Source organism: Thiosocius teredinicola (assembly GCF_002009425.1).
Classification (GTDB): Bacteria; Pseudomonadota; Gammaproteobacteria; order Chromatiales; family Chromatiaceae; genus Thiosocius; species Thiosocius teredinicola.
In genome coordinates this window covers 3,241,272-3,298,942 of the sequence record NZ_CP019936.1, presented here as the reverse complement: position 1 = coordinate 3,298,942, position 57,671 = coordinate 3,241,272, and the positions used below count along the sequence as shown (strand labels likewise).

The 57,671-nt window shown below is 60.6% G+C and carries 50 protein-coding genes, 2 tRNA genes and 1 riboswitch (1 of these 53 only partly in view); of the genes, 38 read left to right on the top strand and 14 right to left on the bottom strand.

Annotation, left to right across the window (positions count from 1 at the left end; all coding sequences use genetic code 11):
- Nucleotides 1–14, top strand: the 3' portion of a protein-coding gene (locus B1781_RS15660; protein ID WP_078120553.1) for a cation:proton antiporter domain-containing protein. It extends 1,156 nt beyond the left edge of the window; only the last 14 of its 1,170 coding nucleotides appear in the window; its start codon lies off the left edge, out of view; its stop codon occupies nt 12–14.
- 61 nt (nt 15–75) lie between these two features.
- Nucleotides 76–282 (top strand): hypothetical protein, encoded by a 207-nt coding sequence (locus tag B1781_RS15655; protein WP_078120552.1) that lies wholly within the window; start codon nt 76–78, stop codon nt 280–282.
- Nucleotides 283–295: 13 nt separating this feature from the next.
- Here the strand turns inward: B1781_RS15655 and B1781_RS15650 are convergent, their stop codons facing one another.
- Nucleotides 296–832: a lipid-binding SYLF domain-containing protein gene (locus B1781_RS15650; protein WP_078120551.1), complete on the bottom strand. Its 537-nt coding sequence runs from the start codon at nt 830–832 to the stop codon at nt 296–298.
- Between the two features lie 37 nt (nt 833–869).
- Complete coding sequence (locus tag B1781_RS15645) at nt 870–2,942, bottom strand: putative bifunctional diguanylate cyclase/phosphodiesterase (RefSeq protein WP_078120550.1); 2,073 nt, start codon at nt 2,940–2,942, stop codon at nt 870–872.
- 195 nt (nt 2,943–3,137) lie between these two features.
- On the opposite strand from B1781_RS15645, the gene tsaA reads away from it, so the two are divergent.
- On the top strand, nt 3,138–3,860 hold the full coding sequence (tsaA, locus tag B1781_RS15640; RefSeq protein ID WP_078120549.1) for a tRNA (N6-threonylcarbamoyladenosine(37)-N6)-methyltransferase TrmO: 723 nt from the start codon (nt 3,138–3,140) through the stop codon (nt 3,858–3,860).
- Nucleotides 3,861–3,885: 25 nt separating this feature from the next.
- Here tsaA and B1781_RS15635 read toward each other — a convergent pair whose 3' ends face one another.
- Together B1781_RS15635 and trxA are read right to left on the bottom strand one after the other, a co-directional pair.
- Entirely contained in the window at nt 3,886–4,191 is a 306-nt protein-coding gene (locus B1781_RS15635) for a DUF1244 domain-containing protein (RefSeq protein ID WP_078120548.1), read from the bottom strand.
- A gap of 22 nt (nt 4,192–4,213) precedes the next feature.
- Nucleotides 4,214–5,074, bottom strand: coding sequence for a thioredoxin (gene trxA / locus B1781_RS15630; protein WP_078122094.1), 861 nt, complete (start codon nt 5,072–5,074; stop codon nt 4,214–4,216).
- Between the two features lie 151 nt (nt 5,075–5,225).
- Here trxA and trxC point away from each other — a divergent pair, with 151 nt between their 5' ends.
- The 4 genes from trxC (at nt 5,226) to greA (ending at nt 10,788) form a co-directional block, all read left to right on the top strand.
- The gene (trxC, locus tag B1781_RS15625) at nt 5,226–5,666 is read left to right on the top strand and encodes a thioredoxin TrxC (protein ID WP_078120547.1); all 441 of its coding nucleotides are present in this window, start codon (nt 5,226–5,228) and stop codon (nt 5,664–5,666) included.
- Between the two features lie 206 nt (nt 5,667–5,872).
- On the top strand, nt 5,873–7,000 hold the full coding sequence (carA, locus tag B1781_RS15620) for a glutamine-hydrolyzing carbamoyl-phosphate synthase small subunit (RefSeq protein ID WP_078120546.1): 1,128 nt from the start codon (nt 5,873–5,875) through the stop codon (nt 6,998–7,000).
- A 76-nt stretch (nt 7,001–7,076) separates the two neighbouring features.
- Nucleotides 7,077–10,286 (top strand): carbamoyl-phosphate synthase large subunit, encoded by a 3,210-nt coding sequence (carB, locus tag B1781_RS15615; protein WP_078120545.1) that lies wholly within the window; start codon nt 7,077–7,079, stop codon nt 10,284–10,286.
- A 25-nt stretch (nt 10,287–10,311) separates the two neighbouring features.
- Entirely contained in the window at nt 10,312–10,788 is a 477-nt protein-coding gene (gene greA / locus B1781_RS15610) for a transcription elongation factor GreA (RefSeq protein WP_078120544.1), read from the top strand.
- Nucleotides 10,789–10,795: 7 nt separating this feature from the next.
- Here greA and yhbY read toward each other — a convergent pair whose 3' ends face one another.
- The gene (gene yhbY / locus B1781_RS15605; RefSeq protein ID WP_078120543.1) at nt 10,796–11,092 is read right to left on the bottom strand and encodes a ribosome assembly RNA-binding protein YhbY; all 297 of its coding nucleotides are present in this window, start codon (nt 11,090–11,092) and stop codon (nt 10,796–10,798) included.
- Between the two features lie 141 nt (nt 11,093–11,233).
- Between yhbY and rlmE the strand changes: the two genes are divergently transcribed.
- From rlmE to B1781_RS15495, 22 genes are all read left to right on the top strand, one after another.
- Nucleotides 11,234–11,854 (top strand): 23S rRNA (uridine(2552)-2'-O)-methyltransferase RlmE, encoded by a 621-nt coding sequence (rlmE, locus tag B1781_RS15600; RefSeq protein ID WP_078120542.1) that lies wholly within the window; start codon nt 11,234–11,236, stop codon nt 11,852–11,854.
- Nucleotides 11,855–11,969: 115 nt separating this feature from the next.
- Nucleotides 11,970–13,883 (top strand): ATP-dependent zinc metalloprotease FtsH, encoded by a 1,914-nt coding sequence (gene ftsH / locus B1781_RS15595; RefSeq protein ID WP_174575411.1) that lies wholly within the window; start codon nt 11,970–11,972, stop codon nt 13,881–13,883.
- Between the two features lie 86 nt (nt 13,884–13,969).
- Nucleotides 13,970–14,809: a dihydropteroate synthase gene (folP, locus tag B1781_RS15590; protein ID WP_078120540.1), complete on the top strand. Its 840-nt coding sequence runs from the start codon at nt 13,970–13,972 to the stop codon at nt 14,807–14,809.
- Nucleotides 14,810–14,820: 11 nt separating this feature from the next.
- A complete protein-coding gene (gene glmM, locus B1781_RS15585) occupies nt 14,821–16,167 on the top strand; it encodes a phosphoglucosamine mutase (RefSeq protein ID WP_078120539.1) in 1,347 nt (448 codons plus the stop codon).
- A 79-nt stretch (nt 16,168–16,246) separates the two neighbouring features.
- Complete coding sequence (tpiA, locus tag B1781_RS15580; RefSeq protein WP_078120538.1) at nt 16,247–17,002, top strand: triose-phosphate isomerase; 756 nt, start codon at nt 16,247–16,249, stop codon at nt 17,000–17,002.
- A 19-nt stretch (nt 17,003–17,021) separates the two neighbouring features.
- On the top strand, nt 17,022–17,489 hold the full coding sequence (gene secG / locus B1781_RS15575) for a preprotein translocase subunit SecG (RefSeq protein WP_078120537.1): 468 nt from the start codon (nt 17,022–17,024) through the stop codon (nt 17,487–17,489).
- Between the two features lie 32 nt (nt 17,490–17,521).
- Nucleotides 17,522–17,606, top strand: a tRNA-Leu gene (locus B1781_RS15570).
- 201 nt (nt 17,607–17,807) lie between these two features.
- Nucleotides 17,808–18,164, top strand: coding sequence for an NADH-quinone oxidoreductase subunit A (locus B1781_RS15565; RefSeq protein ID WP_078120536.1), 357 nt, complete (start codon nt 17,808–17,810; stop codon nt 18,162–18,164).
- The gene (locus B1781_RS15560; protein ID WP_078120535.1) at nt 18,155–18,631 is read left to right on the top strand and encodes a NuoB/complex I 20 kDa subunit family protein; all 477 of its coding nucleotides are present in this window, start codon (nt 18,155–18,157) and stop codon (nt 18,629–18,631) included. The genes B1781_RS15565 and B1781_RS15560 overlap by 10 nt, the downstream gene beginning before the upstream one ends.
- A gap of 20 nt (nt 18,632–18,651) precedes the next feature.
- A complete protein-coding gene (locus B1781_RS15555; protein WP_078120534.1) occupies nt 18,652–19,359 on the top strand; it encodes an NADH-quinone oxidoreductase subunit C in 708 nt (235 codons plus the stop codon).
- A 3-nt stretch (nt 19,360–19,362) separates the two neighbouring features.
- Nucleotides 19,363–20,616, top strand: a complete 1,254-nt coding sequence (locus B1781_RS15550; RefSeq protein WP_078120533.1) for an NADH-quinone oxidoreductase subunit D — start codon at nt 19,363–19,365, stop codon at nt 20,614–20,616.
- A gap of 142 nt (nt 20,617–20,758) precedes the next feature.
- Complete coding sequence (locus tag B1781_RS15545) at nt 20,759–21,289, top strand: NADH-quinone oxidoreductase subunit NuoE family protein (RefSeq protein ID WP_078120532.1); 531 nt, start codon at nt 20,759–20,761, stop codon at nt 21,287–21,289.
- Nucleotides 21,290–21,293: 4 nt separating this feature from the next.
- On the top strand, nt 21,294–22,559 hold the full coding sequence (nuoF, locus tag B1781_RS15540; RefSeq protein WP_078120531.1) for an NADH-quinone oxidoreductase subunit NuoF: 1,266 nt from the start codon (nt 21,294–21,296) through the stop codon (nt 22,557–22,559).
- 5 nt (nt 22,560–22,564) lie between these two features.
- A complete protein-coding gene (gene nuoG / locus B1781_RS15535) occupies nt 22,565–24,901 on the top strand; it encodes an NADH-quinone oxidoreductase subunit NuoG (RefSeq protein ID WP_078120530.1) in 2,337 nt (778 codons plus the stop codon).
- 3 nt (nt 24,902–24,904) lie between these two features.
- Entirely contained in the window at nt 24,905–25,960 is a 1,056-nt protein-coding gene (gene nuoH, locus B1781_RS15530; protein ID WP_078120529.1) for an NADH-quinone oxidoreductase subunit NuoH, read from the top strand.
- A 10-nt stretch (nt 25,961–25,970) separates the two neighbouring features.
- A complete protein-coding gene (gene nuoI / locus B1781_RS15525) occupies nt 25,971–26,459 on the top strand; it encodes an NADH-quinone oxidoreductase subunit NuoI (protein WP_078120528.1) in 489 nt (162 codons plus the stop codon).
- A gap of 18 nt (nt 26,460–26,477) precedes the next feature.
- Nucleotides 26,478–27,083, top strand: a complete 606-nt coding sequence (locus B1781_RS15520) for an NADH-quinone oxidoreductase subunit J (protein WP_078120527.1) — start codon at nt 26,478–26,480, stop codon at nt 27,081–27,083.
- Between the two features lie 145 nt (nt 27,084–27,228).
- On the top strand, nt 27,229–27,534 hold the full coding sequence (gene nuoK / locus B1781_RS15515; protein WP_078120526.1) for an NADH-quinone oxidoreductase subunit NuoK: 306 nt from the start codon (nt 27,229–27,231) through the stop codon (nt 27,532–27,534).
- Between the two features lie 2 nt (nt 27,535–27,536).
- Nucleotides 27,537–29,486: an NADH-quinone oxidoreductase subunit L gene (gene nuoL, locus B1781_RS15510; protein ID WP_078120525.1), complete on the top strand. Its 1,950-nt coding sequence runs from the start codon at nt 27,537–27,539 to the stop codon at nt 29,484–29,486.
- A gap of 84 nt (nt 29,487–29,570) precedes the next feature.
- Entirely contained in the window at nt 29,571–31,085 is a 1,515-nt protein-coding gene (locus B1781_RS15505) for an NADH-quinone oxidoreductase subunit M (RefSeq protein ID WP_078120524.1), read from the top strand.
- Nucleotides 31,086–31,122: 37 nt separating this feature from the next.
- Nucleotides 31,123–32,562, top strand: a complete 1,440-nt coding sequence (nuoN, locus tag B1781_RS15500) for an NADH-quinone oxidoreductase subunit NuoN (RefSeq protein WP_078120523.1) — start codon at nt 31,123–31,125, stop codon at nt 32,560–32,562.
- Between the two features lie 80 nt (nt 32,563–32,642).
- A tRNA-Met gene (locus B1781_RS15495) sits at nt 32,643–32,719 on the top strand.
- 366 nt (nt 32,720–33,085) lie between these two features.
- Here B1781_RS15495 and atzF read toward each other — a convergent pair.
- The 8 genes from atzF to B1781_RS15450 form a co-directional block, all read right to left on the bottom strand.
- Nucleotides 33,086–34,885, bottom strand: coding sequence for an allophanate hydrolase (gene atzF, locus B1781_RS15490; protein ID WP_078120522.1), 1,800 nt, complete (start codon nt 34,883–34,885; stop codon nt 33,086–33,088).
- Nucleotides 34,882–38,511 carry an urea carboxylase gene (gene uca, locus B1781_RS15485; protein WP_078120521.1) on the bottom strand — a complete coding sequence of 1,210 codons (3,630 nt, stop codon included), beginning with the start codon at nt 38,509–38,511 and terminating at the stop codon, nt 34,882–34,884. The genes atzF and uca overlap by 4 nt, the downstream gene beginning before the upstream one ends.
- 81 nt (nt 38,512–38,592) lie before the next feature.
- Nucleotides 38,593–39,231 (bottom strand): urea amidolyase associated protein UAAP2, encoded by a 639-nt coding sequence (locus B1781_RS15480; protein WP_078120520.1) that lies wholly within the window; start codon nt 39,229–39,231, stop codon nt 38,593–38,595.
- 11 nt (nt 39,232–39,242) lie between these two features.
- Entirely contained in the window at nt 39,243–39,959 is a 717-nt protein-coding gene (locus B1781_RS15475; RefSeq protein WP_078120519.1) for an urea amidolyase associated protein UAAP1, read from the bottom strand.
- Nucleotides 39,960–40,005: 46 nt separating this feature from the next.
- Entirely contained in the window at nt 40,006–40,782 is a 777-nt protein-coding gene (locus B1781_RS15470; protein ID WP_078120518.1) for an ABC transporter ATP-binding protein, read from the bottom strand.
- Nucleotides 40,779–41,600 (bottom strand): ABC transporter permease, encoded by an 822-nt coding sequence (locus B1781_RS15465; RefSeq protein ID WP_078120517.1) that lies wholly within the window; start codon nt 41,598–41,600, stop codon nt 40,779–40,781. Before B1781_RS15465 ends, B1781_RS15470 begins: the two co-directional genes overlap by 4 nt.
- Before the next feature lie 27 nt (nt 41,601–41,627).
- Nucleotides 41,628–42,668, bottom strand: coding sequence for a putative urea ABC transporter substrate-binding protein (locus B1781_RS15460; RefSeq protein WP_078120516.1), 1,041 nt, complete (start codon nt 42,666–42,668; stop codon nt 41,628–41,630).
- A 57-nt stretch (nt 42,669–42,725) separates the two neighbouring features.
- Nucleotides 42,726–42,831: riboswitch (guanidine-I (ykkC/yxkD leader) on the bottom strand.
- Nucleotides 42,832–43,346: 515 nt separating this feature from the next.
- Nucleotides 43,347–45,365: a sigma-54-dependent Fis family transcriptional regulator gene (locus B1781_RS15450; protein ID WP_078120514.1), complete on the bottom strand. Its 2,019-nt coding sequence runs from the start codon at nt 45,363–45,365 to the stop codon at nt 43,347–43,349.
- Nucleotides 45,366–46,667: 1,302 nt separating this feature from the next.
- Here B1781_RS15450 and B1781_RS15440 point away from each other — a divergent pair.
- The 9 genes from B1781_RS15440 to B1781_RS15400 all read left to right on the top strand — a co-directional run bounded on the left by B1781_RS15440 (nt 46,668) and on the right by B1781_RS15400 (nt 55,554).
- Nucleotides 46,668–47,891: a porin gene (locus B1781_RS15440; protein ID WP_078120512.1), complete on the top strand. Its 1,224-nt coding sequence runs from the start codon at nt 46,668–46,670 to the stop codon at nt 47,889–47,891.
- Between the two features lie 139 nt (nt 47,892–48,030).
- Nucleotides 48,031–48,834 carry an SHOCT domain-containing protein gene (locus tag B1781_RS15435; protein ID WP_164513419.1) on the top strand — a complete coding sequence of 268 codons (804 nt, stop codon included), beginning with the start codon at nt 48,031–48,033 and terminating at the stop codon, nt 48,832–48,834.
- 251 nt (nt 48,835–49,085) lie between these two features.
- Entirely contained in the window at nt 49,086–50,852 is a 1,767-nt protein-coding gene (locus B1781_RS15430) for a methanol/ethanol family PQQ-dependent dehydrogenase (protein WP_078120510.1), read from the top strand.
- 93 nt (nt 50,853–50,945) lie between these two features.
- The gene (pedF, locus tag B1781_RS15425; RefSeq protein ID WP_078120509.1) at nt 50,946–51,374 is read left to right on the top strand and encodes a cytochrome c-550 PedF; all 429 of its coding nucleotides are present in this window, start codon (nt 50,946–50,948) and stop codon (nt 51,372–51,374) included.
- A gap of 27 nt (nt 51,375–51,401) precedes the next feature.
- Nucleotides 51,402–52,328, top strand: a complete 927-nt coding sequence (locus B1781_RS15420; RefSeq protein WP_164513418.1) for a substrate-binding periplasmic protein — start codon at nt 51,402–51,404, stop codon at nt 52,326–52,328.
- A 101-nt stretch (nt 52,329–52,429) separates the two neighbouring features.
- Nucleotides 52,430–53,215: a quinoprotein dehydrogenase-associated SoxYZ-like carrier gene (locus B1781_RS15415; RefSeq protein WP_078120507.1), complete on the top strand. Its 786-nt coding sequence runs from the start codon at nt 52,430–52,432 to the stop codon at nt 53,213–53,215.
- Nucleotides 53,215–54,180, top strand: coding sequence for a quinoprotein relay system zinc metallohydrolase 1 (locus tag B1781_RS15410; RefSeq protein ID WP_334223750.1), 966 nt, complete (start codon nt 53,215–53,217; stop codon nt 54,178–54,180). Before B1781_RS15415 ends, B1781_RS15410 begins: the two co-directional genes overlap by 1 nt.
- On the top strand, nt 54,177–54,746 hold the full coding sequence (locus B1781_RS15405; protein ID WP_078120505.1) for a rhodanese-like domain-containing protein: 570 nt from the start codon (nt 54,177–54,179) through the stop codon (nt 54,744–54,746). Before B1781_RS15410 ends, B1781_RS15405 begins: the two co-directional genes overlap by 4 nt.
- Before the next feature lie 205 nt (nt 54,747–54,951).
- Nucleotides 54,952–55,554 carry a YfbM family protein gene (locus tag B1781_RS15400; RefSeq protein WP_078120504.1) on the top strand — a complete coding sequence of 201 codons (603 nt, stop codon included), beginning with the start codon at nt 54,952–54,954 and terminating at the stop codon, nt 55,552–55,554.
- A gap of 73 nt (nt 55,555–55,627) precedes the next feature.
- Here the strand turns inward: B1781_RS15400 and B1781_RS15395 are convergent, their stop codons facing one another.
- A complete protein-coding gene (locus B1781_RS15395) occupies nt 55,628–56,947 on the bottom strand; it encodes an NAD(P)/FAD-dependent oxidoreductase (protein WP_078120503.1) in 1,320 nt (439 codons plus the stop codon).
- Nucleotides 56,948–57,671 lie beyond the last annotated feature (724 nt).

The window sequence follows — 57,671 nt, the reverse complement described above, 5'->3', positions numbered from 1 at the left end:
TGCGCCGGGACTGATAACGCTGTCACACAGCTTTCACGCAGCGCGGCTACGCTTCTTTCAGATAAGCAAGAGACCATGATTATGCAAACACGTCGGATGCGTGCGACCCAGCAGCCGCTGGTAGGGACTGCGGCAGAACGCCTCGAAGAAGAGATCGCGGCGCTCGAAAAACGGCTCGACCAGATCGGGCCGGATGGCGATTGTGCCTACGAGAAGGCGATGATCCGCTTCTTTGAACAACAGCTCGGCATGCGCCGGGAACTGCTCAGTACCGCCAAGTAAGTCGTTCGACAGGTCAGCGCGGCGAGAAACTGAAACTCTGCCCGCCGACCGATGCCTCGGCCATCAGGCCACTTTTCGGTTTGGTAAACACGGCGACGCCGGAGTGATAATCGGCGCTCGCCGCGGCGCCTTTGTCGGCTGCAATGGCGGACACCTGTGCATCGAACTCCAGTTTCTCGGTCTTGAAGCGTTCGAGTGCGGCCTGGTCGCGGAAGAAGATCAATTCGCTGTATGTCTGGCCGCCGACCTGCAAGCCGACGCTGACCTGCTTGAGCTCGGTGAAACCGACCGCTGTACCGCCACTGTAGACCACCCCTTTGCCATAGGCCCCGCCCAGCACGAAGCCGCCTTTGCCGACGGTGGGGAACACCGCCCAGCCGGCGGCGCTGTCGAAGAAGCGGCGCAGCGACGGGTCGGCAGCGCGAAACGTGGCGACTGTCTTCGGCGCCTCACGCAACAGTCTTGCGTTGTCTGCCGGATCCCAGCCGGCATTCACGGCCGCTGAGCACAGCAACAGGGCCAACATCGACAGCCAGGTTTTGGTCTTCATGATTGCCTCGTTCGCATGTGATCGTATCAGGGGCAGCTTAGGTGAGATCGGCTTGCTCGGACGGTGATGCGTTTCGCGTATAGAGTTCTGCACTGTAGCGCAGCTCTTCCATGAAAGTCTCGCGGTCCAATGGCGGCCTGCCGAGATATCCCTGGTAATACGCGCAGTCGGCATCACGCAGAAACTGTAACTGCTCGCGCGTTTCCACGCCTTCAGCGATCGCGTTGACGCCGATATGGTGGGCCATCGACAGGATGGCGCGCACAATGGCGGCATCGTTCGGGTCACTCGCCAGGTCGCGGATGAACGTGCGATCGATCTTGATCGTGTCGATCGGGAGCTGACGCAGATCGGCGAGCGATGAATAGCCGGTACCGAAATCGTCGATCGCGAAGTTGATACCGAGCTGGCGCAGGGCGTTCATGCGGTCGACGGATTCCTTGGTGTCCTTGATCAGCATGGTCTCGGTGATCTCGAACTGCAGTCGTTTGGGGTCGGCGCCGGTCAGTTCGGTGATCTCGCGGATGCGGTCAACGAACTCTGCCTGCACGAACTGCTGGTGGCTGATGTTGATGGCGAGCCGTTCGGGTGTTTGCATATCCGGGTCGTTTTGAATCCTGCCGAGCAGGCCGCACGATTCGAGCAGCACCCAATCGTCGAGCTTCAGCATCAATGCGCCGTTTTCGATGTACGGCAGAAACTCCGTGGGAGCGATCAGGCCAGCGGTAGGGTGGCGCCAACGCAGCAGAACCTCGGCGCCGAGCACGCGCCCGTCCTTGATCGTCAATACCGGTTGGAAGAACAATTCGAACTGCCCGTCGCGCAAGCCGGCACGCAATTCGTTTTCCAGGCGCAGCCGCGAAATGGCCGCTTCATCCATGCGGCGTTCGAACACCCGCGCACCGTCTCGACCGTCGCCCTTGGCGTGGTACATGGCAGTGTCGGCATGACGCAGCAGGGTGTCGACGGTGTCGCCATCGTGCGGAAACGTGACGATGCCGATGCTGGCGGTCACGAACAATTCGTGGCCCTCGAGTTCATATTCATCCGCGAACACCGTGCGGATCTTGGTCGCGATCTCGCGCGCCTTGTCGACGGCGGCCTCCAGGTCTTCGCCGAGTCGCTCGAGCAGCACGACGAATTCGTCGCCGCCCAGACGCGCCACAGTGTCTTCCTCGCGCAAGGTGGTACGCAGACGGCGCGCCAGTTCCTTGAGCAATTCGTCGCCGACCGAATGGCCGAGTGAATCGTTGATGCGTTTGAACTTGTCGAGATCGAGAAACAACAGGGCGCCGATCTCGCCGGTGCGTCGCGCCCGTGCCAGTGCCCGGTTCACGCGATCGGTCAGCAGCGTGCGGTTCGGCAGGCCGGTCAGGGTGTCGTGATAGGCGAGGTGTTCGATGCGTTGCGCCGCATGTTCGTGTTCGCTGACATCGCGCGCGATGCACAACAGCAGGTTGCCGGTATTGAGTTCGAGGCGTGATAGCGATACCTCGACCGGCAACACGCGTCCATCGGCGGCGCGATAGTCTGTTCTGATCGAGCGGCCGTGCCTGCCATCCATTACGTCATCGACCAGGCTGCGCAGGTATCCGGGCTCTTCGTCGTGCAGTTCATCGATCGATCGCCCGATCAGCTCATCAATCGGCAAGCTGAACAGTTCGGCGGCTCGTGGGTTGCAGTCTTTCAGCGCACCGCTGGCGGGGTCGAACACCAGAATGGCATCGTGCGAATTGCGGTAGATGCCGCGCAGGCGACGCCATTGGTCGCGCAAACGGCTTGCATAGGCGGCGAAGCGCCGGTGGCGTCGAGATAGTCGTTGCGCAATGTGTCGAATATGCGGATCGGCGATATCGGCCTCGGTCGAGGGTGGCCCGTCGCAGCGGTAAGACAAACGGCTGACGCGCTTGGCCAGCGCATCGAGGCTGCGGCGCATCGGTCGATGAAAGGTGAAATGCCAGACGAACGTGATCGCGATGGCGATCGCGACCGCGGCGCCAAGCGTGGTGAGCGATGCCAGCCGGGTTGCGTCGACCATCCAAATGGTGATCAGCAGACCGGTCAGCAACAGCAAAAACAGGGCGATGTTTTTGTAATTATTCGTCGGCATCAAACGGCTTTGCGGGCGGATGTGGCGCAGGGCGACATCGTGAATACGGCCTGACGCATGCTCGCTGCCCCGCGGTTCGGCTATCGTCCGCTTGCGCGATAGCTTAATCGAATCCTGCCACGACCAAATCGTTTTGGCAGGCCTTGGTATTATGCCTTGGATCGCGATTCGGCGTGACGGAGTTTGGGTGACACAATGGCGAAAGGTGAATGGCCGGCGACAACCATTGAGCCGGTTGCCGTGATCCGCTCTCCCTACCAGGAAAAATTCGGCATCCCGCGCCAACCGGGCCTGGTCGAGCAGGCGGTCGGCGAGATTCTACTTCTGCCGCCGTTCGACGACCCTGCGATGCTCACCGGGCTCGAGGGCTTTTCTCACATCTGGGTGACCTTCCGTTTCGATCGCTGCGTCGATCAGGGCTGGCGGCCGAAAGTCCGGCCACCACGATTGGGCGGTAACGAAGAGGTGGGGGTGTGGGCCAGCCGAGCGCCGTTCCGGCCGAATTTTCTGGGCCTATCGGTGCTGCGCCTGCTCGAGGTGATTGCCGGGCCCAGGCCTATGCTGCGCGTTTCGGGTGTCGACCTGCTGGACGACTCGCCGATCTACGACATCAAGCCTTACGTGCCCTATGTCGATGCCATTAGCGACGCGAAGGCCGGGTATGCGGTTGAGCCGCCCGCTGCGCGCTTGGCCGTGCGCTTCGCGGCGGAGGCGCTACAAGACCTCGCTACGACCGACGATCCTGCCGGTATGCGTGAACTGGTGACGGCGGTGCTGGCGCTCGATCCGCGCCCGGCCTATCGCCAGAACGAAACAGGCGACCGCGTCTACGGCATGCGGCTCGCCGACCGCGACGTGCGCTGGCGGGTGGATGCTGAGGGTGTGGAGGTCGTGGGTGTGAAAGCCCCGGCCGGTTGAACAGCCGGGTTTCGTGTAGAGCGGGTCAATCGGTCGTATCGTCGGGACCGATCTGCTTGTACTTTGCCAGTTGCTCCGGCGTGGCCTCGGCCTGGTACTTCGACTTCCACTCGTCGTACGGCATGCCGTAGACGATCTCACGCGCCTGGGGATCGCTCAGTTCCACGCCTTGCGCGGTCGCGGCATGCGCCATCCAGCGCGACATGCAGTTGCGGCAGAAGCCTGCCATGTTCATCAGGTCGATATTCTGTACGTCTTTGCGTTTTTGCAGATGGCCGACCAGCGTGCGCCAGGCAGCGGCTTCGATCGCAGTTTGTTCTTCGGGGGTCATCTCGGAATCTCTTTGGTGGCGTTCAGTGCAACAGCGCGAACATGCGGGCACGGTAGCGGTTGACCGCAGGGTCGTCGCCGAGCATATCAAACACCTTCAGCAGGGCAAGGCGCGCGGCATCGTCGCCGTACTTGCGGTCCTTCTGCATGACCAGCAGCAGGTTGTCCAACGCGCCGGCGATATCGTTGGTCACGATCTGCTGAGCCGCCAGGCGGTAGCGGGCGTCGCTGTCATCGGGCGACTGCTCGACGCGGGCCGCAGGGTCGGCGCCCGGGGTGCCCTGCTGGGCGATGCGTTCGAAAAACAGCTGGCCGCGCAGCATCTTGGTCTCGGGATTGTCCTGCTCATCGGCGGGCAGGGTGTCGAGCACCTGCTCGGCGCCATCCACATCACCCGCCGCGGCGCAGGTTTGCGCCAGCATCAACGCCAGTCTCGGGTTGGCCGGGTCTTGTTCGCGGGCCTGCTCGGGCAAGGCCCGTGCACCCTGCGCATCGCCGCCCATCAGCAGTTGCTGCGCCTGGGCGACCGTGCCGTCGGATTCGCGCGGCAGATGGCGATCGAGGAAGGCGCGGATCTCATTCTCCGGCAAGGCGCCGGCGAATTCGTCGACCGGCTGCCCGTCGCGGAACAGCTTGACGTTGGGAATGTTGCGGATGCCGAACTGCTGTGCGATCGCCTGTTGTTCTTCGGTGTTGACCTTGGCCAGGATGAACTTGCCCTGGTACTCATCTGCCAGCTTGGCCAGCACCGGCATCAGCATCTGGCACGGTTGGCACCAACTCGCCCAGAAATCCACCAGGATCGGCACCTGGAAAGAACCGCGCAGAACGATCTGTTCGTAGTTGCTTTCGTCGATCTCAAAGATGTACGGCGAGTCTGCCATCGTAACCGGCTCCAAACGTGCGTAGGTTTAGTCTCAATGCGCAAAAATGCGGTCGATGGCGAACAATTGCAAGGGGGGCGCAGGGTGCTTGAAGTTCGAGCGTGACGACCCTATTTACCCGGCATGCAACGAAGTTTTCTGGAGTAGGGTAGTGAGCGAATCGAAACACGTGGTCTGTCCTCACTGCAATGGCGTGAATCGGGTGCCGGTCGATCGGCTCGGCGCCGGCGGCAAGTGCGGGCGCTGCAAGCAGCCCTTGTTCGCCGCCCATCCGGCTGAAGTTAACGGCCAGGGTTTTCAACAGCAGTTCGCGCGCAGCGATATCCCATTACTGGTCGATTTCTGGGCGCCCTGGTGCGGGCCGTGCAAGATGATGGCGCCCGCTTTTGCACAGGCCGCGGCTCAGCTCGAGCCCCAGGTGCGGCTCTTGAAGGTGAACACCGAGAACGAACAGGCCGTGGCGGCGCAGTTCGGAATCCGCAGCATCCCGACCATGATCCTGTTTGCCGGCGGGCGCGAGATCGACCGGGTTGCCGGGGCGATGGATGCTGCGAATATTGTCGCCTGGACGCGTCAGCACCGCTTGGCGTGACGTCATTGGGCGACAGGTCGCAAACACCGGCACACAGTGGCGCGTGTGGCTGTTAGAATTAAGCGCGGGGCGTGGACAGCGGCACGCGGCTTACCGTAACATTGCGCACTGCAACACAGCGTTGCAGGTCCACCAGATTCAAAAAATTCTAGTGACCGGGAGAGATAGCGATAGCGTGTCTCTACCGGCTTTTTGTGCGCGTATAAATGACCAGTCCGGCGATACTTGTTCTTGAAGATGGCAGCATTTTTCACGGCCGTTCCATTGGTGCGGAAGGCCAGACCGTCGGCGAGGTCGTGTTCAACACGGCGATGACCGGCTACCAGGAGATCCTCACCGATCCCTCATACAGCCGTCAGATCGTCACACTGACCTATCCGCACATCGGCAACACCGGGGTGAACGGCGAGGACGAGGAATCCGGCGCGATTCACGCGGCCGGCCTGGTGATCCGCGATCTGCCGCTGATCGTCAGCAACTTCCGCAGTGAGCGTTCGCTGCAAGAGTATCTCGGCAGCAACGGCATCGTCGCGATCGCCGATATCGATACCCGCCGCCTGACACGTGTGCTGCGTGAGAAGGGTGCGCAGAACGGCTGCATCATGGCCGGCCAGATCAACGAGGCGGCGGCGCTCGAGGCTGCGCGCGCTTTTCCCGGCCTGAAGGGCATGGATCTGGCCAAAGAGGTCACCACCGATTCGTCCTACACCTGGGGCGAAGGCACCTGGAAGCTGGGTGAAGGCCACGTCGAGTGCGATCCCGAGCAGGCCAAGTTCCATGTCGTGGCCTACGACTACGGCATCAAGCGCAACATCCTGCGTATGTTGGTCGACCGCGGCTGTCGCGTGACCGTGGTGCCGGCCAAGACCCCGGCCGCCGACGTGTTGGCGATGTCGCCCGATGGCGTGTTCCTTTCCAATGGCCCGGGCGACCCGGAGCCGTGCGATTACGCGGTCGACGCCATCAAAGAGATCGTCGACACCGGCATGCCGACCTTCGGTATCTGCCTTGGCCACCAGTTGCTGGGCCTGGCATCGGGTGCCAAGACGGTAAAAATGAAATTCGGTCATCACGGCGCCAACCATCCGGTACAGGACCTGGAAAAAGGCACGGTGATGATCTCCAGTCAGAACCACGGTTTTGCCGTGGACGAAGCGAGCCTGCCGGACACGCTGCGGGCGACGCACAAATCACTGTTCGATGGATCGTTGCAGGGCATCCATCGCACCGACCGGCCGGCCTTCAGCTTTCAGGGGCATCCGGAAGCCAGTCCCGGGCCGCACGACGTGGCACCGGTGTTTGATCACTTTATCGAATTGATGGAAGCCCGCTGAGGGCAGGGGAAACCCGGCGCACAAGGACGAGCCGATTGGATTACTGGCGCAACGCGCCTCTCGTGGTTGGTAGCACATGCCTAAAAGAACAGACATCAAGAGCATCCTCATCATCGGCGCAGGCCCGATCGTTATCGGTCAGGCATGCGAGTTCGACTATTCCGGTGCGCAGGCCTGCAAGGCGCTGCAGGAGGAAGGCTTCCGCGTCATTCTGGTCAACTCCAACCCGGCGACGATCATGACCGATCCGGACATGGCCGACGCCGTCTACATCGAGCCCATCACCTGGCGCACGGTCGCCAAGATCATCGAAAAGGAAAAGCCCGACGCCCTGCTGCCGACCATGGGCGGCCAGACCGCGCTGAACTGCGCGCTCGACCTGGTGCGTGAAGGCGTGCTCGAAGAACATGGCGTCGAGATGGTCGGTGCCAGCCGTGAGGCGATCGACAAGGCCGAAGATCGCGATCTGTTCCGCAAGGCGATGCGCAAGATCGGACTCGACATGCCGCGTTCGGCAGTCGCGCACTCGCTCGAAGAGGCCAACCAGGTGCAGGCGCAGATCGGCTTCCCGACGATCATCCGCCCGTCGTTCACGATGGGTGGCTCGGGCGGCGGTATCGCCTACAACCGCGAAGAATTCGAAGAGATCTGCGCCCGCGGCCTCGATCTGTCGCCGACCTCCGAGCTGTTGATCGAAGAGTCCATTCTCGGCTGGAAAGAATACGAGATGGAGGTCGTGCGCGATCGCAACGACAACTGCATCATCGTCTGCTCGATCGAAAACCTCGATCCGATGGGCGTGCATACCGGTGACTCGATCACCGTCGCGCCGGCGCAGACGCTGACCGACAAGGAATACCAGATCATGCGTAACGCCTCGCTGGCGGTGTTGCGCGAGATTGGCGTCGATACCGGTGGGTCGAACGTACAGTTCGCGATCAACCCGGACGACGGGCGCATGATCATCATCGAGATGAACCCGCGCGTGTCGCGTTCCTCGGCGCTCGCCTCGAAGGCGACCGGCTTCCCGATCGCCAAGGTCGCCGCCAAGCTGGCGGTCGGCTACACGCTCGACGAACTGCGCAACGAGATCACCGGCGGTGTCACCCCGGCTTCGTTCGAACCGTCGATCGACTATGTCGTGACCAAGGTGCCGCGTTTCGCCTTTGAAAAGTTTCCGCAGGCCGATGCGCGCCTGACCACGCAGATGAAATCGGTGGGCGAGGTCATGGCGATCGGCCGCACCTTCCAGGAATCGCTGCAGAAGGCACTGCGTGGCCTGGAAACCGGCAAGGCCGGGCTCGATCCGGTCGTCGATCTGAGTGCGGACGATGTGCGCGATGTCGTGATCTCCGAGATCCGCCAGCCCAGCGCCGAACGCCTGTGGTACGTGGCCGATGCCTTCCGCATGGGCTTTTCGTTGGAAGACGTGTTCGATCACACCAAGATCGATCGCTGGTTCCTGGTACAGATTCAAGACCTGCTGCGCGACGAGGCTGCCGTGCGTGACGGTGGCGTCGAGGCGCTCAATGCGGCGCGCATGCGCGAGCTCAAGCGCAAGGGGTTCTCCGACAAGCGGCTTGCCGACCTGCTGGAAATTCCCGAGGCGGAGCTGCGCCAGCATCGCTATGAACTGGGCGTGCGCCCGGTTTACAAGCGCGTCGATACCTGTGCGGCCGAATTCGCATCGAGCACGGCTTACATGTACTCAACCTACGAGGAAGAGTGCGAAGCCGAGCCGACCGACAACAACAAGATCATGGTGCTCGGTGGCGGGCCGAACCGTATCGGTCAGGGTATCGAGTTCGACTATTGCTGTGTGCACGCTGCGTTCGCCATGCGCGAAGACGGCTACGAGACCATCATGGTCAACTGCAACCCGGAAACCGTATCGACCGATTACGACACGTCCGATCGCCTGTATTTCGAACCGCTGACGCTCGAAGACGTGCTCGAGATCGTTCACAAAGAGAATCCGAAAGGCATCATTGTGCAGTACGGCGGCCAGACGCCGCTCAAGCTGGCCGAAGATCTCGAAGCCGCGGGTGCGCCGATCATCGGCACCTCGCCGGATTCGATCGACCTGGCCGAAGACCGGGAGCGCTTCCAGAAGCTGGTTGAGCGCGAAGGCCTTAAGCAGCCGCCGAACCGCACAGCGACCGAGGCGGAGCAGGCGGTGCAGTTGGCAGCAGAGATCGGTTATCCGCTGGTTGTGCGTCCCTCTTACGTGTTGGGTGGCCGCGCGATGGAGATCGTGCACGATGAAGACGATCTGCGCCGCTACATGCGTGAGGCCGTTAAGGTCTCCAATGAATCGCCGGTGTTGCTCGACCGTTTCCTCGACGATGCGATCGAAGTCGATATCGATGCGATCTGCGACGGCGAAGACGTGCTGATCGGCGGCATCATGGAACACATCGAACAGGCCGGCGTGCACTCCGGCGACTCGGCGTGCTCGCTGCCGCCGTATACGCTGAGCAACTCGGTGCAAGATCGCATGCGCGAACAGATCCGCAAGCTGGCGCATGCGCTCAAGGTCGTCGGCCTGATGAATACGCAGTTCGCGATCAAGGGCGACGACATCTACCTGCTCGAAGTGAACCCGCGCGCCTCGCGTACCGTGCCGTTCGTGTCGAAAGCGACCAGCCGCCCGCTGGCCAAGATCGCAGCGCGCTGCATGGCGGGCAAGTCGCTCAAGGAGCAGGGCATCGATGGCGAGATTATTCCCAAGCACTACTACGTAAAAGAGGCAGTGTTTCCGTTCGTCAAATTCCCCGGTGTCGACACCCTGTTGGGCCCGGAAATGAAATCGACCGGCGAGGTCATGGGCGTCGGCCGCACCTTTGGCGAGGCCTATGCCAAGGCCAACGAAGGCGGCAGCGTGTTGTTGCCGCGCAGCGGCCGGGCGCTGCTATCGGTACGCGAGGCCGATCGGGCGCGTGCCGTCAGCGTGGCGCGCAAGCTGGCCGATCTTGGTTTCCAGATCTCGGCTACGCGCGGTACCTGCCGCTCGATCAGCGAGGCGGGCATTGAGTGCGCCGTGGTCAACAAGGTGAAGGAAGGCCGGCCGCATATCGTCGACATGATCAAGAACGACGAGTTCGATCTGATCATCAATACGACGGAAGGCAAGCAGGCGATCATCGACTCCGCATCGATCCGCCGCACGGCGTTGCAGCACAAGGTCAGCTATACGACCACGATTTCGGGCGCCGAGGCCGCGGTACTTGCATTGCAGCAGCCGGATCAATTGAATGTGAACAGCCTGCGCGAACTTCACGGTTGATCGCGACCGACGGAGGAGACGACGAATGGAAAAACATCCGATGACCCTGCATGGTGCCGAGCGCTTGCGCGCCGAGCTGAACGAACTGAAGAGCGTCAAGCGTCCGGCCGTGATTGCGGCGATATCCGAGGCGCGCGCGCATGGCGACCTGAAGGAAAACGCGGAGTATCACGCAGCGCGTGAGCAGCAGGGCTTTATCGAAGGTCGTATCAAGGACATCGAGGCCAAGTTGTCGCACGCTCAGATTATCGACGTGACCCAGGTTAATGCCGGCGGCAAGGTGATCTTCGGCGCTACCGTGGTGCTGCTCGATTTGAACACCGACAAAGAAAAGACCTACCAGATCGTGGGCGTCGACGAGGCCGATCTAAAGCACAACAAGATCTCGGTGACCTCACCCGTGGCGCGTGCCCTGATCGGCAAGAGCGAGGGCGACGAAGTCGCGCTCGAGGCGCCGGGCGGCACCCACGAATTCGAGATTCTCGAAGTCCGCTACGAGTAGTGCCGAATCAGGACGACGGCAACGCCACCTTCGGCTTTTCAGCGTTACGCCGAAACAGGATGAGCATCTGACCGATACTGTGAATCGGCTCGGCATGGGTCTTTTCACAGATGTCTTCGCCAATGGCGACGCGCGTTTCGCGGTCGGCGGCGATCTTCACTTTGATCAACTCATGCGAATCCAAGGCCTGCTCGATCTCGGCAATGACGCTGTCTTTAAGGCCGTGTTGGCCGACCCAGACGACGGGTTTCAGGTGGTGTCCAAGGCCGCGCAGGTGGCGTTTTTGAGATTCGGATAATTTCATCGCAAGGATTCGCAAAAAAGGCCGCCAACTATAAGCGAAATGCAGCAACTGGGGTACGTCGATTGCGGATTCTGAATCATGCCGAAGGCAGGGGATGGCATAATCCGGATTCGTTTTCCGGCCGATTGGCCTAAAACCTTCATGGCACGATCGAAAAGCAGTCACCGCTGGATGCAGCGGCATGTCAATGATGAGTACGTCAAACGCTCCAAGCGTGAAGGCTACCGCTCGCGTGCTGCTTACAAGCTATTGGAACTTCAGGAAAAAGACCGGATGATCAAGCCCGGTCAGGTGATCGTCGACCTGGGTGCCGCACCGGGTGGCTGGTCGCAGGTGGCGCACGATCTGGTTGGGCCAAAGGGAAAGGTAATCGCCTTCGACATCCTGCCGATGGATGAACTGCCCGGCGTGACGGTGATCCAGGGGGATTTCCGCGAGGATGAAGCCCTGGTCAAGCTCGACGCCGCCCTGGACGGACAGCCGGTCGATCTTGTGATTTCGGATATGGCCCCCAATGTAAGCGGGGTGGCTGCGGTGGATCAGCCGCGCGCCATGCATCTGTGCGAACTGGCACTGGATTTTTGCGAACAGCGGCTGCGTCCCGGCGGCGGCTTCGTCTGTAAAGTGTTCCACGGCGAGGGGTTCGACGACTGGATGCGCCAGGTGAAGGCGGATTTCGGTCGCGCCGTGACGCGCAAACCCAAGGCTTCGCGGCCCAAAAGCCGCGAGGTTTATCTGGTAGCCGGGAACTATCATTCGTAGTAGGTTACGAAAACGCTATGAGAAACTGGGGTCCCGTTGGGCGCCAACGATCAGCATGTTCGGTGTCATTGCCGAACGGCAACGCCTTTAGGCATGGGGAACTGCCGTGAACGACATGGCCAAAAATATCGTACTGTGGGTCATCATCGCCGTCGTGCTGATGACGGTTTTCAACAGCTTCACGGCGCAGAAACCCTCTTCGCCCGAACTCACCTATTCAAAGTTCATTGAGCAGGTCGAACGCAAGAACGTCGCCAGTGTCACCATCTATAAAGATGGTCGCATCGACGGCGTGATGACGTCCGGTAGCCGCTTCTCTACGGATGCGCCTGCCGACGACAAGCTGGTCGATCAATTGCTCAATGCGAACGTAGAGATCCGCGCCGAGCCGCCGGAAAAGCCGTCGATCCTGTGGAATATCTTGATCAACTGGTTCCCGCTGTTCATCCTGATTGGTCTGTGGATCTTCTTCATGCGCCAGATGCAGGGCGGGGGCGCAGGACGTGGCGCCATGTCGTTCGGCAAGAGCAAGGCGCGCATGCTCACCGAAGACCAGGTCAAAGTGACTTTCTCGGATGTCGCCGGCTGTGAAGAGGCGAAGGAAGAGGTCAAAGAGCTGGTCGACTTCCTCAAAGATCCGTCCAAGTTCCAGAAACTCGGCGGCAAGATCCCGAGCGGCGTGCTGATGGTCGGACCGCCCGGTACGGGTAAAACCCTGCTGGCGCGTGCGATTGCCGGTGAGGCCAAGGTGCCGTTCTTCACGATCTCCGGTTCGGACTTCGTCGAGATGTTTGTCGGTGTCGGTGCATCGCGTGTGCGCGACATGTTCGACCAGGCGAAGAAACACGCCCCGTGCATCATCTTTATCGATGAGATCGACGCAGTCGGTCGTCACCGTGGCGCCGGTCTCGGCGGCGGTCACGACGAGCGCGAGCAGACCCTGAACCAGTTGCTGGTCGAGATGGACGGTTTCGAAGGTAACGAAGGCGTCATCGTGATCGCTGCGACCAACCGTCCGGACGTGCTCGATCCCGCATTGCTGCGCCCCGGCCGTTTCGACCGCCAGGTCGTGGTCGGCCTGCCGGACATCCTCGGTCGCGAGCAGATCCTGAAAGTGCACATGCGCAAAGTGCCGCTCGCCGACGACGTCAAGCCGTCGTTGATCGCACGCGGTACGCCGGGCTTCTCCGGTGCCGACCTGGCCAACCTGGTCAACGAGGCGGCCCTGTTCGCCGCGCGCGCCAACAAGCGCCTGGTCGACATGGAAGACATGGAGAAGGCCAAAGACAAGATCATGATGGGCGCCGAGCGCAAGTCGATGGCGATGAAGGAAGACGAGAAGCGTCTGACCGCCTATCACGAGGCAGGGCATGCCATCGTCGGCCTGAACGTGCCGTCGCACGATCCGGTGTACAAGGTGTCGATCATCCCGCGCGGTCGTGCGCTGGGTGTGACCATGTTCCTGCCGGAAGAGGACCGTTACAGCCACAGCAAGGAGCACCTCGAGAGCCAGATCTCGAGCCTGTTCGGCGGGCGTATCGCCGAAGAGCTGATCTTCGGTGCGCAGTCGGTGACCACCGGTGCGTCGAACGACATCATGCGAGCGACCGACATAGCCCGCAACATGGTGACCAAGTGGGGTCTGTCCGACCGCATGGGACCGCTGGCCTACGGCGAAGACGAAGGCGAGGTATTCCTCGGTCGTTCGGTTACCCAGCACAAGGCGCTGTCGGATGACACCGCGCATGCCATCGACGAGGAGGTGCGTGCCTTCATCGATCGTAACTACGATCGTGCTGCCGGCATCTTGAACGACCATATCGACAAGCTGCACGCGATGGCTGATGCCCTGATGAAGTTCGAGACGATCGACAGCGATCAGATCCGCGACATCATGGAAGGCCGTGATCCGCGCCCGCCGGCCGGCTGGGACGATGACTCGGCTGCACCCGGCGGCGGTGCGCCAGCAGACGACGGTAAGGACGTCAGCGGCGAGTCGCCGATCGGTGGTCCGGCAGGACAACACTGATCATCAGCGGGTAGAATCCGCAGCACCCAACCCGGGGCCGGGCGAAGTGACTTCGCCCGGTCCTTTTTCGTTTTGCGCTGGCTGATATGTCGTCCGATTTCGGCAAACTGCTCGATCTTTCGCGTCCCCGCGTGATGGGGATACTCAACGTTACGCCCGACTCGTTCTCCGATGGCGGCCGTTTCCTGACGCTCGACGATGCACTGCACCAGGCGGAGCGCATGATCGACGAGGGCGCGGATCTACTGGATATCGGCGGCGAATCGACCCGTCCCGGTGCACAGGCCGTTTCCCTGGCCGAAGAGATGGATCGCGTGTTGCCCGTGGTCGAGCGCCTGGTCGCAAGCTTCGATACGCCGGTCTCGGTCGATACCAGCAAGCCGGACCTGATGCGTGCGGCGATTGCAGCCGGTGCAGGCATGATCAACGATGTATCGGCCCTCCAGGCGCCCGGCGCGATTGCCGCGGTTGCCAGCGGCCGCGTGCCCGTGTGCCTGATGCACATGCAGGGCGAGCCGCGTACCATGCAGGCCGCGCCTCAATATGACGACGTCGTAGCCGATATCATCGAATACTTAAGTAATCGCATCGCCGCGTGCGAAGCGGGCGGAATCTCGCGAGATCGCCTGTTGGTCGATCCGGGGTTCGGCTTCGGCAAGACGGTCGAGCACAACCTGCAGCTGCTGCGTGGGCTCGAGGCCTTTCGGACGCTCGGTGTGCCCGTATTGGTGGGCATCTCGCGCAAATCGATGCTCGGCGCGATCACCGGGAGGCCGGTCGAAGAACGCATGCCTGCCAGTGTGGCGGCAGCGCTGATTGCGGTCGAGCGTGGCGCACGTATCGTGCGAGTGCACGATGTCGCGGCGACGGTCGATGCGATTGCGGTCTGGCAGGCGACCATGGACGGCAGCGTCGACAAGAACTGAGGATAGAGAGGATGGCGCGTAAATATTTTGGAACCGACGGCATCAGAGGGCGCGTCGGTGAAGGTCACATCAATCCCGAGTTTGTGCTCAAGTTGGGCTGGGCGGCCGGCCGGGTGCTGGGCAACGGTGATCAGGCCAAGGTGCTGATCGGCAAGGACACCCGGATCTCCGGATACATGTTCGAGGCGGCGCTCGAGGCCGGTCTGGCTGCGGCGGGTGTGAATATTCGCTTGCTCGGCCCGATGCCGACGCCCGGCATCGCCTACCTGACGCGCACGCTGCATGCGAGTGCCGGTATCGTCATCAGCGCCTCGCACAATCCGCACGAAGACAACGGCATCAAGTTTTTCTCCGGCTCCGGCAACAAGCTGCCGGACGACGTCGAAGAGGCGATCGAGGCCGAACTCGAGAAGCCGATGACGACCGTCTGCTCCGACCGGCTCGGTAAGGCCAAGCGCCTCGAAGACGCGCGCGGCCGCTATATCGAATTCTGCAAGAGCACGATCCCGTCGCGCATGGATTTCAGCGGCATGAAGATCGTGGTCGATTGCGCACACGGCGCGACCTATCACATTGCGCCCGACGTGCTCGAAGAGATCGGTGCCGAGGTCATCACGATCGGCGCCGAGCCCAACGGCCTGAACATCAACGACGGCTTCGGTGCGACCAAGCCGCGCGCGCTGGCCAGCTCGGTGCGGGTCAACGGCGCCGACCTGGGCATTGCGCTCGACGGCGACGGTGACCGCGTGATCATGGTCGACGACAAGGGCGAGATCGTCGACGGCGACGAGATCATCTACGTGATCGCCCAGTCGCGGCTGCGCAACGGCGGGTTGGTCGGCAACGTTGTCGGTACCCACATGAGCAACCTCGGCCTCGAGGTGGCGTTGCGCGATCTCGGCGTCGGTTTCGACCGGGTCGGCGTTGGCGATCGTTACATCCTCGAGCGGTTGTGCGACAACGACTGGACCCTCGGCGGCGAGCCTTCGGGGCACATCATCTGCCGTGATCGCACCACGACCGGCGACGGCATCGTGTCGGCACTGCAGGTGCTGGCCGAGATCCACAAGACCGGACGCACCCTGAGCGAGCTGCGACAGGGCATGCGCAAGTACCCGCAGGAGCTGATCAATGTGCCGCTGGGTACGGCGCGTGCTGCCGATGTGATGGCCTGCCAATCGGTGACCGAGGCGGTGCAGGCGGTCGAGGTCGACATGGGCGATCAGGGGCGTGTCTTGCTGCGTCCGTCCGGCACCGAACCACTGATCCGGGTGATGGTCGAAGGCCGCGAAGCCGACACCGTCGTCGCAAAAGCCAACACGATTGCCGACGTGGTTCGCGCACAGGTCACGGGCTGATCGATTTTCCGTTGTTTGCCGTTGATTTAGCGGCCTTGCGCCGTTAAGCTACGCCGCTCGATTTCGAGGGGAGCACACTATGCGTCAGCCTTTGGTGGCCGGTAACTGGAAAATGAACGGATCACGCGCCAGCATCGCTGAGTTGCTGGGTGGACTGAAGGCCGGTATTGGCCAGGTTACGGCAGCTGAAGTCGCTGTTTGTGCACCCGCCGTGTACATCGCGGATGTGCAGTCCCAGCTGGACGGTACCTCGATCAAGTGGGGTGGCCAGGACGTGTCGGTTTACGAGTCCGGCGCCTACACCGGGGAGATCGCAGGCTCGATGCTGGCCGATTTCGGCTGTCATTTTGTGATCATCGGTCACTCAGAGCGTCGCGCCTACCATGGCGAGACCGACGAAGTGGTGGCGCAGAAGTTCACGGCGGCACGCGCTGCCGGCCTGGTGCCGATCCTGTGCGTCGGCGAGACCCTCGAAGAGCGCGAGCAGGGCATCACCGAAGAGGTGGTGGGTCGCCAGTTGGATGCCGCGATCAAGCACTGCGGTATCGCGATGGTCGGCGAGGGCGTCATCGCCTACGAGCCGGTCTGGGCGATCGGTACCGGCAAGACCGCCACGCCTGAGATGGCACAGGCGGTACACGCCTTCATTCGCGGCCGTCTGGCGTCGAATGATCAGGCGGTGGCTGACGTGGTACGCGTATTGTACGGCGGCAGCATGAACCCGAAGAACGCAGCCGAACTGGTTGCACAGGCAGATATCGATGGTGGCCTGATTGGCGGCGCCTCGTTGAAGCCCGATGATTTTCTGGCTGTTTGCTCTGCAGCAAACAGCTGATCAAGAGGAAAGCTAGGTTATGGAATCCGTGTTGGTTGTAGTGCATCTCTTCCTGGCCATTGGTTTGGTCGGGTTGATCCTCATCCAGCACGGTAAAGGTGCCGACATGGGCGCTGCCTTCGGTTCCGGCGCATCGTCTTCGGTGTTCGGTTCGCGTGGGGCATCGAACTTCCTGAGCCGCACCACCGCCATCCTGGCTACGTTGTTTTTTGTCACCAGCCTTGCGCTTGCCGGTTTTGCGATGCGATCCGGTGACCAGGAAACGCTGATGGACAAAGCGCCGGCGGCCCAGACCGAGCCGACCGAGCAGAGTGCGTTACCGCCGAGCGATCTGCCAAACGTCCCAACAGAGACGTCGTCGGATCTTCCGAGCGCACCGATCACCGACATGCCGTCGGTGCCGGTACCCGCGGAATCGGTAGAGTCGACGCCCGCGCCGCAAACTACGGCACCGTCGCAAAGCGACGCGCCGAAGCCGGCCGAATAATTAAATAAAACTCGGTCGACAATCTGGTTCTCGCCGAAGTGGTGAAATTGGTAGACACGCTATCTTGAGGGGGTAGTGGCGCAAGCCGTGCCGGTTCGAGTCCGGCCTTCGGCACCATGTATGAACGGTATTGTGGGGGTACCTGCGATACCGTTTTTTTATGCCCGGAAAAAACACAAATAAGCTTTAAAAAACAAATACATACTATTGTGAATTTATTTGACTTTGGCACAACTCCGTGGCTATCCTTTGGCCCGACCCGAACGGCGGTAATTAACACAACCGGTGCTTGGGCTACCTACCAGGAGACAGCATCGTATGCTTGAAAATTACCTGCCTGTCCTGATCTTCATCGTTGTCGGTAGTGTGGTAGGCGCAGCGATGATCGGTCTGGGGTTCGTGTTATCGCCCCGCCGGCCGGACAGCGAAAAGAACTCTCCTTACGAATGCGGCTTCGAGGCATTCGAAGACTCCCGCATGAAATTCGACGTGCGCTACTACCTGGTAGCCATCCTGTTCATCATCTTCGATCTGGAAATAGCCTTTCTTTTCCCATGGGCAGTTGTCCTGGATCAGATCGGCATGGTCGGGTTTTGGGCGATGATGATTTTTCTCGGGATTCTCGTGGTCGGCTTCATCTATGAGTGGAAGAAGGGAGCGCTGGAGTGGGAATAGAGGGCGTTCTCGAAAAAGGTTTCGTCACCACGTCGCTCGACGGGGTGATCAACTGGGCGCGTACCGGTTCGATGTGGCCGATGACCTTCGGCCTGGCCTGTTGTGCTGTCGAAATGATGCATGCGGCGGCAGCACGTTATGACATCGACCGTTTCGGCATCATCTTCCGGCCCAGCCCGCGTCAGTCCGACGTCATGATCGTCGCGGGTACGCTGGTAAACAAGATGGCCCCGGCCTTGCGCAAGGTGTACGACCAGATGGCCGAACCGCGCTGGGTGATCTCGATGGGGTCATGCGCCAATGGCGGTGGCTATTACCACTACTCCTATTCGGTGGTCCGCGGCTGCGACCGCATTGTGCCGGTCGATGTGTATGTGCCGGGTTGCCCACCGACTGCCGAAGCCCTGTTGTGGGGCGTGTTGCAACTGCAAAACAAGATTCGACGCACGAATACGATTGCCCGTTAATCGTTGGAAATCGCATAACAATGACGCCAGATGAACGCCTGGACGAACTCGAGGAGGCGCTTGAGGAGCACCTCGAGGACTACGAAGACTGCTCGTGGCAACGCGCGTGCGGCGAACTGACGCTGACCGTACCGCGCGAGGTGCTGACGCCGGTCATGAAGCTGCTGCGCGAAAAACGCGCCTTGGCCTTCGAAGAATGCATCGACGTGTGCGGTGTCGACTACGCTGCTTACGGTAACTCCGAGTGGGTCACGCGTACCGCGGCCAACGCCGGTTTCAGTCGGGGTGTCGATCGCGAGGTGCCGGAGATGGATCCGGCCAACCGTTTCGCCGTGGTCTACCACCTGCTGTCGATTACCCACAACGTCCGCCTGCGCGTTAAGACCTTTCTCGACGCCGAACGGCCGATCGTCGATTCGGTGGTCGGCATCTGGGCCAGCGCCAACTGGTTCGAACGCGAGGCCTTCGACCTGTTCGGCATCATGTTCGCCGGCCATCCGGACCTGCGCCGCATCCTGACCGACTACGGCTTCATCGGTCACCCGTTCCGCAAGGACTTCCCGCTGATCGGCCAGGTCGAGATGCGTTACGACCCGGAGCAGGAGCGCGTGATCTACGAGCCGGTCAGCATCGAGCCACGCACGCTCGTACCGCGCGTGATCCGTGAAGACAGTCGCTACGAAGCCGGCTGGAAACCCGAAGAGCCGGCCGACGAGGATGCGGAATAAGCCATGGCGGAAATCAGAAACTACACGCTGAACTTCGGTCCGCAGCATCCGGCCGCGCACGGTGTGCTGCGCCTCGTGCTGGAGATGGACGGCGAGGTGATCGAGCGTGCCGACCCGCACGTCGGCCTGCTGCACCGCGCGACCGAGAAGCTCGCCGAGAGCAAACCGTACAACCAGTCGATCGGTTACATGGACCGTCTCGACTATGTCTCGATGATGTGCAACGAACACGGCTACGTGCGCGCCATCGAACAACTGCTGGGCGTCGAGGTGCCGATCCGGGCGCAGTACATCCGCACCATGTTCGACGAGATCACGCGCATCCTGAACCACCTGATGTGGTTGGGCACGCACGCACTCGACGTCGGCGCGATGACCATGTTCCTGTACTGCTTCCGCGAGCGCGAAGACCTGATGGACTGCTACGAGGCGGTCTCGGGCGCGCGCATGCACGCAACCTACTACCGCCCCGGCGGCGTGTACCGCGATCTGCCCGACGAGATGCCCAAATACGACACCGGGCAGTTCGGCAGCTCCGCAGAGGCCAAGCGACGCAATGCGGCGCGCGAAGGCTCACTGCTCGACTTCATCGAAGAGTTTATTGATCGCTTCCCCGGCTTGGTCGATGAATATGAAACCCTGTTGACCGACAACCGCATCTGGAAGCAGCGCACCGTCGGCATCGGCGTGGTGACGCCGGAACGCGCGATGCAACTCGGCTTTACCGGCCCGATGCTGCGCGGCTCCGGCATCGCATGGGATCTGCGCAAGAAGCAGCCCTATGCGGCCTACGATCAGGTCGACTTCGACATCCCGATCGGTACCAACGGAGATTGTTACGACCGCTACCTGGTGCGCGTCGAAGAGTTTCGCCAGTCGGCCCGCATCATCAAACAGTGTATTAAGTGGCTGCGCGAGAATCCCGGCCCGGTCATGCTGGACGATCACAAGATCACGCCGCCGAAGCGCGCCGACATGAAAGACGACATGGAGGCGTTGATCCATCACTTCAAGCTGTTTACCGAGGGTTATTGCCCGCCGCCCGGCGAGGCCTATGCCGCAGTCGAGGCGCCGAAGGGCGAGTTCGGCTGCTACATCGTGTCCGATGGTGCAAACAAGCCCTACCGTCTGAAAGTGCGCGCACCGGGCTTTCCGCACCTTGCCGCGATGGACGAGATGGCGCGTGGCCACATGCTGGCGGATGTCGTGGCGATCATCGGCACGATGGACATCGTATTTGGAGAGATCGACCGATGAGCAAAGTGGCAGACCGCGCTCTCGACTGCATTACTGTGTTGCACGCTTTTCTGCGCTGCTCATGTATCGCTTCATACACTGCGCCGCTCGAAATGCGTGCGCCTTGTACTGCTGGCGATATCTCTGTCTGCGAGGTGATCCGATGAGCATGCGCAGCGAACCGATGATCCGCGTCAACAAGTGCGAGGACAAGGACGCGCTGTTCACCGCCGAGGTGCGCGAGAAGATCGACGCCTGGGTGGCGAAGTATCCGGAAGGCTGGCAGCAGTCGGCCTGCATGGCGGCGCTGATGTATGTGCAGGATATGAACGGCGGCCACCTGACGCGTGAGCTGATGGATCAGGTTGCCGATTACCTCGACATGCCGCCGATCGCGGTCTATGAGGTGGCGACCTTCTATTCGATGTACGAGCACAAGCCGGTCGGTCGTCACAAGATCTGCCTGTGCACGAACGTCTCGTGCATGATCAACGGCTCCGACAATGTCCTCGAGCATCTGCGCAACCGTCTCGGCATCGGTTTCGGCGAGGTCACCACCGACGGCAAGTTCAGTCTGAAGGAAGTCGAGTGCCTGGGTGCCTGCGGCGGCGCGCCGATGATGCAGATCGGTCACACCTATTACGAGAATCTGACGCCCGAACTGGTCGATCAGATCCTGGACGGTCTGGAGTAAGTCGATGGCAAACGAAGTCTGCTTCCGCACACTGCACAAAGACCGGCCATGGCGCTTGGAAACCTACCAGGCGGAAGGCGGGTACGAGGCGCTCAAGAAGATCCTCAAAGAAAAGACCCCGCAGGAAGACATCATCGAGACGGTCAAGAAGTCGGGTCTGCGCGGACGTGGTGGGGCAGGTTTCCCGACCGGCCTGAAGTGGAGCTTCATCAACCGTACCGCACCGGGCGACAAGTATGTCGTGTGCAACTCGGATGAAGGCGAACCCGGCACGTTCAAGGATCGCGACATCCTGCGTTACAACCCGCACGCATTGATCGAAGGCATGATCATCTGCGGTTATGCGATTGGCGGGGTTGCCGGTTACAACTACATCCGTGGCGAGTTCTGGGAGCCGTACGAACGCTTCGAAGAGGCCTTGGCCGAAGCGCGCGAGGCGGGCCTGCTCGGCGAGAACATCCTCGGTAGCGGTTTCGACTTCGACATCCATACCCATCTCGGTGCCGGCGCCTACATCTGTGGCGAAGAGACCGCGCTGCTCGAATCGATCGAGGGCAAGAAAGGTCAGCCACGTTTCAAGCCGCCGTTTCCGGCGATGTTCGGCCTGTACGGTCGACCGACCGTGATCAACAACACCGAAACGCTGGCCTCGGTGCCCGACATCGTGCGCCAGGGCGCCGACTGGTTCCGTGAGATCGGCATCGAGAACAGCGGTGGCTGCAAACTGTTTTCGATCTCCGGCAATGTCGCCCGCCCGGGCAACTATGAGATCCCGATGGGTACGCCGTTTGCCGAGTTGCTGGAGATGGCCGGCGGCATGCGCGATGGCCGCCCACTCAAAGCGGTGATCCCCGGCGGTTCGTCGGCACCGGTATTGCCCGGCGCGATGATGATGGATCTGACCATGGACTACGACAGCATCGCCAAGGCGGGCTCGATGCTCGGTTCAGGCGCGGTCATCGTGATGGACGACAGCAACTGCATGGTCAAGGTGCTCGATCGCATCTCTTATTTCTACTACGAAGAATCCTGCGGCCAATGCACGCCGTGCCGCGAAGGCACCGGCTGGATGCATCGGGTCGTCAATCGCATAGAGCACGGCAAGGGCAGCAACGAAGACCTCGACCTGCTCGATGATGTCGCGAAGAAGATCATGGGCCGTACGATCTGCGCGCTGGGTGATGCCGCGGCCATGCCGGTTGCCGGTTTCATCAAGCATTTCCGCGACGAATTCCAGTATCACATCGATAACAAGAAGTGCATGGTGTAAGCCGCATGTCCGACGATAAAACCATCACCATCGAAGTCGACGGCCAGAAGCTCGAGGCGCAGCCCGGGCAGATGCTGATCGAGGTGACCGACGCTGCCGGCATCGGCGTGCCGCGTTTCTGTTATCACAAGCACCTGTCGGTCGCGGCCAACTGCCGCATGTGCCTTGTCGAGGTGGAAAAAGCGCCCAAGCCGCTGCCTGCGTGCGCAACGCCGGTCATGGACGGCATGAAGGTGTTCACCCGCTCGCCGCTGGCGCGTGAGGCGCAGAAGGGCACGATGGAGTTCCTGCTGATCAACCATCCGCTCGATTGCCCGATCTGCGACCAGGGCGGCGAGTGCGAGTTGCAGGACGTCGCGATGGGCTATGGCGGGGATGTCTCGCGCTACAGCGAAGGCAAACGCGTGGTGCGCGACGAGAACCTCGGCCCGCTGATCGCCACCGACATGACCCGCTGCATCCATTGCACGCGTTGCGTACGTTTCGGTGGAGAGATCGCCGGCCTGCGCGAACTCGGCGCGACCGGTCGCGGCGAACACATGCGCATCGGCCTGTATATCGAACACAGTGTTGGCTCCGAACTGTCGGGTAACGTCATCGACCTTTGCCCGGTCGGTGCATTGACGGCCAAGCCATCGCGTTTCAATGCGCGTGCCTGGGAGCTGACCGAGCACGACGGCATCGCGCCGCACGACGGACTGGGTAGCAACTTGCGCATCCATGTGCGTCGCAACCAGGTGATTCGCGCCGTGCCGCGTGAGAACGAGGCGATCAATCAAACCTGGCTGTCCGACCGCGACCGCTTCAGTTATCAGGGCCTGTACAGCAAAGACCGGCTGCTCAAGCCGATGGTGCGCGACAACGGCAAGCTGGTCGAATCAGACTGGCAACCGGCGCTGCAAGCGGCGGCGAAGGCGTTGAAAGAAGCAGGTGGCGATGCACTCGGTTGCCTCGTCTCGCCTAGCGCAACGCTCGAAGAACAGTATCTTGCCGCCAAGCTCACCCGTGGGCTCGGTAGCAACAACATCGATCATCGGCTGCGCCAGAGCGATTTTCGCGGCGACGCTGCCGACCCGACGCTGCCCTGGTTGGGCCAGCCGATCGCCGCTCTGGCCGACAACGATGCCACCCTGCTGGTCGGCTCGTGGCTGCGCAAGGATCAGCCGATGCTGAACCATCGCGTGCGTCAGTCGTTCATCGAGGGCGGCGAGGTCATGGCGATCAACCCGGTGGCCTACGACTTCAACTACGACCTGAGCGTCGACGTGGTCTGCGCGCCATCGGCCATGGTGAGCGAGCTGGCCGGCGTCGCGGCCGCGCTGGGGGCTAATACCCTGGGTATCAGCGTTGAACCGGATCAGGCGCACACGGCTATTGCGGAGTCACTGAAGAAGGCCGAGAAGGGCAGCGTGCTGCTCGGCACGGCCGCGATGATGCATCCGGACTTCGCCGTTCTACGCGCGCTCGCAGCCGGCATCGCCGAGGCTGCCGGCGTGAGCTATGGCATTGTCGGCCTGGGCGCCAATGATTGCGGTGCCTGGATGGCCGGTGCCGTCCCTCACCGCGGCGCAGGCGGTGCGGCAGTCGAAAGTCCCGGCCTCAACGTACAGGCGATGCTGCAACAGCCGCGCTCCACCTATCTGACCGTCGGTTTCGAGCCGGAGATGGACGCCGCCGATCCCTCGCTGATGGCCAATGCATTCGGTAATGCCAAGGTGGTCGCCTTGAGCAGCTATCTCACGCCGTGGCTCGAAGCGCATGCGGATATCGTGCTGCCGACTGCCGCGTTCGCCGAAACATCCGGCACGTTCATGAACATTGAAGGGAAGCTGCAGAGCTTCCAGGGCGTCGCGCCGCCGCAGGGTGAGGCGCGCCCGGCGTGGAAGGTGTTGCGCGTGCTGGGCAACCTCGCCGATGTCGACGGTTTCGATCATGCCGATTCGCAGCAGGTGTGTGACGAGATCATGGCGTGTTGCCGCGAGCTCGAACCTTCGAATGGATTGGGTAAAACCAATGCCTCGCCGCAACTGCACAGCGGCGACTGGGAGCGCATCGGCGGTGTGCCGATGTACGCGGCCGATGCCGTCACGCGACGTGCACATGCGCTGCAGACCACGCCGGATGCATGGGGCAGCACCGTGCATCTCAACACGGCCGCGGCACAAACCCTGAATGTGGATAGCGCGTCGAAGCTGCGTGTGCGCCAGGCGGAACACAGTGCCGACTTCGGCGTGTGCATCGACGACACGGTGCCGGACGGTTGCGTCTGGCTACCGACGGCCGTGCCCGGCACCGAGTTGCTCGGCCTGGGTTTCGGCGTGGTTTCGGTGGAGAAGGCGTAACAGATGAATATGGTCATAGATATCTGGACAAGCCTGCCGATCGTCGTGCAGATCATGCTGAAGATCGTCGCGATCATGCTGCCGTTGATGCTGCTGGTCGCCTACTACACCTACGCCGAACGTAAGATCATCGGCGCCATGCAGGTGCGCAACGGCCCCAACCGGGTCGGATTCTTCGGTTTCCGCCTGCTGGGCCTGGGTCAGCCGATCGCCGATGCGGTCAAGCTGATGTTCAAAGAGATCATCATCCCGACCGGCGCCAACAAGCTGCTGTTCCTGATCGCACCGATGTTGTCGATCGGTCCGGCGCTCGCTGCGTGGGCGGTGTTCCCGTTCGATGCCGGCATCGTGCTGGCAGACATCAATGCCGGCCTGTTGTACATCCTGGCGATGACCTCGTTGGGTGTCTACGGCGTGATCATCGCCGGCTGGGCATCCAACTCGAAGTACGCGTTTCTGGGTTCGATCCGTTCGGCGGCGCAGATCGTGTCGTATGAAATCGCGATGGGATTCGCGCTGGTCGGCGTATTGGTCGCCGCCGGCAGCCTGAACCTCGGTGACATCGTGATGGCGCAGGACGGCAGTGCGCTGCACTGGTTCTGGCTGCCGTTGTTGCCGCTGTTCCTGGTCTACTTCATCTCGGGTGTTGCCGAAACCAACCGGGCACCGTTCGACGTCGCCGAAGGCGAGTCCGAGATCGTCGCTGGTTTCCACGTCGAATATTCGGGCATGACCTTCGCGGTGTTCTTCCTCGCCGAATACGCCAACATGATCCTGATCTCGGCGCTGAGTGCGCTGATGTTCCTCGGTGGCTGGCTGTCGCCGCTGCCGGATGCCTGGTCGGACGGTGTCTTCCTGCTCGACGACGGCTTCCATTGGCTGCTGATCAAGACCTTCTTCTTCATGTTCCTGTTCCTGTGGTTCCGTGCCACCTTCCCGCGCTATCGCTACGACCAGATCATGCGGTTGGGTTGGAAGGTCTTCATCCCGATCACGATCGTCTGGATCGTCGTGGTCGCAGCGATGAAGGTCGGCAAGATGCCCTGGTGGTTTAGCTGAGGCCCCTGCGATGAAAGCCATTTCCAACTACATCCGCAGCCTGTTTCTGTTTGAACTGCTCAAGGGTTTGAGTCTGACCGGGCGTTACTTCTTTGCCCACAAGTTCACCCTGCAGTATCCGGAACAGAAGGCCCCGGTCTCGCCGCGCTTCCGCGGCCTGCACGCCTTGCGTCGCTATCCGAACGGTGAAGAGCGCTGCATCGCCTGCAAACTGTGCGAGGCAGTCTGCCCGGCGCTGGCGATCACGATCGAGGCCGAGCCGCGTGACGACGGTTCACGTCGTACCACGCGTTACGACATCGACCTGTTCAAGTGCATCTACTGTGGATTCTGCGAAGAGTCGTGCCCGGTGGATTCGATCGTTGAGACACGGGTCTACGAATACCATTTTGAGAACCGCGGCGAGCAGATCATGACCAAGCAGAAGCTGCTCGAGATCGGTGATCAGTACGAACAACAACTGGCGGCCGACCGGGCTGCGCAGGCCAACGTGCGCTGACCCGGAGAGCAGATCGATATGACTTTCGAGAAATTTCTGTTTTATGTGTTTGCCGCGTTCCTGGTGTTCGCCGCCTTTATGGTGATCACCCGCAAGAACCCGGTGCACTCCGCCTTGTTTCTGGTGCTGGCGTTCTTTAACAGCGCCGGCCTGTGGATGCTGGCTGAGGCCGAGTTCCTCGCGATTGCCCTGGTGCTGGTGTACGTCGGCGCGGTCATGGTGCTGTTCCTGTTCGTCGTCATGATGCTCGACATCAACATCGCCGAGTTGCGTGCAGGGTTCGTGCGCAATGCGCCGGTCGCGATCCTGGTTGCGCTGGCGATGGTCGTGGAACTGATCATGGTGGTCGGTCCGACCCGTTTCGGCCTCGAGTCGATGCCGTCGCCTGCGGCCAAGCCGGCTGGATACAGCAACACCGAAGAGCTTGGTATGGCACTGTTCACCGAACACCTGTACGCCTTCGAGATCGCTGCGGTGATCCTGCTGGTCGGCATCATCGCCGCAATTGGCTTGACGATGCGCAAGCGGCCCGAGACCAAGTACCAGGATGTGTCGAAGCAGGTCGTGGTCAAGGCCAAAGATCGCTTGCGGATCATCAAAATGGATGCGGAGGAAAAAGCGTGATGCGCACCTCCATTCAACGGATCTTTTGTCCGATTTCGGCGTTACGCGGTGCTCGCTCCTTCGCCTATCTCAATGAGTTGTCTGCGTCACTGCGCGCCATGCGCCTTGCACTCGGACAAAATCTCCATTCATTGGAGGCGCCCCTATGATTGCTCTATCCGACTACCTGATCGTCGGTGCGATCCTGTTCTCGTTGAGCGTGGCCGGTATCTTCCTGAACCGCAAAAACGTGATCCTGCTGCTGATGTGCATCGAACTGATGCTGCTCGCGGTCAATATCAACTTCATCGCCTTCTCGCATTTCCTCGGTGACGCGGCAGGGCAGGTGTTCGTCTTCTTCATTCTGACCGTGGCGGCGGCCGAGGCGGCCATCGGTCTGGCGATCCTGGTGGTGCTGTTCCGTAGCAGACAGACCATCAACGTCGCCGATCTGGATACCTTGAAGGGCTAGAGATGGAAGCGATCCTACTCACCATCGTTCTCGCGCCCCTGGTTGGCGCACTCATCGCCGGCCTGTTCCGCAACCAGATCGGCAAGGCCGGCGCGCACAGCGTCACCATCCTCGGTGTCGGCATTGCCTGTGCGTTGTCGATGTACGTGCTGTGGCAGCATGCCTTTAACGATGCGCCGGTGTACAACGAAACGGTCTACACCTGGCTGGTCACCGACGGCCTGCGCATGGAGATCGGCTTTCTGATCGATTCGCTCACCGCGATGATGATGGCGGTCGTCACCTTCGTGTCGTTGATGGTGCACATCTACACGATCGGCTACATGGCGCACGAAGAGGGTTACCAGCGTTTCTTCAGCTACATCGCGCTGTTCACCTTCTCGATGCTGATGCTGGTCATGTCGAACAACTTCCTGCAGTTGTTCTTCGGCTGGGAGGCGGTCGGTCTGGTGTCGTACCTGCTGATCGGTTTCTACTTCAAGAAAGAGACGGCGATCTTCGCCAACATGAAGGCCTTCCTGGTTAACCGCGTCGGTGACTTCGGCTTCATCCTCGGCATTGCCGCTGTGGCGATGTATTTCAACAGCCTCGACTACGCCACGGTGTTCAACAAGGCCCCGCAGCTGGCCGATGCCACGATCAACATCTGGGGTGACAGCGGTTGGTCGCTGATGACCGTGACATGCATCCTGCTGTTCATCGGCGCCATGGGTAAATCGGCGCAGGTGCCATTGCACGTGTGGCTGCCGGACTCGATGGAAGGCCCGACACCGATCTCGGCGCTGATCCATGCCGCGACCATGGTTACCGCCGGTATCTTCATGGTCGCCCGCATGTCGCCGCTGTACGAACTGTCGGAGACCGCGCTGACCTTCGTTTTGGTGATCGGTGCGACCACGGCCTTCTTCATGGGCCTGATTGGCATCGTGCAGAACGACATCAAGCGCGTCGTCGCGTACTCGACGCTGTCGCAGCTCGGCTACATGGTTGCTGCGTTGGGTGCCTCGGCCTATGCGGCCGGCCTGTTCCATCTGATGACGCATGCCTTCTTCAAGGCGCTGCTGTTCCTTGCGGCGGGTTCGGTGATTATCGGCATGCATCACGATCAGGACATCCGCAACATGGGCGGCGTGCGCAAGTACATGCCGATCACCCACTGGACAGCACTGCTCGGTTCGCTGGCGTTGATCGGCTTCCCCGGCTTCTCCGGCTTCTTCTCGAAAGATGCCATCATCGAAGCGGTCCACCATTCGCAAATCGCGGGTGCCGGCTATGCCTATGCGCTGCTGGTCGCCGGCGTCTTCGTGACTGCCTTGTACAGCTTCCGCATGTACTTCCTCGTTTTCCACGGCGAAGGCCCGCGTGACGAGCACGCCAAGGAACACCTGCGCGAATCTCCCGGCGTGGTGACCGTGCCGCTGATCCTGCTGGCCATTCCGTCGGTGGTGATCGGTTATTTCACGGTCGGCCCGATGGTGTTCGGCGACTATTTCGACGGCGTGCTGACCGTGGCGGCGGTGCATGACACGCTCGGACAGATCGATTTCCATGGCGCCTTCGGTTTCATGACGCATGCCTTCTTCACCTTGCCGCTGTACTTGGCGCTGGGCGGTCTCGCACTGGCTTGGTTCATCTATACGGTCAAACCTGAGATTGCACGCAACCTGGCGATCAAGTTCGATTGGGCGCATTTCATTCTCGATCGCAAGTACGGATTCGACGAATTCAACCAGGCGGTATTCGCCGGCGGCAGCAAGCTGCTCGGCAAGTTCCTGTGGCTGGTCGGCGATCGTGCGGTGATCGACGGTCTGGCGGTGAACGGTTCGGCCCACTCGGTCGGCAAGCTGGCCATGGTGGTGCGCTACCTGCAGACCGGCATGCTGTACCACTACGCGATGGCGATCATCGTCGGGTTGTTGTTGCTGCTGGGCTGGTTCGTGTTGCGCGCCTGATGGGCCGTGGTGACTGAAAAGGGCAGAGTGATCGGGCAGGGCGGCTAAGCGCCGACGATCGACGGGACGAGAGAACAGAGAAACATGACTGCAGATTGGCCGATTCTCAGCACGGTGATTTGGCTCCCGATCATAGGTGGGGCCTTTGTGCTCGCCAGCGGCGACAAGGCGCCCAAAGTGTCGCGTTGGCTGGCGTTGATCTTCGCCGTCGCCACCTTCCTGCTCAGCATCCCGCTGTACACCGGTTTCGACGCCGGCACGGCGCAGATGCAGTTCGTCGAGCACACGCCATGGATTCCGACGTTCGATGTCTATTACTACCTCGGCGTGGACGGCATCTCGATGCCGTTGATCCTGCTGACCACCTTCATCTCGATTCTCGTGGTGATCGCCGGTTGGGAAGTGATCCAGTACAAGCCGTCGCAGTACATGGCGGCCTTCCTGATCATGGAAGGCGTGATGGTGGGCGTGTTCGCCGCGCTCGATGCGATGTTGTTCTATGTATTCTGGGAAGCCATGCTGATCCCGATGTTCATCATCATCGGCGTGTGGGGCGGGCCGAACCGGGTGTACGCCACGATCAAGTTCTTCCTGTACACCTTCCTCGGCTCGGTGTTCATGTTGGTCGCCTTGATCTACATGTACTTCAAGAGTGGCTCGATGGAGATCCTGGCGTTCCACGATCTGAAGCTGGGTCTGACCGAGCAGGTGCTGATTTTCGTCGCCTTCCTGTTGGCGTTCGCCGTGAAGGTGCCGATGTGGCCGGTGCATACCTGGTTGCCCGATGCCCACGTCGAGGCGCCCACCGGCGGCTCGGTGATCCTGGCGGCGATCATGCTGAAGATCGGCGGTTACGGCTTCTTACGCTTCAGCCTGCCGATCACACCCGATGCCAGCAACGAACTCGATTGGCTGATCATCACGATGTCGCTGGTCGCCGTCGTCTATATCGGCTTTGTCGCGCTGGTGCAGCAAGATATGAAAAAGCTCATCGCGTACTCGTCGATTGCGCACATGGGTTTCGTCACCCTCGGTTTCTTCATCGCCTTCATCATCATGTCGCGCAGCGATGTCGACAGCGGCGCGGTGCTCGGCATGCAGGGCGGCATGGTGCAGATGGTGTCGCATGGCTTCATCTCGGCGGCGATGTTCCTGTGTGTCGGCGTGTTGTACGACCGCCTGCACAGTCGCGAGATCAACGACTACGGCGGCGTCGTCAACGTGATGCCGTGGTTTGCGGCGTTCATGGTGTTCTTCGCGATGGCCAACGCGGGTCTGCCGGGCACGTCCGGCTTCGTCGGCGAATTCATGGTGATCATCGCCAGCTTCCGCGCCGATTTCTGGTTCGCCTTGCTGGCCGCGACCACGCTGATCGTCGGCGCGGCCTACACCCTGTGGATGGTCAAGCGCGTGGTGTATGGCGAGGTCGGATCCGACAAGGTCGCCGCACTGCAGGACATCAACAAGCGCGAGGCCCTGGTGCTGACGTCGCTTGCCGCCGCGGTGCTGGTGCTCGGTATCTGGCCGGCGCCGCTGATCGAGGTGATGGACGAGTCGATCGTCAACCTCGTCAAGCACATCGCTGTGACCAAACTTTGAACCTTCTGTCGGAACGGTCCTGATTCGGTAAAACCGCATGGAATACAACTTCGCTGCAATGCAACCCGCGCTACCAGAGATCTTTCTGCTCAGCGCCACCTGCGCGCTACTCGTGATCGACCTGTTCCTGTCCGAGCGCACCCGGTTGCTGACTTATGGCCTGGCGATCGCCACGCTGATCGGCACCATCGCCCTGGTGCAGTTCGGTGCCAGCGCGGATACTGCCTATCTGTTTGACGGCAGCTTCGTGCGCGACCCGATGTCCGATGTGCTCAAGACCGGTCTGCTGCTGATCTCGCTATTTGCGTTCGTCTATGCCAAGGATTATCTGCGCGCGCTCGGCATGCTGCGCGGCGAATACTATGTTCTGGGCCTGTTTGCCGTGCTCGGCATGATGGTCATGATCTCGGCCAACAGCTTCCTTACTGTGTACCTCGGCCTCGAATTGCTGGCGCTGTGCCTGTACGCGCTGGTCGCGTTCAACCGCGAATCGACCGGCGGGGCAGAGGCGGCCATGAAGTATTTCGTACTCGGCGCGCTGGCCTCGGGCATGCTGTTGTACGGCATCTCGATGCTGTACGGCGCGACCGGCAAACTGCAGTTCCCCGAGGTGGCCGCAGTGATCGCCGCCGGCGGCGCCGACACCACGGTGCTTGTCTTCGGGCTGGTGTTCGTCGTGATCGGTGTGTCGTTCAAGTTCGGCGCCGTGCCGTTTCATATGTGGGTGCCGGACGTGTACCACGGTGCCCCGACCGCGGTGACCCTGTTCCTGGGCAGCGCCCCCAAGATCGCTGCGTTCGCCCTGGCGATGCGCCTGCTGGTCGACGGCTTGGGCGGCCTGCTGGTGCAGTGGCAAGACATGCTGATCATCCTGTCAATTCTGTCGCTGGCGCTCGGCAACCTGGTCGCCATCGCGCAGACCAATATCAAGCGTATGCTGGCCTACTCGACGATTTCGCACGTCGGCTTCATCTTCCTCGGGCTGCTGGCCGGCAACGACAAGGGCTTTTCGGCCGCAATGTTCTACGCGATCGTCTACGCGCTGACCGCCGCCGGCGGTTTCGGTGTCGTCGCGATGCTCAGCCGCAAGGGCTTCGATGCCGAAAACATCCACGATCTCAAGGGCCTGAACGAACGTAGCCCCTGGCTGGCGTTCATGATGATGCTGATCCTGTTCTCGATGGCCGGTGTGCCGCCGACGGTCGGCTTCTTCGCCAAGCTGTTCGTGCTCGACGCCGTCATTTCCATCGACCTGGTGTGGTTGGCCGGCGTGGCGGTGTTCTTCTCGATCATCGGTGCCTTCTACTACCTACGCGCCGTCAAGGTCATGTATTTCGACAAGCCAATCGATACCGCGCCGCTGGCCTCGTCTATGGACACCCGCGTCATGATGTCGATCAATGGTTTGGCTGTACTCGGCTTCGGCCTGTTCCCGGCCGGTCTGCTCGCCGTGTGTCAAGCGGCGTTCGCCTCCTGACACTGACCCTGTACTGAACAATAATTGTCATCTGGGCTTGAAGCGAGGCGGCTTCATCCGTATAGTATGCACTCGTCAGTTGCGGGGTGGAGCAGTCTGGCAGCTCGTCGGGCTCATAACCCGAAGGTCGTAGGTTCAAATCCTGCCCCCGCTACCAAATCTAAAAAGGCCGCAAATCTGCGGCCTTTTTTATTGCCTGAACCAGCCCAGATTTGAACCTACGGCGTCTCAAAAAGGTCAGGTTCACAAGCGCCGGGAGGTGCGCAGCACGAGCAGAGCGAGTCAATCCTGCCCCCGCTACCAAATCTAAAAAGGCCGCAAATCTGCGGCCTTTTTTATTGCCTGAACCAGCCCGGATTTGAACCTACGACGTCTCAAAAAGGTCAGGCTCACAAGCGCCGGCAGGCGCGCAGCACGAGCGGAGCGAGTCACTCCTGTCTCGATGCCCACCAGATATCAAACTTAAGGGTAAGTGGCTGCAATGCCGTGAGAGACGGCGAAAGCAAGCTTAGCAATTGCGCCGTCACCCTTGGTCCAAATAGGCGCGCCACCCACCCAGCTGGGTGATCTCTACCGCACCCTCGATACCCGCGGGTTCACAGATGAACCCCGGCAGCTCCCGACCATCGGCCAACCGTACTTTGCCGATACCCAGCGGGCTGGGTATGCCGGCGACGAAACTGCCGAAGTTTTCTGCGGGTACTGACCACACCTCGACCTCGATCGCGGAACCTGCCTCGTCGCGCACGAGTCCCGGCCGATAGGGTGGGCCGCCGGCAAGGGCATACAGGCGATAGCCATCGCTGGTGGTTGTGCGTTCCAACAACTGTGCGCCGCGCTCGCGCAATTGCCAGTTGAGCGGCAATCCCTCCAGATGCGCGCCGCAGACCACCACGGGTATCGTCGATGTCTGTCGTTGCGGCGCCATGGTCGATGGCGGGCATGGGTCGTGACTTGCACCCTGCAATGATGGCAGCACCTGCTGCAGGTAGGCGCCTATGCCCAACAACTTGCGGTCTTCGAAGGTCTTGCCGACGAGCGTGATGCCGAAGGGTAGATCAGTGCCGGTGAAGCCGGCCGGTATCGCCAGCGCACTGAGGTCGAGCAGATTCATGTAGTTGGTGTAATAGCCCAACTCGCTGTTGCGCTTGACCGGCTCTTCGGCGACCTCGGCCAGGGTGAACAGACGGCCGGCGGTAGGCGTGAGCAGGCAGTCGACCGTATCCATTATTGCGTAGGCCTGTTTCTTCAGGGCTTCAAGGCGGTATTGTGCCTTGAACAGATCGACCGCATTGGCACGACCGCCAGGCTCGATGATGCCGTATGTCACCGGTAAGAATGCATCGGGCTGTTCGACGATCAAGGGATAGGTCGCGATGTAGCGCTCGGCCACCCAAGGCCCTTCGTACAGCAAGCGCGCCGTTTCATCGAATGCCGTGTAGTCAATGGTGACCATCTCTATACCGGCATCGCTCAATCGCTGTAGTGCGAGTGCGTAGGCCTCAGCATAGTGTCCGTCGCCAAAGAACTTCAGTTGCTGCTCATCGATCACGCCAACGCGCAGTGGTCCTTGCCAGGGTCCGTAGTGTCGTGCGCGGTTCGAGAAGGGGTTCCTCCGACTATAGGGATCGCCTGCATCTTCGCCTTCGGCCGAGGCCAACAGCTCGGCTGCATCGTCACAGTTCAGCGCGAATATCGTCATGCAATCGAGGCTCTGGCAGGCCGGCAGCATGCCGCTGGCCGAGAGCAGGCCGCGTGTCGGTTTCACGCCGACCAGGTTGTTGAAAGCGGCCGGCACGCGGCCTGAGCCTGCGGTGTCCGTACCCAGGCTGAAACTTGCAAGGCCGAGTGCAACGGCAACGGCTGAGCCGGCGCTCGATCCGCCGCTGATGTAGTCCGGATTGAACGCGTTGGCACAGGCGCCGTAAGGTGAACGGCTGCCGACCAGACCGGTCGCGAACTGATCGAGGTTGGTCTTGCCGATCGGAATCGCACCGGCGGCCAACAACTGCTCGACGACCTGTGCCGATTTGTCGGGCGTATAAGCGAACGCCGGGCAGGCCGCTGTGGTCGGGATGCCGGCCAGATCGATGTTGTCCTTGATCGCGAACGGAACGCCCCATAAGGGATGTGTCGCTGGGTCCATGTCGTCGAGTCGCGCCAGATAGGGGGCCAACTCGGCATCGCTCAAACGATGAATCCAGATGTTGTGCTGCTCGTAGTCAGCGGTACGACGCGCGATGTCGGCGACGACCTGCGCCGGTGTCGTGTCGCCGTTGCGGTAGGCATCGCGCAGCGCGGTGAGAGACAGGTTGGGAATCATGTGCGTTCCTCCAGAACAACGAGGGGGTCGCCGGCGCGCAGCTGCGCACCCTGTGCTTTCAAAATATGCGTAACGGTGCCATCGACACCGGCGGTCACCGTAATCTCGGTCTTCATCGACTCCAGCACCAACAGCGTGTCGCCGACATGTACCTCGTCGCCGACGGCGACATTGATCTGCCAGACGCTGCCGGACACCGGGCCGTCGACCACGTGGCTGTCTTCGGGCCAAGCCGGTGCGTCGTCTTGCTCGACGATCGCGTCATCCGACGCAAAGTTGAACTGACCGTTGGCATGCCAGCGCGCGAGTTCTTCATCGAATGTCAATTGGCGGCGTTGGTTGAAGGCATCGATACCTGATCGGTGTTGTTCAAGAAAGGCTTCGTAATCGGCCAGGCTGAACTCGGTGGGTTCGATCTGCAACGGGTAACGTCCTTGTGGGAAGTCGCGACGGATCTGCTGCAGCTCGTCGGCCGATACCTCGAAGAAGCGGATCTGGTCGAAGAAACGCAGCAGCCAGGGCTGGGTGAACGTGTCCGTCTGGCGATAGCGGTTCCACATCTGCAGTGTGCGACCGACGAATTGATAACCGCCCGGACCTTCCATGCCATAGACGCACAGATAAGAGCCGCCGATACCGACCGAGTTCTCCGCCGTCCAGGTACGTGCGGGGTTGTACTTGGTCGTGACCAAGCGGTGACGCGGGTCGATCGGTGTTGCGACCGGTGCGCCGAGATAGACGTCACCCAGGCCCATCACCAGATAGCTGGCGTCGAACAATACCGACTTGACTGCATCGATCGAGTCGAGCCCATTGATGCGGCGAATAAACTCCAGGTTGCTGGGACACCATGGGGCATCTTTGCGCACCGATTGTATGTACTTGTCGATCGCCTGCTGGCAGGCAGGATCGTCCCACGACAACGGTAGATGGACGATCCGCGAGGGCACCGTCAATTCGTCGAGATTCTGCGCAAGCTGCACCTCGGCATCTTCCAGGTGCGCGAGCAGCGCATCGTGCGACAGCACCTTGGGATCGAAATGGATCTGCAGTGTGCGGATCCCCGGGGTGAACTCGTACATGCCATCGAGTCGATGGGCCTCCAACCAGCGCATCAGCGCATGCACACGAAAACGCAGGCGGATAGCCAGTTCCGGCTCGCCATACTCCAACAACAGGAAGTGATCACCGGCGGCGCGATACACGATCCGCTCGCCGTATTGGGCGGCATCCAGGGTCTTCAACACCGGCGTCGACTGCGGGGCATCGACCGGGTTGATCGCAGGCGCCGCGTCGAGCGGTTGCAGTCGTTCGATCGATTGGAGTTGATGGTATTCAAGTTGAACGGCGGTGTGCAGATCGACCGCCTCGAAACGGATCCTGTCGCCGGCTTTGAGCTGGCCGAGCTTCCACAGGTCGGCGTGTATGACCGTGGCCGGACAGACGAAGCCACCCAGCGACGGCCCGTCTGGGCCGAGTATCACCGGCATGTCGCCGGTGAAGTCGACCGTGCCGAACGCATAGGCATTGTCGTGGATATTGGACGGGTGCATACCGGCCTCGCCACCATCGGGGCGCGCCCATTCCGGCTTGGGCCCGATCAGGCGAACACCTGTACGGCTGGAGTTGTAGTGCACCTCCCAGTCGGTGTCGAAAAAGGTTCGGATATCCCGTTCGGTGAAGAAGTCCGGCGCGCCATGCGGGCCGTACACCACGCGCAACACCCAATCACTGCCGATCGTCGGTCGCAAGGCTGTGGGCACTTCACCGGTAGGCACTTCGCCGGCAGGTGCGTCGTTTGATGAGACGAGGTGCAATACATCGCCGCTACGCAATGCGCGGCCGTTGTGCCCACCGAATTGACCGAGGGTGAAGGTCGAGCGTGAACCCAAATACTCGGGGCATTGAATGCCACCGGCGACGCACAGATAACTGCGCACACCGGCGCCCGTTACGCGGCCGATGCGCAGTGTGTCGCCGGCGTTGATCGTCACACTGGTCCACATCGGTACCGAACCGTCCGAGGTGCTGGCCTCGATATCGGCGCCGCACAGCACGATCCGGGTATCGCGACTGAACTGCAGCTGCGGGCCTTGCAGCGTGATCTCGATGCCGGCGGCATCATCCGGGCTGCCCAGCAGCCGGTTACCCAGGCGCAACGAATAGCCATCAAACGGCCCGGACGGCGGCACACCCACATGCCAGTAACCGCGTCGCCCGACTGCCTCTTGCAAGGTCGACTGGGTACCGCCCTGCAGCACGTCGATGCGTGCTGGGGTGAAGGCGAAGCTGTTGAGGTAGCGTGTGGTCACCTCACCCGCGAGTACCTTCGGATCGCTCAACAAGGCTTGCAGGTACGACAGGTTGGTTTCACAGCCGTACAGGGTCGTGGCATTCAGCGCCTGTTGCAGACGTTGTAACGCGGTGGTGCGATCGTCGGCATGGACGATGACCTTGGCCAGCATGGGATCGAACCAGGCAGGGATCTCGATGCCGGATTCGATCCAGTGATCGATACGCAATTCAGTGCTTGCCTGCGGCCATTGCACCAGCGATAGCAGGCCCGCACTCGGTTGGAAATCGCGGTAGGGATCTTCGGCATACACGCGCGCCTGAACGGCATGACCATTCGGCGCAAGCGCGGCGCGTGCGGCGGCCAGATCGAACGCCTGTTCGGACGCAATCGTCAGCATCCATTCGACCAGGTCGACGCCATAGACCATCTCGGTCACACCGTGCTCGACCTGCAGCCGCGTGTTGACCTCAAGAAAATAGAACGCCTCTGTCGCCTGGTCGACGATGAACTCGATCGTACCGGCATTGCGATAGTCGACCGAGGCCAGCAGACGCTCGGCGGTCGCATGCAGTTGTTGGCGTGTAGTCTCCGACAGGTTGGGTGCCGGGCATTCCTCGATGACCTTCTGGTTGCGTCGTTGGCTGGAACAATCGCGTTCACCGATGGCTACCGCAGTCCCGTTGCCGTCGCCGATCACCTGGACCTCGATGTGCCGTGCCGACGCGATGAACTTTTCGAGAAACACGCCGCCGTCGGCGAAGTGGCTTTCGCCGAGTCGCTTGACCTTGGCGAATGCCGCGCCGAGTTCTTCGTTGTCGTGACACAACTGCATACCAATGCCGCCACCGCCGGCGGTCGCCTTGAGCATCACCGGGTAGCCGATCCGGTCGGCGACCTGTCGCGCCTCGGCTTCGTCGGTGAGCAGTTCCGATCCCGGTAACAGCGGCACACCAGCCGCTTCAGCGAGCGCACGGGCACGATGTTTCAGGCCGAAGTCGCGCATCTGCTGCGCAGTCGGACCGACGAAGCGGATACCCCCAGACTCGCAGGCCTCGACAAAACCGGGATTCTCACTGAGAAAGCCGTAACCGGGGTGGATTGCCTGTGCACCGGTTTCTGTGGCAATCGCCAATAGTTGTCGGGCATTCAGATAGGTATCGCTGGCCGGGCCGTCGCCCAGGCAATAGGCCTCGTCGGCGTTGCGAACATGCAGGCTGTCGGCATCGGCCTCGGCGTATACCGCAACCGATGCAATGCCCAGGTGCTTCAAGGTGCGTTGGATGCGCACCGCGATTGCACCGCGGTTGGCGATAAGCACTTTATCGAACATGGTTCATCCGCTGCGGGTCGTCCCGCATATCAAGGCTGCTGTCGTGGTCGTCCACGCAGGATCGGGAGATTCAGTACGAGATCACTTCCAGGTCAGGATCTCGATCGGTGTCGGGTTGTAGCCATTGCATGGGTTGTTCAACTGCGGGCAGTTCGACACCAACACCAGGACATCGGTACAGGCGCGCAGTTCGACATACTTGCCCGGTGCTGAAATGCCGTCTTCAAAGGTCAGTCCGCCTTCTTCGGTTACCGGCACGTTCATGAAGAAGTTGATGTTGTGCCCGATATCGCGCTTGGCAATGCCGTACTCCGGGTTCTCGGCGACCGCGAGCATCCAACTGTCGCGACAGGCATGCATGTGGCGCTTTTCGAGGTCGTAGCGCACGGTGTTGCTCTCTGTCGCACAGGCGCCGCCAATGGTGTCGTGGCGGCCGCAGGTGTCGGCGACGATCTCGAGCAGCGCGTTGCCCGTCTGCGAGAGCAGGGTACTGCCGGTCGTCAGATACAGGTTGCCCTGTTCGCGGATCGTGTCGATGGCGCTATAGCGCTCGCTCGGATCGTTGGCATCGAAAAACAGGGTGTCGGCCGCCTGGTTGCCTTCGAGGTCGAGTATGCGCACAGTGCGACCGGCCTTCAGGCGCGCTATGTAGTAGTCGCCGGCGCCGACGGTACTGCGGCTGAGCGCATCCCTGGCTTGCAGTTCACTGGTCTTGAGCATATCGGTTTACCTCACAGGCCAAGATGGTAAAGGGCGTTGTTTTGAAAGCCGCGCTGGTTTTCCGGGCGGAAGTTCTTGCAGTAGTCGTCGTCGGCCACCGGTTCGGCCAGTCCGAGTTCGATCTTGATCGGCTTGGCCGGATAGGTTTCTGCCTGACTCAATGGATGGGGACAGGTGTGCAACAGCACCAGTGTTTCCATCTCGAAGCGCAGACTGACACTGTTACCCGCCTGGCTATGGCCGGCATGCAGAGAAAGGTTGCCGTCGGCATCGGCGCCCACCTTGCTGAACCAGTTCACGTTGGCGGCAAGGTCTGCCTTGCCGAGGCCGTACTTGGCGAGTTCGACCAGGAATGCGTCATGGCCATTCTGGTGCCACTCGTTGCGATCCTGCTGATAGTTGCGCTCACCCCAGCGGCTTGCGACCTGTTCGGCATTCATGTTGCCGCACACGCTCTCGTGCCAACCGAGGTCGTCGGCGACGATCGAGCAGAAGATGCGCCCCATGTCGGAATACAGGCAGTTGCCGCGGGTGAGCTTGAAGGTGTGTTGGCACTTCAGCGTATCTGGTGCGTTGTAACGTTCCAGCAGGTTGTGCGGGTTGTAGAACAACATGCCGACGTTGGCGCCGCCGTGCAGGTCGGTCAGACGCATTTCGGTGCCGCGTCGCATGGTCAGCGACCAGTGCGCTGCGCCCGGCAATTCCGTGGTGTAGGAACAGGTTTGCATGATTGCTCCTTTGCGTAATCAAGGGTGCGTGATCAGTGGTGCATGATCAGTTAATTGGTGCGGTGACCGGGTTCAATTGGTCGTCGATCTGTTCGAAGGTCGCGCGGTCGACGGTGCCTACCGGCAGGTCGTAGGTGATGGTCGCGCCGTAGGCATGCGGTGCCTGTGGGTCGTAGCGTGTCTTGTCGAACACCCACAGGCGGGTGCCGAGATAAAAACCCTCTTTGATGTCGTGCGTGACCATGAAGATGGTCAGCTTGAACTCACGCCTCAGCGACAAGACCAGGGCGTGCATGTCGGCGCGTATGCCGGGGTCCAGCGCACCGAAGGGTTCATCGAGCAACAGAATACGCGGCTTGCGAATCAGTGCCTGGGCAATCGCGAGACGCTGGCGCATACCGCCTGACAATTGATGCGGATAGCGATCCATTGCCGCACTCAGGCCGACGGCCTCGAGCATCGCTTTCGCCTCTTCGATGGCTTCACGCTTCTTCTTGCCGAATAGGTGGCCGAGTATCGGGTGATGTTCGAAGGCGCGTGCGATGGTGAGATTCTCGAGCACGGTGAGATGTGGAAAGACCGAGTACTGTTGAAACACGATGCCGCGATCGAGCCCCGGTTCATCGGGTATCGGTTTGCCGTCGAGCGTCAGACTGCCTTGGCTGGCGCTTTCGATACCCAGCAGCATTTTGAGAAAGGTGCTCTTGCCGCATCCCGAGGTGCCGACCAGCGTGATGAACTCGCCTTCGTCGACCTTGACGTTGACGCGTTCCAGCACGACTTGGTCACCGTAGCGTTTCCAGACGTTGTTTGCTTCGATCATGACTTGTCGCTCCGGTGGTGCCATGGGTACAGCACACGACTGAACCATGCCAGCGCGACGTCGAGCAAGAAGGCCAGCAAGGTTATCCAGAAGACATAGGGAATGATCACATCCATGGCGAGATAACGCCGAACCAGGAAGATGCGATAACCCAGGCCGTCGGTCGCCGCGATCGCCTCGGCGGCGATCAGAAACAACCAGCCCGTGCCGAGCGACAGACGTACTGCATCGATCAGGCGCGGCATGATCTGCGGCAGCAGCACCCGCAACAGAATCTGCAGGCTGTTGGCACCCAGCGTTTGTGCCTTGACCAACATCTCGCGTGGCAGTTCGAGGGTGTGTTTCTGCAAATCGCGTGCGATGAACGGTGCCACACCGATCACGATCAGCACGACCTTCGATAGCTCATCCAGGCCGAGCACAATGAAAAGAATCGGCAGCAACGCCAACGGCGGTATCAGCGATATCACCGTCAACAGCGGAGAGACTGACGCATTGACGACCGGAAAGGCACCGGTCAGCAGGCCGAATGCCAGGCCGACGACCGCAGCGATGGCGATACCCAGTCCGAGACGGCGCAGGCTGGCCGCGGTATCGGTCCAGAATAGATACTCGCCGCTGCGCTTGCTGGGCTGCAGGGCCATGCGTTCCATGGCATTGCCCATCTGCGAAAACGACGGCAACAGTTTGTCGTTGGGATTTTCCGCCAGCCTGGCATTCGATCCCCAGATGTAGAGACCGATTACCAAGACCAGCGGAATGACCCCCAACAGCCAGGCCCACGGGCGACTCGGAGTGAAATTGACGAGTTTCTTCATGCCGATGAGCCTGACTGGAAGGGGTGTTTAGAGTTTGCCGTCGGCCGCCATCTGCATGTACTCCGGCGTAAAGCGCAGCTTCACGTTGCTGGTGCTGCCGTAGGTGCCGGCCGGTGTTTCGATGCCGATGAATCCGGCATCCGGGGCGCCTTCACCCAGCAGGCCGTGGTCAAATGAGAACTCGGCGACGGCCTGCATGGTGTCTTTCAGTGCAGGGCTGTTGGTGAAAGCCACGGCATCGGTGGGCGTGTAGAACATCTTGGTGCTGGCGAGCTGGGCATCGTAACCGGCCAGATCGGTACCGGATGCCGTACCCATCGCGGTGCGCGCAGCGATGCCTGCGTCGCTGTCGCTGCTCATCAGCGCCATGGTCTCGTACCAGGCGCCGACCAGGGCCTTGGCGAGCTTCGGATTGGCTTCCATCGTCTTGGTGTTGATGACCAGCAGGTCGATGATCTCACCGGGAATCTGTGAGGAATCGAATACTTTGTGACTGTTGGGCATCGCCAGGATCTCGCTGAGCAGCGGGTTCCAGGTAACCACCGCCGTCACGTCGTCGGTTGCATAGGCGGCTACCATGTCGGCGTCTGAGGTGTTGACGACGGTCAGGTCGGATTCGCTCAGGCCGACACTTTCCAAGCCACGCGCCAGCAGGTAGTGCGATACGCTCAGCTCGACCAGGTTGACCTTCTGGCCGGCGATGTCTTTCAGCGAGTCCTTGCCTTTGAGTACGACACCATCGTTGCCGTTGGAGAAATCGCCCACGATCAAGGCGGTGCTGTCGACGCCACCGGCTGCGGGTATCGTCAGCGCGTCCATATTGGTCATGACGCAGGCATCGAATCCGCCGGCGGTGTACTGGTTGATCGACTCGACATAGTCGTTGATCTGCACGACTTCGATATCGATGTCGTACTTGTCCGCCCACTTCTTGACGATGCCGTGGTCGGCCGCATAGCCCCATGGCATCCAGCCCACGTAGATGGACCACGCGACCTTGAACGAGTCTCGGGCGAAAGCAGAGGGAACGAGGAGAAAGAGAGACAGGGCTAGAGCAAGCGACTTCACGGTTGGACCTCCGAAGTTACACGTAGGGGCACTCGAGACTCGTCTATCGAGCCTGATACCTCCCGGGCTTTTGTCCCGCCGTGTAACCTTTCATGGGAAAGGTCGACCGCTCTCGGACCAGACATCGCTTGCAGCAGCGACCGGAACCCTAGCGCTCTATTACTTGCGGTCAGCTTAGCTGACCGTATCCAGGTTTGACGATGTTTTTCTGAGTTCGCGAGCGCCTGGAGCCCTAGTCTTTGCATGTTAGGTGCCATTTCCAAAACATCTTTGATAATCCGAGACTTGTGCAAAAGCCGGTGTTCCGCATCCGCATGGCGATGCATCGATTCGGTGCGTCGGGCGTTCGTCCGGCGCGATGTTGGTGCGTGGCGCGAATGGCATGGCGGGGCAGGCCTGATCAATGTTGCGGATGATTCGTAGGGTGCTGAAGGCTGGCCTCTTCGCGGCGCACGCGACGGTGAAGGATCACGAAATGGCTCATTGCCGCGGTTTGCGCATGAGCGGGATGCTTGCGTTGATTAGGCTGATCGCGAAACGGGATCAACGTGTGCCGTGGAATGTGAGAGAAGTGGTGAAACCGGCTTTTGCGTCTATTTGCCGATGCCGGATATTGAAAAGCCCGAGCTTTGAAGCCCGGGCTTTCCGTCTAGGGCAGTGAAGGCCGCTACTGTTTGGTCACTCGCGTGCCGGTGTGATTCCGTGCTTGCGCATTTTGCGATAGAGCGTGTTGCGGCTCATGTCGAGTGCGTCTGCGGTCCTTGAAATATTCCAGGCATGGGTATTCAAGGTGGCGAGTATCACCTGCTGTTCCGCAGAGTAGAGTGGGTTGCCGCCGTCGTCGCTCTCGGCTTCGACGCAGGGTGGCATGGCGGTTCCGACGGGCGGAGCAACTGGCTCCACCGGCTGGAGTTTTTGTTTCGGCAGATTGATATCAGTAACGTTGACGACGCCGTCTTCGCTCAATGCGATCGCCGCGCGCACCACGTTGCGCAGTTGGCGCAGGTTGCCCGGCCAGGGGTAGCGCAGTAGCGTGGTCATGGCCTCGGGAGAAACGCGCAGGTCTTTGCCGGTGTCGTTCTCGGCCTCGAACACCTTGAGCACGATGTCGGACAGGTCGCGTCGCAGGCGCAGCGGCGGCAGCGATATCGTGATGCCGTTCAGACGGTAGTAGAGGTCCTCGCGAAAACTGCCTTCGTGCACCAGTTGGGCGAGGTCGCGATGGGTGGCCGAGATGATATTGAGTTCGACGCGCACCGTTCTGTCGGAACCCAAGGGAGCAACCTCCTGGGTTTCGAGTACGCGCAACAGGCGCGATTGCAGGTGCAGCGGCATGTCGCCGATCTCGTCGAGAAACAGAGAACCGCCGTTGGATTCGAGTATCTTGCCGCGTCGGCCTTCGCGGCTGGCGCCGGTAAACGCGCCGTGCTTGTAGCCGAACAACTCGCTCTCGATCAGGCTTTCCGGTATCGACGCACAGTTCAGCGCGACAAACGGCATGTCCTTGCGGCGACTGGCCCGATGTAGCGCCTGTGAGAACAGGTCTTTGCCGGTACCGGTTTCGCCGGTGATCAAGATCGGTATCCGCTTGTCGACGACTTTGCGGGCACGGTGCGCGGCATCCATCATCTGTGGGTCGTCACCGGCGAGCACGCGCAGTTCGCAGAGTTCGCCACGACAGTCGTCGCTAGACGAAGCCGTCGGCGGCACCACCAGCCCGCGGCGGCGCGGCGGCTTTCTGTAGGTGTACAGCATGCCGAAGAACTGTTTGCCGCTGTTGGCATCGCGGAACGGTCGTACGGTTTCCGGGTCTTTGCGCGAGCCGTCGAACAGCCCTTGCAGATCGTGACCGATCACGTCGTTCAGCGTCTTGCCGACAATCAGCGATCGATCGCCGATGTCGAGCATCTTGAGCGTCACATCGTTGGCGGCAAGCACGCGGTTGTCGTCGCTCAAAGCGATCAGCGCCTTGTCGGGCAACGTGACCAGTTCGGGACGATCCTGGAATCGCAGAATCTTCTGGTTGCGGTACTCGCGCAGGAAGTATTGGCTTTCGATCAGCCTTGCATACGCCGAGATCAGCGCCAGTGTATGCGTTTGCGCGGCGCGCGAGTCGGTCGAACTGCACGATGAAGAATCCAGTACCGCGAGTAGATTGCCATGTGGGTCGTGAATCGGGGAGGCGGAGCAGGTCAGCCCGATATTCTGGCTGAGGAAGTGCTCATCGCGATGCACGGTGACCGGTCGCTGTTCGGCGATACAGGTGCCGATGCCATTCGTTCCGAGTAATGCCTCGCCCCAGTCGGCGCCGAGACACAGACCGGCTGCGCGAAACTGTCTTTCGATTGTCTCCTCGACGATCTGCTGCAGCACAAGGCCCCGGTGATCGGTGAGCAACACGGCGTAGTCTGTGCCCGCCTGGATCTTGGCCAATTCGACCAAGGCGGGTTCTGCAAGTCGCAACAGGCCTTCGAGGCGACTGCGCGCTTCGTTCAACTGGTCGTTTTCGAGTACGCGCAGATCGGGGCAACGCATCGGGTCGAGGTCGCGTTCGTGAATACATCGCTTCCACGATGCAAAGATGGTGTTGTCTATTCCAAGGTTGCGCACGGCTTGGTCACAGCTCGCAACATTGGAGATCTTCTGAGCGTGCTGACGCATGAGATGGGTGTGCGGCATCGTCTCTGTCTCCTCCATCAACCTACTTTGGGTCGAAGGTTATTGGTTTGAGGTGTTGTTATATGTGTCGTTGTATCGGGATTGACGCATCCGAAACACATAGACAGCACACCGAGCATTTGAAACGGCGGCTTCGGTGACTGGCCGATGCGGGAGCATTAGCGCGCGCCTCAGTGCTGCCCAAAGATTGGCGCTTGCGCTAAAAGTCCCCTAGTCATCAGCAGTTGCGGCTATATCCGGATCTGTCATTTCGCGATCAGACGGTATCAACGGCTAAACGAGTTTCAGTTTTTCGATTGTGTGGTATGCAAGTTGCTCCTGTGTCTTTGGTTGAAAACGGTCGAGGCGAAGGTGGCACCGCCGCTTGCGCTACAGATTCAACCCTGCGATGCGAACTCGCCTGTTAGGCGCGGCATACCGGTCTGCCCCAAGCGAAGCGGCCGTACGTCATGGTGTTCGTTCTGTATGCACAAGCAGTATTCACGCCGCATGTCTGCCAGCCATGCGTCGACGCTTGGTGCATGTTCGCCTGCGCGTCCGCAGCGATCACCTCTGGACACGGCCACCGGGATCAAGCTGCTCGACGAGCGTCCTCGTCTGATTGCAATGTTTGAACCATCGCGTAGCCGTGCGGCTTTGCGCAGGCGCGGATCGCTGCCGAGACGACGTCCGACCTTGCTCTCGTCTGCCTCGACAGCGTGAACGCAGAGGTTCTGAGCACGCGTAGTCTCGCGGCGTCATCGTCCGGACCGCGGATGGGTGTCGCTGATGGCGACAGTTCTGAGCGATGTGACGCAGAATGCTTCAGTTGCTTAAAACTGCGGTTCGCGGGTAACCGGTTGGTTTGATCCGGTGCAAGGCGCGACTGCAAGCGCGTGCTTCACACCGTCTCAAGTCACTTCGTCGATGCCTGTCAGGCATTGCATGATCATTAGATGGCAGCGTCGTCGTGTCTGTTGCGCGCGCCATGACAAAGACCCGCTTCGTCAACTTTCGCGTATCCAACGGCGTGTCTGAGCGTCGTTTCTATCAGTTCCCGCCAACACGCCGGCGCCCGCCCGATGAGATGTGACAACCATGTGTCACAGGCGCTGTGCCGATTGAGCACAATCGTGCGCCATCGCTGATCCGGCCGTTTTCCATGCTTTTCCGGTGACTCTCCAAGAATCGATAACCTATTGAAAAAAATCAATAAAAAGACGCTTCCTTGCATGGCACGAACCTTGAAATCGCAAGCCACCACGATCGCCATGATCGTGACAGAAGTGGCCTCGAAGCCACTGGAAACAGAATTGATCTGCCATCGAGGAGTTGTCGACTATGAGAAAAAATACACTGCTGCGAGCGCTGGCGCTGTCATCGAGCTTGGGCGTGACCGGCACGGCGCACGCCGTCACCTGGGATGCCGGGGATTGGACGCTCGGGCTGGGCGGTAACGTCAACGCGTTCTATACCCGTACCAACTGCGATGCGTCCGACCTTGATTCGGGCGGCACAACGCTGGCGAGCCTGGCTTGTCCGACGGATGGCGACAAGAACAGCGTCAATAACGGCTTGCTTCCTGCGTCATTGAACTTCAGTGCCGAGACGACCCAGAACGGTTTCGATATCTCGGCACACATCAACGTCTACTACGGCATCACCAGCTCGGGCGCGGACGGCGATTCAAACGCCGACAACACACCGGACGCGCTGAAGTTCAGCTCGGTCGATGCACGTCAGGTCTATCTGACCTTCGGCAACGCCGACATGGGCACGGTGAAGATGGGCCGCGATTTCGGTCTGTTCGCATTCGATGCCATCATCAACGACATGAGCCTGCTCGGTGCCGGTTCTGCATTCACTACGGCAAACCCGGGGCACACGACGCTGGGCGGTCTCGGCTATGGCTATGTCTATACCGACCGCTTGGCACAGATCAACTGGACCTCGCCGAAGTGGGGCGGTTTTCAGGGCACCGTGGGTGTGTTCAACCCGTTCGACGGTCAGACATCGAGCGCTGCGACCAAGGCGATCGGGGAGTCCAGCCTCGGATTCCACGGCAAGGCCAGCTACGAGTGGGATGGCGCATATCCCGGTTATGTGTCGACGACCTTCCTCAAGCAGGACATCGACATCCAGACGGCTGCGGGTGCCGATGTCGGCAGCAGCGATATCCAGGGCTGGGACATCTTCGGCAAGGTCAGCATCGGTGACTTCGGTTTCGCCGGCTACTACTACGATGGCGAAGGCATGACGTCGCTGGCGCTGGGTGGTCTGGTATTTCCCGGGTTTTCGGATACCGCCGATGCAGAAGAGTCGAGCGGCTACTACGTGCAGGGTACGTATACCTGGAACAACACCAAGTTCGGTATCCACTGGGCCGAGAGTGAGCAGGAAGAACTCACCAAAGTCGAGAACGAACGCCTGACCCTCGGCGTGTACCACAACCTTACACCGGCGCTGACCTTGCTGGGCGAATACAGCATGCAGGAAAGCTCCTTGTCCGGTGGCGGCACCGATAAGACATCGAGCTTCAACGTCGGCGCAATCCTGTTCTTCTGAGTGGCGCGAAGCTGTGCTTTCTGTCCCTCGCGCATTGGCCGGACCTCCACCGGCCTTTTTTTTCCGATCACTGAGGTTGCACGACGCGGCGCCGGATTGCCGTCTGTCGTGACCCAAGGAGAGTTCCATGCAACGGCATATGAGAGCACTTGGTTTGCTCGGCTTGTTGTCTCTGTTCGCCGGTTCCGCATCGGCGATAACTCTGCACCGTTCAAGTTCGCTCGAGCTGTACACGCTCGATGCAGAGGGCGAAGTTCACAATGCGCATCCGGTGAACTTTGTCGATCCTGATTCGTTGGCGCAGCTGCTGGCATCGTTGCAGGTCGATTCATCCGAAGCCGGCAATGCGATTTACCTGATGAGCGAAAACCAGGCGATCGAGGCGGGTGCAGAGTTGGCATCGGCCCTTTCGCGCATCGATGACAAGCGCGACGTGCACCTGGTGACGTTCCGCCAAGTGGGTTCGTTTCCGGTCAGTCGTCGTCTGGCTACGGGTGCGCGGATATTCGTTGAAGATGGGCAACTGAACCTGATCTTCGGACAGGTCGACGAGTTTCTCGACGAATTTCGTGAGCCTTACCAGAAACGTGCACGTCCCGGTGCCCGCCAGCTTGCTGCTTTGAGCGGCGCAACCATTCAACCGGCGGACTGGTTCACGTTCAAACCCGGGCGCAAAGACTGGGTGCTGTTTCCCATCGACCTGACACAGAGCCCGCGACGCCTGCTGCGCCTGCAGTCAGGCGAAATGTCGAGCAAGGCATCGGCCGAGCCGGCGCGCACGTCGCCGAAACAGCATTCATCAGTCAAAGCCCCTACAGCCAATCGATGGAAAGACCTCGAGGAAGGGCTCGAGACTCTGAAACGTTTGCAGCAAAAGGGCCTCATCAGCGACGACGAGTATCAATCGCAACGTCGTGCCTTGCTCGACGACGTGGCGCTGTAACGGGTGTCGCGGTTTCGTGACAGCAATGCGTTCAGAAATTTCATCGCCCGCTGGGGTATCGCGCAACGACGCCAAGGGCGGGTGGAAAACAGAAACGTTTTTAACGATTTACAAACGCTACCGCAAAGTTGCGGTTGGCTTGCTTGTTGCTCTCGCCAGTACGGCAGCTGCGGCTACAAGCCTATCAACGAAGCGCAACGGTTGCGTCGGGTGAGACGACATAAGACCAAATTTTTGGGAGGAGAAACTGAATGAATCGTACATTTCGTCAAACGGCACTGAGCGGTGCCATAGCCGTCGCACTCAGCGTCGGCTTCGTATCCACCAACGCCGTACAGGCGAAGAGCGTGACTCAATCGGCGATCGACGACGACGCCAACAGTGTGTCGAACGTGCTCAGTTGGGGGATGGGACAACAAGGTCAGCGCTTCAGTCCGCTGACAAAGATCAACAAGGGCAACGTCAAGAAGTTGGTGCCCGCATGGAGTTTCTCTTTCGGCGGCGAGAAGCAACGTGGTCAGGAGGCACAACCGGTCGTCGCCAACGGCAAGATGTTCGTCACCGGGTCGTACTCGCGACTGTTCGCGATCGACGCCAAGACCGGCGAGGAACTCTGGCAATACGATCATCGACTGCCCGACGGCATCCTTCCGTGCTGCGATGTCATCAACCGTGGCGCAGCCCTGTATGACGACCTGGTGATCTTCACCACGCTGGATGCACGCGTGATCGCGCTCAGCCAGGAAACCGGCAAAGTCGTATGGCGGGCCAAGATCGACGACTACAAGGCGGGCTACTCGAACACCGCGGCGCCACTGATCGTGCATGACATGGTCATCACCGGCGTGTCGGGTGGGGAGTTCGGCGTTATCGGTCGGGTAGAGGCGCGCGACGCGAAGACCGGCGAGATGCGGTGGGTGCGCCCGTCCGTCGAAGGCCACATGGGGTATATGTGGAAGGACGGCGAGAAGGTCGAGAACGGCCTGACGGGAAAGACCAACGCCACTTGGCCGGGCGATATGTGGAAGACCGGCGGTGCGGCGACCTGGCAGGGCGGCACCTACGATCACGAGACCGGGCTGATCTTCTATGGCACCGGCAACCCGGCACCGTGGAATGCGCATCTTCGCCCGGGCGACAACCTGTACTCGACTTCTACGCTCGCGATTGATCCGAAGACGGGCAAGATCGCCTGGCATTTCCAGTACACGCCGAACGACGGCTGGGACTACGACGGTGTCAACGAAGTCGTTTCGTTCAACGTCGACGGCAAGCAGCTCGCCGGTCACGCCGACCGCAACGGCTTTTTCTATGTCCTCGATCGTACCAACGGTAAGTTGGAGAACGCTTTCCCGTTCGTCAACCAGATCGATTGGGCGAAGGGCATCGACCTGAAGACCGGCCGACCGATCGAGAACGGTGCCCGTCCCGGTGACCCTTCGAAGAGTGCCGATGGCAAGAAGGGCGAAACCATCTTTGTTGCGCCTTCGTTCCTCGGTGCAAAGAACTGGATGCCGATGGCGTACAGCCCGAAGACTGAACTGTTCTATGTGCCGTCGAACGAGTGGGGCATGGACCTGTGGAACGAGCCGATCACCTATAAGAAGGGCGCTGCCTACCTGGGTGCCGGGTTCACCATCAAACCGCTCAACGATGACTATATCGGTGCACTGCGCGCTGTTGACCCGCGTACCGGCAAGATCAAGTGGGAATACAAGAACAATGCCCCGCTGTGGGGCGGCGTTATGACGACCGCCGGTGGCCTGGTGTTCACCGGAACGCCCGAAGGCTATCTGAAGGCGTTCGACGATCAGACCGGTGAAGAGCTGTGGAGCTTCCAGACCGGTTCCGGTGTTGTCGGTTGCCCGATCACCTGGGAGCAGGACGGCGAACAGTTTGTTGCCGTGCCGTCTGGCTGGGGTGGCGCCGTGCCGCTGTGGGGCGGGGATGTGGCCAAGAAGGTCAAGTACCTGAACCAGGGTGGTTCGCTGTGGGTGTTCAAGCTCACTGACGCCTGATCACGCGACAGGCCGGCCCTGTCTGAAGGGCCGGCCAATACGCAGTCGAAAGCGACGTAACGAAAATTTTTTGTTTAATGGAGTGTTCCCGACATGTTTAACAAGGTGCATCGACGATTCGTCGGCGCTGTGCTGTTCAGCAGCATCATGTGCGGTGCCGCGATTGGGCACGGCAATGTATCGCCGCAACCGATTGATACCTCGAACCTGCCGCAGCTGGGTGACGAGTGGCGAGAGGTCAACCCTTATCGTGACAACGCCGATGCCATCACGACCGGTGCATCGGCATACAACCAGAACTGTGCGCGTTGCCACGGTCTGGGTGCAGTCTCGGGCGGCATCGCGCCCGACCTCAGATTGTTGCCGCCGGAAGATGAAGGCGACGAGTGGTTTATCTACCGCGTGCGCAACGGCTCGGTGCGCAACGGCGTGACCTACATGCCATCGTTCGAGGGCACATTGACGCAAGAGGCGCTGTGGTCGATCCGTGCCTGGCTCGCGACCCTGCCGGCCGACGAATAATTACAAGAGACAATGAGGGACAGTGTGATGAAGACGATCAGATATTCCGTGGTGCTGGTGTGCTGGGTGGCGCTCTGTGTCGTTGGCCAGGCGGTAGCATCCGATGACGAGCCGAACGCATTGCAGCGTGTGTTGTCGAGCGGCGCGCTCACAGTCGCGGTATACGACGATTTTCCGCCTTACTCGTATCGCGACGCCAAGGGGAGAATGGTCGGCATCGACGTATCGGTGGCCAAGGCATTGGCGGAGCGACTGGGCGTAGGCGCAGTCATTCGCGCCGTCGGTGCCGACGAGTCGATGGAAGACGATCTGCGCAACAATGTGTGGAAGGGTCATTATCTCGGTGGCGGTGTCGCCGACATCATGTTGCACGTCCCCGTCGACAAGGCGTTTGCACAAGAGAATGATCGCGTGGTCATTCTGGCACCTTATTTTCGCGAGCAGATCGTTGTCGCTACCACGCAGGTATTGGCCGGCGCTCCGTTGGAGGCGTTCGATGAACAGCGTGTCGGGGTGGAGCTCGACACCATGGCTGACTTCTTTTTGCTGAGTGCCCGAGGCGGGGCGATGCGCAACCAGGTGGTTCACTACCGCAATATGGGAGAAGCGGTCGAGGCCCTCAAGCGCGGTGAACTCGCCGGTGTGGCCGGTCCGCGGGCCGAGGTGGAGTTTGCGCTTGGCGAACAGCGAAAAGACTATGTCGTGCAGGCGCTGCCCGGGCTGGGCCGCGGCGGCTGGGACCTCGGTGCGGCGGTCAAGCAGGGCAATGACGAGTTGGCTTCGGAGATCGCAGCGGGCATGCAGCGCTTGCGCGACGGTGGGGTGATCGAACGCATCTTCAGTCAACACCATGCGACCTACCAGGCGCCGGATCAGGACAAGCCGGCAGCCATCGCAGGTGATACGGACCTGGCCATGACGGATGCCCCCGAAGGCTCCAAGCGCCGGCCTTGAGCCAGGTCGTGCGTTACGTCGATGACAGTTGCCACTCCGACCGCATGAGAATTGGCTGCGAAAACCTTGGCGGTAGCAGGACATCGCCCTGCGCGATACATATGCCTGCTGCGCGCCATGTCTGCGCGCTGACCTGTCTGCTTTTGATCGCCGTCAGCACGACGGAACTGCACGCCGGATCGACGGCTGAAGACCCATTGCAGTCGTTCGTGTGGCACGAGATGCACGCGCGGTTGCTCGATAACGCGCCCGTCACGTTCGACGAGCGTGTCAAGGTGTTGCTGCCCGACGAGGCCGAGGACTCGATGAACGTGCCGGTGTTGGTCGATGCATCACAACTCGACGACGTGGTGCGTATCGTCGTGTTCGCCGAGCTCAACCCGATCCCCAAGGTGCTCGAGTTCGAGCCGTTGCAGGCCCTGGCGCGTATCGGCTTTCGCCTGAAGGTACAGCAGACTACGCCGGTGCGGGCAGCGGTGTTGACCGGCGACGGCGTCTGGCATCTCGGTGGGCGCATCGTCGGCGCGGCCGGTGGTGGCTGTACGGCGCCGAGTCTGGGTAGTGCAAATCCGGATTGGTCGAGCCGCCTGGGCGAAGTCAGCGCAAGGCTTTGGCAGAAACCACAGGCAACTCGGCTGCGACTGCGCGTGATGCACCCGATGGATACCGGCCTGGTCGATGGCATACCGGCCTTTTACCTCGAGCGACTCGCGCTGCGCGATGCGCAAGGTGATGTCCTGAGTCGTTTGAAACTGTTCGAGCCGGTTGCCGAGAACCCGATGCTGACGTTCGATCTGCCAAAACTCGACAGGGTGACAATCGAAGCACGCGACAACAACGGCAACCCGGTGTCGGCCAGGATCTCGACCGGGCAGGGAGGCCGGTAGTGTTGGTATCGCGACGCGCTGTATGTTGGTTGGCTTGGGCGATGTTGCTGTGCGCCACCCAAAGCGTATTTGCTGCCCGCGACTATGCGCTTGAACCGCAGCAGGTCGCGCCGAACACCTATGTGCTCATCGGGGCCAATGAGCATTTCAGTTTCGCCAACGGCGGCAACATTGCCAATACGGGTTTCATTGTTACCGATGACGGTGTTGTGGTGATCGACACCGGGCCGTCGCGGTTGTACGGCGAACAGATGATCGCAGCGATTCGCGCGATCACCGAAAAACCAGTTGTACGCGTCTACAACACCCACCTTCATCCCGATCACTTTCTCGGCAACCAGGCATTCGATGCAAGCGTGTTGGCTGCTCTGCCGGCGACGATCGACGGCATCCGGCGCGATGGCGATGGTTTCAACGAGAATATGTACCGCCTGTGCGGTCCGTGGGAGGCGGGAACACACGTGGTCGCACCAGCAATAGCGACCGCAGACGGCGTTGAACGCATCGGCGGCCACCGCTTGCGTCTGCTGGCGATGACGGGCCACAGCGATGGTGATTTGGTGGTGTTCGACGAAACTACCGGTGTGCTGTTCGCCGGCGACCTCGTCTTCAACGGACGCACACCGACCACGCCGCATGCCGAGATTGTGCAATGGCTTGCATCGCTGGACGCGCTCGATACGCTGCCGTTCAAGGTGCTGGTTTCGGGCCACGGCGCTGTGGCAAGCGACCGCTCGCCGATCGATCTAACCCGCCGCTACCTGGTCTGGCTCGAGGCGACACTTGCCGAAAGCGCAGAGAAAGGTCTGGATATGGCCGAGGTGTTGTCCGTAGTGGTGCCGCCGGCCGATTTGGCGTCGCTGGACGTATTCGCGTCTGAGTTTGAGCGCTCGGTTGCCCATCTTTATCCGGCCTACGAGTCTGCGGCCTTGCGCAAAGGACAAGTCGAACAGGTTCTCGAGTGAAGCGCGGGGCAGTGTTGTTCGTCGCCCTGTCATCGCTTGTCATCACCGATGTGCCGGCAATAGCATCCGATGGCGGGTTGTTCTCGCCCGACGGTTATCGCATCTCCCGCTATCGCGCCGCCTTGGTCGAGCAACCACCGGCGGGTCAGCGTATCGGAACGCAGGCGTTGCTTGAGTTGATCGAACGCGATGCGCCGGTGTTGGTCGACGTGCAGGCGGTGACCGTGCGCGGCGAGTCCGTCGAGTTTGGGCAGACCTGGCTGCCGTCTTCGCCCCGTTATCACTTGCCGAACAGTGTCTGGCTGCCGAATGTCGGCTACGGCGAACTGAGCGTCGAGATGGCGGATTATCTCAATCGTCATCTCGATCGCCTGACCGGCGGCGATAAGAACAGGCCGATCGTTTTCTATTGCATTGTCGATTGCTGGATGTCTTGGAATGCCGTCAAGCGCGCCGATGCGCTCGGCTACCGACGCCTGTATTGGTACGCCGAGGGTACGGACGGCTGGGAAGAAGCAGGGCTGCCTCTAGAGTTGGCGCAGCCGCTACCGATGGCGCCTCAGTGATAGGGTAGGCGGCACTTGAGGCACGCCTGTTCCTGAAATGCCACAGGCAGCGTCAATATTACGCATTGATCTGTACGGATTCTGCGCAAAGCGAAAAGCATCGACTGCCGCGCGAAGCGGGTCCGAGCGAATCCGGGGCCATCAAGATTTGCTAGGCTCGACGTGCGAGTGAATTGCGCATTGTCTATGAAACGGAGCATCTGCTATGGGAATGTGTCTGGCGCTTCACAGCGTGTCCGACAAGAATATCGAGAGGATCCTCGCTTCGCCGCCGTTGATCTGGCGGCTCATCGCGCCGGACGATCCCGAGATGTATCTGCAAAGCATGCCGAATGCGAGAAAAGGCTTTTTTGCCAGGTTGTTCGGTAATAAGCCCGCCGAGCCCCCACCGCCTTTGCCCAGCCTGGAACTTGGTACAGGTGAGGACGTGGAAGACGATCTCGACAAATCCTGGCAGGGGATTCATTACTGTCTCAACAAAACGGCATTCGAAGCCGAGCCGCCGATGGATTTCATTACCCTTGGCGGGCAGACGGCCGGAGACGTCGAAGTGGGATACGGCCCTGCAAGGCTACTCGACAGTGAGACCGTGACAGCGATTGACGAGCAGCTTTCCCGGATTACGATCGAGCAACTGCGTGATAACTACGATCCACGCGAGATGGATGCGTTGGATATCTACCCGAACATCTGGGCGAGAGACGGCGATGAAGGATTCGACTACATCGCAGAGTATTTTCAGACGCTGAAATCTTTTGTAGCACATTGCGCGACGCACAAGCTGGGGATGGCGGTCTACCTATGCTAGTGGCTACGTCCCGACTGCGTAGCGCGGTTCTCCCCCTGCGGTGCGCATAACGCAATAGCTCGTTATCGCGTGCTCAATGTAGCTTGATCGAAGGATGCACACTGCGGCGGAACATGTGTCCGGCGGTTACCAATGCGGTGCGAAAGATGCCGAACAACGCGACCTGGTGCATCTTGTACAGTGACAGATAGACCAGGCGTGCGACAAAGCCTTCGATCATGACCTGGCCGAGCAGGTTGCCCATCAGGTTGCCGACCGTGCTGTACTCGCCGAGCGACACCAGGGAGCCGTAGTCTTTGTACTTGTAGTCGGGCAGTGCCTTGCCGGCGAGCTTGGCACGTATTGATTTGCCGAGCAGTGTCGCCTGTTGATGGGCAGCCTGGGCACGCGGTGGCACGTTGTTGTCGTGGCCCGGCCAAGGGCAGGCCGCGCAGTCACCGAAGGCGAAGATGTTGTCGTCGTGCGTGGTTTGCAGTGTCTGCCTGACGACCAGCTGATTCATCCTGTTGGTTTCGAGTCCGGCCAGGTCTTTGAGGAAATTCGGAGCCTTGATGCCGGCTGCCCACACCTTGAGCCGGCTCGGGATCAGTGTGCCGTCTTCGGTCGCGATGCCGTCTTCGCGAACCTCGGCGACTCGCGCACCGGTGATGACCTCGATGCCGAGCCGCTCAAGTTCGGTGCGGGTGGCGGCCGACAATCTCGGTGCTACCCCGGGTAAGACACGGTCTGCAGCCTCGATCAGTTTCAGCTTGATCGCCTCCGGGTGCACGTTGTCGAGGCCGTAGGTGTTCAACAGATGAGACACAGCGTGCAGCTGTGCAGCCAGTTCAACACCGGTCGCGCCGGCGCCCACGATGGCGACGTCGAGCTGACCCGGTTCGAGCGGATGCCCCTGGGTCTGCGCCTTGATGTAGTTTTCGAGCAGACGGCGTTGAAAGTGCTCGGCCTGCTGCGTGGTATCGAGAAACAGGCAGTGCTCTTTCACGCCGGGCAAGCCGAAATGGTTGCTGACGCTACCCACGGCGATGGCCAGGGTGTCGTAGCCGAAATGCCGCTGCGGGATGATCTCCTCGCCTTCGTCGTTGATTGTCGGTGCAACCTCGATTTCGCGTTTGTCGCGATCCAGGCCGGTCATTTCGCCCAAACGAAACCGAAAATGGTTATGCGTCGCCTGCGCCAGATACTCAACCTCGTTCTCATGGGTATCGAGCGTTCCGGCTGCCACCTCGTGCAATAGCGGCTTCCATATATGGGTGCGACTGCAGTCGATCAGCGTGACTTCGGCCTTGCCTCGTTTGCCGAGTTTTCGCCCCAGATAGGTCGCGAGCGCGAGCCCGCCGGCGCCGCCGCCGACGATGACGATACGGTGGGGATTGGGGCTGACTTCAGTCATCGATGAACCTGTTGAGAAATCGCTGTCGGACAATAGACGGATTCGCTATGCAGTCGGTGTGCCAGTTCGTTGCCGGTCGGCCTTGTTCAACGAAATCCTGGTCGGCAGGCCGTAGCACGTGGCGCATACATCGGAGGTATGGTTTCGGACCGCGATGTACCTTTCCGGTTTCGCCACAAACTGCGAGTCCTCTGATCGGTCGAAGCGGAGTGAGTGGGGCAATTTCGACGCCTGTTTGTGGCCGGTGGGCGAAGGTGAGGGTGCGGGTGATGACATGGGACGGCTTAGTCAGGTACAGACACTCGAAAGGTCGGGTGTTGATTCCGACGATCGTCTATCGAGACATTTGGACGAAGGCAGTTTTGGTGCCGCCATCGCCGACAGGCAAAGAGCATCCGCATCTGTGAACAGTTACATCCGGTGCCCCGTATAAAGCGTCGGGCTTTGCGCATTCGGGCATCACGTTGTGAAAAGCCGGGTTTGATCTGACAGTCGGTGTCAGATTGCTGGGTCCGCTCCGCGACCAGAGCAGACATGACTCTCGACTAAAATGTGGTTTGCTCCCCTTGCTCTCCAGGACTATTTCAGAGGCTCCTTAGGGATTGCTCTCGGGTATGGGGATTTTTTGGCGACCTTGAAATTTTGCGGATCGGCCTGGCTTTGACCACTGTTTTTCGCGTGACTATAATGACTCTACCAGTGACTAGGAGCATCTCCAGTCGTT

Coding starts and splice junctions, on each gene's coding strand:
- rlmE (WP_078120542.1), top strand. CDS start 11,234: ATGGCACGATCGAAAAGCAGTCACCGCTGGATGCAGCGGCATGTCAAT.
- B1781_RS15480 (WP_078120520.1), bottom strand. CDS start 39,231: ATGCTCAAGACCAGTGAACTGCAAGCCAGGGATGCGCTCAGCCGCAGT.
- secG (WP_078120537.1), top strand. CDS start 17,022: ATGGAATCCGTGTTGGTTGTAGTGCATCTCTTCCTGGCCATTGGTTTG.
- B1781_RS15520 (WP_078120527.1), top strand. CDS start 26,478: ATGACTTTCGAGAAATTTCTGTTTTATGTGTTTGCCGCGTTCCTGGTG.
- B1781_RS15555 (WP_078120534.1), top strand. CDS start 18,652: ATGACGCCAGATGAACGCCTGGACGAACTCGAGGAGGCGCTTGAGGAG.
- B1781_RS15635 (WP_078120548.1), bottom strand. CDS start 4,191: ATGACCCCCGAAGAACAAACTGCGATCGAAGCCGCTGCCTGGCGCACG.
- yhbY (WP_078120543.1), bottom strand. CDS start 11,092: ATGAAATTATCCGAATCTCAAAAACGCCACCTGCGCGGCCTTGGACAC.
- tsaA (WP_078120549.1), top strand. CDS start 3,138: ATGGCGAAAGGTGAATGGCCGGCGACAACCATTGAGCCGGTTGCCGTG.
- B1781_RS15655 (WP_078120552.1), top strand. CDS start 76: ATGATTATGCAAACACGTCGGATGCGTGCGACCCAGCAGCCGCTGGTA.
- B1781_RS15435 (WP_164513419.1), top strand. CDS start 48,031: ATGAGAGCACTTGGTTTGCTCGGCTTGTTGTCTCTGTTCGCCGGTTCC.
- B1781_RS15470 (WP_078120518.1), bottom strand. CDS start 40,782: ATGATCGAAGCAAACAACGTCTGGAAACGCTACGGTGACCAAGTCGTG.
- carA (WP_078120546.1), top strand. CDS start 5,873: ATGACCAGTCCGGCGATACTTGTTCTTGAAGATGGCAGCATTTTTCAC.
- B1781_RS15550 (WP_078120533.1), top strand. CDS start 19,363: ATGGCGGAAATCAGAAACTACACGCTGAACTTCGGTCCGCAGCATCCG.
- carB (WP_078120545.1), top strand. CDS start 7,077: ATGCCTAAAAGAACAGACATCAAGAGCATCCTCATCATCGGCGCAGGC.
- nuoF (WP_078120531.1), top strand. CDS start 21,294: ATGGCAAACGAAGTCTGCTTCCGCACACTGCACAAAGACCGGCCATGG.
- B1781_RS15400 (WP_078120504.1), top strand. CDS start 54,952: ATGGGAATGTGTCTGGCGCTTCACAGCGTGTCCGACAAGAATATCGAG.
- pedF (WP_078120509.1), top strand. CDS start 50,946: ATGTTTAACAAGGTGCATCGACGATTCGTCGGCGCTGTGCTGTTCAGC.
- B1781_RS15545 (WP_078120532.1), top strand. CDS start 20,759: ATGAGCATGCGCAGCGAACCGATGATCCGCGTCAACAAGTGCGAGGAC.
- B1781_RS15395 (WP_078120503.1), bottom strand. CDS start 56,947: ATGACTGAAGTCAGCCCCAATCCCCACCGTATCGTCATCGTCGGCGGC.
- nuoH (WP_078120529.1), top strand. CDS start 24,905: ATGAATATGGTCATAGATATCTGGACAAGCCTGCCGATCGTCGTGCAG.
- B1781_RS15430 (WP_078120510.1), top strand. CDS start 49,086: ATGAATCGTACATTTCGTCAAACGGCACTGAGCGGTGCCATAGCCGTC.
- nuoN (WP_078120523.1), top strand. CDS start 31,123: ATGGAATACAACTTCGCTGCAATGCAACCCGCGCTACCAGAGATCTTT.
- B1781_RS15440 (WP_078120512.1), top strand. CDS start 46,668: ATGAGAAAAAATACACTGCTGCGAGCGCTGGCGCTGTCATCGAGCTTG.
- B1781_RS15415 (WP_078120507.1), top strand. CDS start 52,430: ATGCCTGCTGCGCGCCATGTCTGCGCGCTGACCTGTCTGCTTTTGATC.
- nuoK (WP_078120526.1), top strand. CDS start 27,229: ATGATTGCTCTATCCGACTACCTGATCGTCGGTGCGATCCTGTTCTCG.
- trxA (WP_078122094.1), bottom strand. CDS start 5,074: ATGGCAGACTCGCCGTACATCTTTGAGATCGACGAAAGCAACTACGAA.
- B1781_RS15645 (WP_078120550.1), bottom strand. CDS start 2,942: ATGCCGACGAATAATTACAAAAACATCGCCCTGTTTTTGCTGTTGCTG.
- uca (WP_078120521.1), bottom strand. CDS start 38,511: ATGTTCGATAAAGTGCTTATCGCCAACCGCGGTGCAATCGCGGTGCGC.
- nuoG (WP_078120530.1), top strand. CDS start 22,565: ATGTCCGACGATAAAACCATCACCATCGAAGTCGACGGCCAGAAGCTC.
- B1781_RS15475 (WP_078120519.1), bottom strand. CDS start 39,959: ATGCAAACCTGTTCCTACACCACGGAATTGCCGGGCGCAGCGCACTGG.
- greA (WP_078120544.1), top strand. CDS start 10,312: ATGGAAAAACATCCGATGACCCTGCATGGTGCCGAGCGCTTGCGCGCC.
- folP (WP_078120540.1), top strand. CDS start 13,970: ATGTCGTCCGATTTCGGCAAACTGCTCGATCTTTCGCGTCCCCGCGTG.
- atzF (WP_078120522.1), bottom strand. CDS start 34,885: ATGATTCCCAACCTGTCTCTCACCGCGCTGCGCGATGCCTACCGCAAC.
- glmM (WP_078120539.1), top strand. CDS start 14,821: ATGGCGCGTAAATATTTTGGAACCGACGGCATCAGAGGGCGCGTCGGT.
- tpiA (WP_078120538.1), top strand. CDS start 16,247: ATGCGTCAGCCTTTGGTGGCCGGTAACTGGAAAATGAACGGATCACGC.
- nuoL (WP_078120525.1), top strand. CDS start 27,537: ATGGAAGCGATCCTACTCACCATCGTTCTCGCGCCCCTGGTTGGCGCA.
- ftsH (WP_174575411.1), top strand. CDS start 11,970: ATGGCCAAAAATATCGTACTGTGGGTCATCATCGCCGTCGTGCTGATG.
- B1781_RS15465 (WP_078120517.1), bottom strand. CDS start 41,600: ATGAAGAAACTCGTCAATTTCACTCCGAGTCGCCCGTGGGCCTGGCTG.
- B1781_RS15505 (WP_078120524.1), top strand. CDS start 29,571: ATGACTGCAGATTGGCCGATTCTCAGCACGGTGATTTGGCTCCCGATC.
- B1781_RS15420 (WP_164513418.1), top strand. CDS start 51,402: ATGAAGACGATCAGATATTCCGTGGTGCTGGTGTGCTGGGTGGCGCTC.
- nuoI (WP_078120528.1), top strand. CDS start 25,971: ATGAAAGCCATTTCCAACTACATCCGCAGCCTGTTTCTGTTTGAACTG.
- B1781_RS15650 (WP_078120551.1), bottom strand. CDS start 832: ATGAAGACCAAAACCTGGCTGTCGATGTTGGCCCTGTTGCTGTGCTCA.
- B1781_RS15450 (WP_078120514.1), bottom strand. CDS start 45,365: ATGGAGGAGACAGAGACGATGCCGCACACCCATCTCATGCGTCAGCAC.
- B1781_RS15565 (WP_078120536.1), top strand. CDS start 17,808: ATGCTTGAAAATTACCTGCCTGTCCTGATCTTCATCGTTGTCGGTAGT.